Origin of the sequence: Streptomyces sp. NPDC051051 (genome assembly GCF_040682975.1) — a bacterium.
In the GTDB taxonomy this organism is placed as follows: Bacteria; Actinomycetota; Actinomycetes; order Streptomycetales; family Streptomycetaceae; genus Streptomyces.
Genome location: NZ_JBFBCB010000006.1, coordinates 1 through 55,903, shown reverse-complemented (window position 1 = coordinate 55,903; position 55,903 = coordinate 1). Strand labels below are relative to the sequence as shown.

The 55,903-nt window shown below is 72.2% G+C and carries 48 protein-coding genes, 2 tRNA genes and 5 pseudogenes (1 of these 55 cut by a window edge); 22 read left to right on the top strand and 33 right to left on the bottom strand.

From position 1 onward, the window contains the following. Positions 1-570, bottom strand: the start of a protein-coding gene (locus AB0N31_RS06760) for a sensor histidine kinase (protein ID WP_366057278.1). It extends 672 nt beyond the left edge of the window; only the first 570 of its 1,242 coding nucleotides appear in the window; the start codon lies at positions 568-570; its stop codon lies beyond the left edge, outside the window. 173 nt (positions 571-743) lie between these two features. On the opposite strand from AB0N31_RS06760, the gene AB0N31_RS06755 reads away from it, so the two are divergent. Then, a complete protein-coding gene (locus AB0N31_RS06755) occupies positions 744-2,750 on the top strand; it encodes a serine hydrolase domain-containing protein (protein WP_366057277.1) in 2,007 nt (668 codons plus the stop codon). 101 nt (positions 2,751-2,851) lie between these two features. Here the strand turns inward: AB0N31_RS06755 and AB0N31_RS06750 are convergent, their stop codons facing one another. The 9 genes and pseudogenes from AB0N31_RS06750 to AB0N31_RS06710 all read right to left on the bottom strand — a co-directional run. Then, positions 2,852-3,082 (bottom strand): acyl-CoA carboxylase subunit epsilon, encoded by a 231-nt coding sequence (locus tag AB0N31_RS06750; RefSeq protein ID WP_366057275.1) that lies wholly within the window; start codon positions 3,080-3,082, stop codon positions 2,852-2,854. Positions 3,083-3,098: 16 nt separating this feature from the next. Then, positions 3,099-4,295: a methionine adenosyltransferase gene (metK, locus tag AB0N31_RS06745; RefSeq protein WP_366057274.1), complete on the bottom strand. Its 1,197-nt coding sequence runs from the start codon at positions 4,293-4,295 to the stop codon at positions 3,099-3,101. A gap of 144 nt (positions 4,296-4,439) precedes the next feature. Beyond that, positions 4,440-5,555, bottom strand: coding sequence for a class I SAM-dependent methyltransferase (locus AB0N31_RS06740; protein WP_366057273.1), 1,116 nt, complete (start codon positions 5,553-5,555; stop codon positions 4,440-4,442). Positions 5,556-5,608: 53 nt separating this feature from the next. Then, entirely contained in the window at positions 5,609-6,328 is a 720-nt protein-coding gene (gene fabG / locus AB0N31_RS06735; RefSeq protein WP_366057438.1) for a 3-oxoacyl-ACP reductase FabG, read from the bottom strand. Between the two features lie 113 nt (positions 6,329-6,441). Further along, entirely contained in the window at positions 6,442-7,560 is a 1,119-nt protein-coding gene (locus AB0N31_RS06730) for a beta-ketoacyl synthase N-terminal-like domain-containing protein (protein ID WP_366057272.1), read from the bottom strand. Between the two features lie 2 nt (positions 7,561-7,562). Further along, entirely contained in the window at positions 7,563-8,783 is a 1,221-nt protein-coding gene (locus AB0N31_RS06725) for a beta-ketoacyl-[acyl-carrier-protein] synthase family protein (RefSeq protein WP_366057271.1), read from the bottom strand. Next, positions 8,780-9,034, bottom strand: coding sequence for an acyl carrier protein (locus AB0N31_RS06720; protein WP_366057270.1), 255 nt, complete (start codon positions 9,032-9,034; stop codon positions 8,780-8,782). The genes AB0N31_RS06725 and AB0N31_RS06720 overlap by 4 nt, the downstream gene beginning before the upstream one ends. 69 nt (positions 9,035-9,103) lie before the next feature. Further along, positions 9,104-9,307 carry an MbtH family protein gene (locus AB0N31_RS06715; protein WP_366057269.1) on the bottom strand — a complete coding sequence of 68 codons (204 nt, stop codon included), beginning with the start codon at positions 9,305-9,307 and terminating at the stop codon, positions 9,104-9,106. Positions 9,308-9,645: 338 nt separating this feature from the next. Further along, positions 9,646-10,053 (bottom strand): annotated as a pseudogene (locus AB0N31_RS06710) (ATP-binding cassette domain-containing protein); the annotation flags it as partial. Positions 10,054-10,284: 231 nt separating this feature from the next. Here AB0N31_RS06710 and AB0N31_RS06705 point away from each other — a divergent pair. Together AB0N31_RS06705 and sbnB are read left to right on the top strand one after the other, a co-directional pair. Beyond that, entirely contained in the window at positions 10,285-12,498 is a 2,214-nt protein-coding gene (locus AB0N31_RS06705; RefSeq protein WP_366057268.1) for an MMPL family transporter, read from the top strand. 29 nt (positions 12,499-12,527) lie between these two features. Next, positions 12,528-13,559 carry a 2,3-diaminopropionate biosynthesis protein SbnB gene (gene sbnB, locus AB0N31_RS06700; RefSeq protein ID WP_366057267.1) on the top strand — a complete coding sequence of 344 codons (1,032 nt, stop codon included), beginning with the start codon at positions 12,528-12,530 and terminating at the stop codon, positions 13,557-13,559. Between the two features lie 122 nt (positions 13,560-13,681). Here the strand turns inward: sbnB and AB0N31_RS06695 are convergent. The 7 genes from AB0N31_RS06695 to galU all read right to left on the bottom strand — a co-directional run bounded on the left by AB0N31_RS06695 (position 13,682) and on the right by galU (position 19,351). Next, positions 13,682-13,755, bottom strand: a tRNA-Ala gene (locus AB0N31_RS06695). Positions 13,756-13,858: 103 nt separating this feature from the next. Then, positions 13,859-15,151: a gephyrin-like molybdotransferase receptor GlpR gene (gene glpR, locus AB0N31_RS06690; protein WP_366057266.1), complete on the bottom strand. Its 1,293-nt coding sequence runs from the start codon at positions 15,149-15,151 to the stop codon at positions 13,859-13,861. A 171-nt stretch (positions 15,152-15,322) separates the two neighbouring features. Beyond that, positions 15,323-15,991, bottom strand: coding sequence for a GNAT family protein (locus AB0N31_RS06685; RefSeq protein ID WP_366057437.1), 669 nt, complete (start codon positions 15,989-15,991; stop codon positions 15,323-15,325). After that, positions 15,988-16,503: a MogA/MoaB family molybdenum cofactor biosynthesis protein gene (locus AB0N31_RS06680; protein ID WP_366057265.1), complete on the bottom strand. Its 516-nt coding sequence runs from the start codon at positions 16,501-16,503 to the stop codon at positions 15,988-15,990. Before AB0N31_RS06680 ends, AB0N31_RS06685 begins: the two co-directional genes overlap by 4 nt. Beyond that, entirely contained in the window at positions 16,500-17,012 is a 513-nt protein-coding gene (moaC, locus tag AB0N31_RS06675) for a cyclic pyranopterin monophosphate synthase MoaC (RefSeq protein ID WP_363086626.1), read from the bottom strand. Before moaC ends, AB0N31_RS06680 begins: the two co-directional genes overlap by 4 nt. Before the next feature lie 108 nt (positions 17,013-17,120). Then, entirely contained in the window at positions 17,121-18,443 is a 1,323-nt protein-coding gene (gene glp, locus AB0N31_RS06670; RefSeq protein WP_366057264.1) for a gephyrin-like molybdotransferase Glp, read from the bottom strand. Next, positions 18,440-19,351, bottom strand: coding sequence for a UTP--glucose-1-phosphate uridylyltransferase GalU (galU, locus tag AB0N31_RS06665; RefSeq protein ID WP_366057263.1), 912 nt, complete (start codon positions 19,349-19,351; stop codon positions 18,440-18,442). The genes glp and galU overlap by 4 nt, the downstream gene beginning before the upstream one ends. 93 nt (positions 19,352-19,444) lie before the next feature. Here galU and AB0N31_RS06660 point away from each other — a divergent pair, with 93 nt between their 5' ends. After that, positions 19,445-20,062, top strand: coding sequence for a 5-formyltetrahydrofolate cyclo-ligase (locus AB0N31_RS06660; RefSeq protein WP_366057262.1), 618 nt, complete (start codon positions 19,445-19,447; stop codon positions 20,060-20,062). A gap of 61 nt (positions 20,063-20,123) precedes the next feature. Here AB0N31_RS06660 and AB0N31_RS06655 read toward each other — a convergent pair whose 3' ends face one another. Beyond that, positions 20,124-22,961 carry a penicillin acylase family protein gene (locus tag AB0N31_RS06655; RefSeq protein WP_366057261.1) on the bottom strand — a complete coding sequence of 946 codons (2,838 nt, stop codon included), beginning with the start codon at positions 22,959-22,961 and terminating at the stop codon, positions 20,124-20,126. A gap of 217 nt (positions 22,962-23,178) precedes the next feature. Between AB0N31_RS06655 and AB0N31_RS06650 the strand changes: the two genes are divergently transcribed. The 6 genes from AB0N31_RS06650 (at position 23,179) to mscL (ending at position 29,197) form a co-directional block, all read left to right on the top strand. After that, positions 23,179-24,735, top strand: coding sequence for a potassium/proton antiporter (locus AB0N31_RS06650; protein ID WP_366057260.1), 1,557 nt, complete (start codon positions 23,179-23,181; stop codon positions 24,733-24,735). A 299-nt stretch (positions 24,736-25,034) separates the two neighbouring features. Then, positions 25,035-26,327 carry an MFS transporter gene (locus tag AB0N31_RS06645; RefSeq protein ID WP_366057259.1) on the top strand — a complete coding sequence of 431 codons (1,293 nt, stop codon included), beginning with the start codon at positions 25,035-25,037 and terminating at the stop codon, positions 26,325-26,327. Positions 26,328-26,394: 67 nt separating this feature from the next. Next, complete coding sequence (locus tag AB0N31_RS06640; RefSeq protein ID WP_366057258.1) at positions 26,395-26,706, top strand: FmdB family zinc ribbon protein; 312 nt, start codon at positions 26,395-26,397, stop codon at positions 26,704-26,706. Between the two features lie 114 nt (positions 26,707-26,820). After that, positions 26,821-27,654: an S-methyl-5'-thioadenosine phosphorylase gene (locus AB0N31_RS06635; RefSeq protein WP_366057257.1), complete on the top strand. Its 834-nt coding sequence runs from the start codon at positions 26,821-26,823 to the stop codon at positions 27,652-27,654. 319 nt (positions 27,655-27,973) lie between these two features. Beyond that, a complete protein-coding gene (locus AB0N31_RS06630; RefSeq protein ID WP_366057256.1) occupies positions 27,974-28,576 on the top strand; it encodes an RcpC/CpaB family pilus assembly protein in 603 nt (200 codons plus the stop codon). A 138-nt stretch (positions 28,577-28,714) separates the two neighbouring features. Next, positions 28,715-29,197, top strand: coding sequence for a large conductance mechanosensitive channel protein MscL (mscL, locus tag AB0N31_RS06625; protein ID WP_366057255.1), 483 nt, complete (start codon positions 28,715-28,717; stop codon positions 29,195-29,197). A 46-nt stretch (positions 29,198-29,243) separates the two neighbouring features. Here the strand turns inward: mscL and AB0N31_RS06620 are convergent, their stop codons facing one another. Further along, complete coding sequence (locus AB0N31_RS06620) at positions 29,244-29,426, bottom strand: hypothetical protein (RefSeq protein ID WP_366057254.1); 183 nt, start codon at positions 29,424-29,426, stop codon at positions 29,244-29,246. A 214-nt stretch (positions 29,427-29,640) separates the two neighbouring features. On the opposite strand from AB0N31_RS06620, the gene AB0N31_RS06615 reads away from it, so the two are divergent. From AB0N31_RS06615 to AB0N31_RS06595, 5 genes are all read left to right on the top strand, one after another. Continuing rightward, entirely contained in the window at positions 29,641-30,930 is a 1,290-nt protein-coding gene (locus tag AB0N31_RS06615; RefSeq protein WP_366057253.1) for a low temperature requirement protein A, read from the top strand. Between the two features lie 93 nt (positions 30,931-31,023). Then, entirely contained in the window at positions 31,024-31,176 is a 153-nt protein-coding gene (locus AB0N31_RS06610) for a hypothetical protein (RefSeq protein ID WP_366057252.1), read from the top strand. Beyond that, complete coding sequence (locus AB0N31_RS06605) at positions 31,173-32,231, top strand: P1 family peptidase (RefSeq protein ID WP_366057251.1); 1,059 nt, start codon at positions 31,173-31,175, stop codon at positions 32,229-32,231. Before AB0N31_RS06610 ends, AB0N31_RS06605 begins: the two co-directional genes overlap by 4 nt. Positions 32,232-32,397: 166 nt before the next feature. Then, positions 32,398-33,627 (top strand): Ig-like domain-containing protein, encoded by a 1,230-nt coding sequence (locus AB0N31_RS06600; protein ID WP_366057250.1) that lies wholly within the window; start codon positions 32,398-32,400, stop codon positions 33,625-33,627. Positions 33,628-33,824: 197 nt separating this feature from the next. After that, positions 33,825-34,571, top strand: a complete 747-nt coding sequence (locus AB0N31_RS06595; protein WP_366057249.1) for a DUF6227 family protein — start codon at positions 33,825-33,827, stop codon at positions 34,569-34,571. A 68-nt stretch (positions 34,572-34,639) separates the two neighbouring features. On the opposite strand, the gene AB0N31_RS06590 is transcribed toward AB0N31_RS06595, so the two are convergent. The 5 genes from AB0N31_RS06590 to AB0N31_RS06570 all read right to left on the bottom strand — a co-directional run bounded on the left by AB0N31_RS06590 (position 34,640) and on the right by AB0N31_RS06570 (position 41,204). Continuing rightward, positions 34,640-35,023 (bottom strand): hypothetical protein, encoded by a 384-nt coding sequence (locus AB0N31_RS06590; RefSeq protein ID WP_366057248.1) that lies wholly within the window; start codon positions 35,021-35,023, stop codon positions 34,640-34,642. A gap of 108 nt (positions 35,024-35,131) precedes the next feature. After that, entirely contained in the window at positions 35,132-37,252 is a 2,121-nt protein-coding gene (locus tag AB0N31_RS06585) for a fructose-specific PTS transporter subunit EIIC (RefSeq protein WP_366057247.1), read from the bottom strand. 400 nt (positions 37,253-37,652) lie between these two features. Further along, entirely contained in the window at positions 37,653-38,600 is a 948-nt protein-coding gene (pfkB, locus tag AB0N31_RS06580) for a 1-phosphofructokinase (protein ID WP_366057246.1), read from the bottom strand. Continuing rightward, positions 38,597-39,358, bottom strand: a complete 762-nt coding sequence (locus AB0N31_RS06575; RefSeq protein ID WP_366057245.1) for a DeoR/GlpR family DNA-binding transcription regulator — start codon at positions 39,356-39,358, stop codon at positions 38,597-38,599. The genes pfkB and AB0N31_RS06575 overlap by 4 nt, the downstream gene beginning before the upstream one ends. Before the next feature lie 283 nt (positions 39,359-39,641). Then, complete coding sequence (locus AB0N31_RS06570) at positions 39,642-41,204, bottom strand: MFS transporter (RefSeq protein ID WP_366057244.1); 1,563 nt, start codon at positions 41,202-41,204, stop codon at positions 39,642-39,644. 61 nt (positions 41,205-41,265) lie between these two features. On the opposite strand from AB0N31_RS06570, the gene AB0N31_RS06565 reads away from it, so the two are divergent. Further along, the gene (locus tag AB0N31_RS06565; protein WP_366057243.1) at positions 41,266-42,366 is read left to right on the top strand and encodes a YafY family protein; all 1,101 of its coding nucleotides are present in this window, start codon (positions 41,266-41,268) and stop codon (positions 42,364-42,366) included. Here AB0N31_RS06565 and AB0N31_RS06560 read toward each other — a convergent pair. Beyond that, a complete protein-coding gene (locus tag AB0N31_RS06560; RefSeq protein WP_366057436.1) occupies positions 42,363-43,040 on the bottom strand; it encodes a TetR family transcriptional regulator in 678 nt (225 codons plus the stop codon). The two genes, AB0N31_RS06565 and AB0N31_RS06560, sit on opposite strands and share 4 nt — an antisense overlap. 740 nt (positions 43,041-43,780) lie before the next feature. After that, a complete protein-coding gene (locus AB0N31_RS06555; protein WP_366057242.1) occupies positions 43,781-44,776 on the bottom strand; it encodes a sigma-70 family RNA polymerase sigma factor in 996 nt (331 codons plus the stop codon). 204 nt (positions 44,777-44,980) lie between these two features. Between AB0N31_RS06555 and AB0N31_RS06550 the strand changes: the two genes are divergently transcribed. Further along, positions 44,981-45,499 (top strand): N-acetyltransferase family protein, encoded by a 519-nt coding sequence (locus AB0N31_RS06550; protein ID WP_366057241.1) that lies wholly within the window; start codon positions 44,981-44,983, stop codon positions 45,497-45,499. 47 nt (positions 45,500-45,546) lie between these two features. Here the strand turns inward: AB0N31_RS06550 and AB0N31_RS06545 are convergent, their stop codons facing one another. Next, a complete protein-coding gene (locus AB0N31_RS06545) occupies positions 45,547-46,356 on the bottom strand; it encodes a class III extradiol ring-cleavage dioxygenase (RefSeq protein ID WP_366057240.1) in 810 nt (269 codons plus the stop codon). 133 nt (positions 46,357-46,489) lie between these two features. On the opposite strand from AB0N31_RS06545, the gene AB0N31_RS06540 reads away from it, so the two are divergent. After that, positions 46,490-46,999 (top strand): MarR family transcriptional regulator, encoded by a 510-nt coding sequence (locus tag AB0N31_RS06540; protein WP_366057239.1) that lies wholly within the window; start codon positions 46,490-46,492, stop codon positions 46,997-46,999. A gap of 35 nt (positions 47,000-47,034) precedes the next feature. Here the strand turns inward: AB0N31_RS06540 and AB0N31_RS06535 are convergent, their stop codons facing one another. Further along, positions 47,035-48,570 (bottom strand): MFS transporter, encoded by a 1,536-nt coding sequence (locus AB0N31_RS06535; RefSeq protein WP_366057238.1) that lies wholly within the window; start codon positions 48,568-48,570, stop codon positions 47,035-47,037. 227 nt (positions 48,571-48,797) lie between these two features. Continuing rightward, positions 48,798-49,445 (bottom strand): helix-turn-helix domain-containing protein, encoded by a 648-nt coding sequence (locus AB0N31_RS06530; protein WP_366057237.1) that lies wholly within the window; start codon positions 49,443-49,445, stop codon positions 48,798-48,800. A gap of 334 nt (positions 49,446-49,779) precedes the next feature. Between AB0N31_RS06530 and AB0N31_RS06525 the strand changes: the two genes are divergently transcribed. The 3 genes from AB0N31_RS06525 (at position 49,780) to AB0N31_RS06515 (ending at position 53,068) form a co-directional block, all read left to right on the top strand. Continuing rightward, positions 49,780-51,108: a M6 family metalloprotease domain-containing protein gene (locus tag AB0N31_RS06525; RefSeq protein ID WP_366057236.1), complete on the top strand. Its 1,329-nt coding sequence runs from the start codon at positions 49,780-49,782 to the stop codon at positions 51,106-51,108. 225 nt (positions 51,109-51,333) lie between these two features. Further along, the gene (locus AB0N31_RS06520; protein ID WP_366057235.1) at positions 51,334-52,935 is read left to right on the top strand and encodes a helix-turn-helix domain-containing protein; all 1,602 of its coding nucleotides are present in this window, start codon (positions 51,334-51,336) and stop codon (positions 52,933-52,935) included. 60 nt (positions 52,936-52,995) lie between these two features. Next, positions 52,996-53,068: transfer RNA gene (locus tag AB0N31_RS06515), tRNA-Arg, on the top strand. A 406-nt stretch (positions 53,069-53,474) separates the two neighbouring features. On the opposite strand, the pseudogene AB0N31_RS06510 reads toward AB0N31_RS06515, so the two are convergent. Together AB0N31_RS06510 and AB0N31_RS06505 are read right to left on the bottom strand one after the other, a co-directional pair. Beyond that, positions 53,475-53,648, bottom strand: a pseudogene (locus AB0N31_RS06510) (site-specific integrase); the annotation flags it as partial. Between the two features lie 7 nt (positions 53,649-53,655). Beyond that, positions 53,656-53,916: pseudogene (locus AB0N31_RS06505) on the bottom strand (hypothetical protein); the annotation flags it as partial. A 392-nt stretch (positions 53,917-54,308) separates the two neighbouring features. Here AB0N31_RS06505 and AB0N31_RS06500 point away from each other — a divergent pair. Beyond that, positions 54,309-54,794 (top strand): VOC family protein, encoded by a 486-nt coding sequence (locus AB0N31_RS06500; protein WP_366057234.1) that lies wholly within the window; start codon positions 54,309-54,311, stop codon positions 54,792-54,794. A 142-nt stretch (positions 54,795-54,936) separates the two neighbouring features. Here AB0N31_RS06500 and AB0N31_RS06495 read toward each other — a convergent pair. Further along, a pseudogene (locus tag AB0N31_RS06495) lies at positions 54,937-55,692 on the bottom strand (integrase); the annotation flags it as partial. Then, positions 55,667-55,771 (bottom strand): annotated as a pseudogene (locus AB0N31_RS06490) (IS5/IS1182 family transposase); the annotation flags it as partial. The pseudogenes AB0N31_RS06490 and AB0N31_RS06495, both read right to left, overlap by 26 nt. Positions 55,772-55,903: the final 132 nt, after the last annotated feature.

The following is a 55,903-nucleotide window of genomic DNA, read 5'->3' as shown; positions in this document are numbered from 1 at the left end:
CTGGGCGTGGGCGCGCATCAGGGCGGGGGCGGAGACCAGGCCGATCAGCAGGGTCGGGATACCCAACCCCAGTGCGTACAGGGCGCTCTGACTGTCGGTCACCTTGACGAACCAGTACCAGTTGTTGCCGCCGTTGCCGCTGATGTCCTCCCACAGCATGGGCATCAGGAGGCCGAAGACGCCGAACGCGATCAGGGTGAGCGGCAGCAGGACCAGGACGATCCCGACCACCGGGTTGACCAGCATCCAGGCCAGGTCCCGCCAGGTCGCCGGGTCGGTGAGGATCCACTGGGTGCGGGTCCACCAGCTCTTGAGCCCGCCCTCGCGGGACGGCTCCGGCAGGTACGGCTCGGGGATGCCGCCCTCCAGGCGGGCGCCGGCCAGCCGGCGGGTGACGCCCACCGTGCCGCGGGCGGCGAGGGCGGCCGCCGGGATGAGGAAGAGGCCGATGCCCGCCCCGAGCAGGGAGATCGCGGTCACCAGCAGGGAGAAGAAGAAGACCTCGGCGAGGGCCAGTCCGGCCAGCGGAAGCCCGGCGACCGCGGTACGCGCGTCCTTGGCGATATTCATGCCGCAACTCCTGAGATCCGGCGGCCCGTTGCCGCCCTACGTGTTACATCCTGGTGCGCCACGTGCCGCCGATCACGGGACCATTGTCCCCTCTCGGGGGGTGTACCTGGGTACCCCTCGGACACCACACAGGGCCCTGGGGCGCGACGGCCGCAGCGGGTGGAATCGAAGGCATGACGAGCCGAGAGCGAATCCTCATCGTGGTGGCGGCCGTGGTGGCCGCCGTCCTGTGCGTGGTGACCCCGGCCGCCGCGGACGGCCGTTCGGGCCCCGGCGCCGGCACCGCCGCCGGTACCGGTGCCGGTACGGCGTCCGCACGGCAGGGCGGGAGCCTGTCCGCGCTGCTGGACGACCTGGTGCCGAAGCAGCTGGCCGAGCACCGGATCCCGGGCGCCTCCGTCGTCGTGGTGGACCGCGGCGGCCGGACGCTGACCAAGGGCTACGGACTGGCCGACGTCGAGCGGGGCGTACGCAGCGACCCGCGGCGCACCGGCTACTTCATGGCCTCCGACGCCAAGCTGTTCACGGCGGTCGCCGTGCTCCAGCAGGTGGAGAAGGGCCGGCTGAGCCTGGACGCCGACGTCAACCGGTACCTGACCGCCTTCAAGATCAAGGACAGCTACCCCGGCCACCCGGTGACCGTCCGTCATCTCCTCACGCACACCGCCGGGTTCGACACCAGCATCCTGGGCCGCGGCGGCACCGCGCCCGAACCGGCGGGCGCCCTCGGCGAGAGCCTCGGCGAGCACCAGCCCCGGCGGGTACGGCCGCCCGGCGAGGTGGCCAGCTACGACAACTACGGCGTGGCGCTCGCCGGTCACCTGGTCGAGCAGGTCACCGGGACCCCGTTCGCCACCTACGTCCACGACGCCGTCCTCGAGCCCCTCGGCATGACCGGCACCACCTTCGCCCGGCCCGACGCCCGCACCGCCGGCGCCCTCGCCCTCGGCTACCGGCCCGACGGCGGTCGGCAGCGCGCCGAGGACGGACAGTACGGCGCCTGGACGCCGACCGGAGCGGGCGCCGTCACCACCGCCGACGACATGGGCCGCCTGATGAGCGCCCTGCTCGACGACGGCGGCCCCGTCCTGACCCGCGCCTCCACCCGCGCCATGCTGCACCGCCAGTTCGCCAACGACCCCCGGCTGCCCGGCATCGGCTACCTGCTGGAGGAGCGCCTGCGGGCCGGACAGCGGCTGTGGGTGAAGGACGGCGACCTGCCCGGCTTCCACGGCAACCTGGCCCTGCTCCCCGCGTCCGGAGTCGGCGTGTACGTCGTCTACAACGGCGACGGCGTCGACGGCAGCGCCTCCTACGCCGGCCAGGAACTGGTCAACCGGGTGGCGGACCGGCTCGGTGACGGCGGCGAGGGCGCCGCGGCCACCCCCTCCGCCGTCGGCCGCGGCAACGCCGACGGCAGGCCCTCGGCAGACGCCTCGGCGCGGCTCACCCGGCAGGACGAGGCCGCGGCCTCCCCCTACTCCGGCTACTACCGCACCACCCGCACCAGCACCTCGGACCTGACCCGGGTCGCGGCGCTCACCACCTCCGTGCACGTCACCGCGGACGCCGACGGCACCCTGGCCACCACCGGCCTGGCCCGGGACCCGCGGGTCGGCGAGCAGCACTGGGTGCCGGTCGCGCCGGGCGTCTTCCAGGAGCGCGCCGGGCAGGACCGGATCGCCTTCCGGGACGGCCGACTGGCCCTGGCCTCCGACCCGACCCAGGTCTTCGACAAGCTCGCCTGGTACCAGTCGCCGGCCCTGCACCAACAGGCCCTGCTGGCCGGCCTCGCGGTCCTCGGCGCGGCCCTCCTGCTCCTGCCGGTGGTGGCGTTCGTACGGCGTCACCGGGCCAAGGCGCCCGGTGGCCGGCTCGCCTGGATCCTGGCCTGGCTCACCGGCGCCACCCTGGCCACGGCCACCGTGTGCTTCGTCAGGCTCACCGGCGACGGCAACGCCCTCAACCGGACCGTCCTGGTGGGCGACTCGCCCCTGCTGACCCTGATCCCCCACCTGGTCGCGGCCGCGGCGGCGGCCACCGCCCTGCTCCTGGTCTGCACGGTGCTGGCCTGGCGCCGGGGCTGGTGGCCGGTGGCCGGCCGGATCACCTACACCTGCCACGCCCTGGCGGCGACGGTCGTGGTCGGTCTGGGCGCCGCGTACGGGCTCCTGCCGTAACGGGGCCGGGCCCCGCACAAGGAGCCCGCCGCCGCCCGGGAGGTCCCCGGACGGCGGCGGGCTCACCGCGTGACGGCACGTCACGCGGCGGAGGGAAGCGGTCATCCCCGGCCCCGCCAGGAACCGGCGGCCCGGTAGGCGCCGGGACGCCGGCGCCACCACTCGGCGACCGAGCGGGTGGCCTCCGTCGACTCGGGGCGGGACTGGGTGAAGGCGTACAGGACGAGGGTCAGGGCGGCGAGTTCGGTCATGTCGGGTTCACCGTGGGTGACCTCGAAACGGGGCGCGGGAAGCCCGGCGGGCAACGGCAGCGCGGGCTGGTCGGTGTGCATGGCCGGCCCCTCCCCCTCAGCCCAGGCCCGCCGCGGCGCGGAGCTTGTCGGCGCGGTCGGTGCGCTCCCAGGTGAAGTCGGGCAGCTCACGCCCGAAGTGGCCGTAGGCGGCGGTCTGCGCGTAGACGGGGCGCAGCAGGTCGAGGTCGCGGATGATGGCCGCCGGGCGCAGGTCGAAGACCTCGGCGACGGCGTCCTTGATGCGGTCGACGGCGACCCGGGCGGTGCCGAACGTCTCGACGAACAGGCCGACCGGCTCGGCCTTGCCGATCGCGTAGGCGACCTGGAGTTCGCAGCGGTCGGCGAGCCCGGAGGCGACGACGTTCTTGGCGACCCAGCGCATCGCGTACGCCGCCGACCGGTCCACCTTGGAGGGGTCCTTGCCGGAGAAGGCGCCGCCGCCGTGCCGGGCCATGCCCCCGTAGGTGTCGACGATGATCTTCCGCCCGGTCAGGCCGGCGTCCCCGGTCGGGCCGCCGATCTCGAACCGGCCGGTGGGGTTGACCAGGACGCGGAAGTCGCCGGTGTCCAGGTCGATGCCGCGCTCGCGCAGGGCGGCCAGTTCGGGCTCGATGACGTGCGTGCGGACGTCCGGGGCGAGGAAGGTGTCCAGGTCGACGTCGGCGGCGTGCTGCGCCGACACCACCACCGTGTCCAGCCGGACCGGCCGGCTCCCCCGGTACTCGACGGTGACCTGCGTCTTGCCGTCGGGCCGCAGGTAGGGGACGGTGCCGTCCTTGCGCACGGCCGTCAGCCGCTGCGCGAGCCGGTGCGCCAGCGACACCGGCAACGGCATCAGCTCCGGGGTGTCCCGGCAGGCGTACCCGAACATCAGCCCCTGGTCCCCGGCCCCCTGCGCGTCCAGCGGGTCACCGGCGACGTCGGCGGCGTCCACCCCCCGCGCGATGTCCGGCGACTGCTGCCCCAGGGACACGGAGACACCGCAGGTGGCCCCGTCGAACCCCTTGACGGAGTGGTCGTACCCGATGTCCAGGATCTCCCGCCGCACCAGCGAGGCCACGTCGAAGCAGGCGGCGGAGGAGACCTTCCCCGCGAGATGCACCTGCCCGGTGGTGATGAGGGTCTCCACGGCGACCCGCGCCGACGGATCCTGCGCGAGATGGGCGTCGAGAACGGCGTCACTGATCCGGTCGGCGATCTTGTCGGGATGCCCCTCGGTGACGGATTCGGAGGTGAAGAGATGACGCGTCATGGACGGGTTGCTCCTGGGTGAGTGGGGTGGGTGGGTGGAGCAGGGGCGGAGCCTGTGGAAGGGGGAGGGGGCGGGGGACGCGGTCCCCGCCGGGGTCCGGGGCGGAGCCCCGCGACGGTCACCCTCCCCCGCCCCCGGGACGGACTACCGTCCCGCCAGCAGCACCCTGTGCATCGGCGTGTCCAGCAGGGCGACCCGCCGCAGCCCGGCGTCCGCCAGCCACTGGTCGTAGTCGTGCACGGTGTACGCGTCCCCGCCCCCCGTGGCCAGCATCGACGCCGCGAACAACCGGAAGAACCGGTTCTGGACGTTCGCCGAGCCGGCCTCCTCGTCGACGATGTGGTCGACGATCGCGATGACCCCGCCCTCGGTGAGCCCCTTGGCGGTCTTGAGCAACAGCTCGTGGGCCGACTCCGGCGTCTGGAGGTGGAAGATGTTGACGAACAGGGCGAGGTCCGTCCCGTTGCCCCAGTCGTCGTTCCAGAAGTCCGCCGTCAGCGGCGAGAACCGCTCGCTGACGCCGAGCCGCCCCGCCTGCTCGGCGGCGATCGCGGTGATCCGCGGCGCGTCCAGTCCGCGCGCGGTCAGCTGCGGGAACGCCTGGAGCAGCAGGTGGCTGTAGATGCCGGTGCCGCAGCCGACGTCGAGCAGGACGGCCTCGGTGTCGTCCCCCCAGCCCCGCTCGCGCAGCGCGTCGGCGAGGACGGAGACGACGGGCGGGGCCCAGAAGTTGATGCCTCGGGCGAGGGAGGTGTAGTCCTCCTCGGATATCTGGTTGACCTGCTGCCCGCCGTGCTCGCCGCGCGCCCCGTTGCGGACGTTCTCGGCGAGGTTGCGCCAGGCGTGCCAGGCGACGTTGCGGTCGTGGGTGATCTTCCCGGAGAGGCTGTAGAGCCCGTCGGGCGCGAACACCCCGTGCAGGGTGGCGGGCAGGGTGTAGACGGCCTGGCCGTCGCCGCCGCGCTCGCGCCCGACGATGTCGTAGGCGTGCAGCCCGTCCAGCAGGACGCGGGTGGCGCGCAGGTCGGTGCCGAGGGTCTCGGCGAGGCCGGCCGCGGTGGCGGGGCCGGCGGTGAGGGTGGCGAAGACGCCGAGGTCCTGGGCGGCCTCGATGACGCCGGGCGCCCACATGCCGATGAGGTGCTCGTAGACGCGGTGGGTGGCGCGGGCGCCGTCGTCGTCGGCGGTCAGCAGGCGGGTGTCGACGAGCGGGGTGTGGTTGGCGGTGGCCTTGGGCGTGAGGTCGACGGGCGCGGTCATGGCAGGTCTACTCCCGATGCGGTGTGGTGGGGTGAGGTCGGTGGAGCTGCCGGTCACACGACGATCCCGCCGTCGATCCGGAGCACGGCGCCGGTGATGTACGAGGCCTTGTCGGAGGCGAGGAAGGCGATGGACTCGGCGACTTCCCCGGCGGTGCCGAAGCGGCCGAGCGGTACGGCGGCGAGGGTGCGGGCGCGCTGTTCCTCGGTGAAGGCCCCGGCGGTCATGTCGGTTTCGATCATGCCGGGGGCGACGGCGTTGACGCGGATGCCGAAGCGGGCGGCTTCCTTGGCGAGGGCGCAGGTCAGGCCGATGATTCCGGCCTTGGACGCCGAGTAGTTGCCCTGGCCGGGGTTGCCGGCGCCGGAGACGCTGGACAGGGTGATGATGACGCCGGACTTCCGCTTGACCATGGGGAAGAGGGCGGCCCGGCAGAGGTGGGCGGTGCCGTCGAGGTTGGTGTCGACGACGTCCTGCCAGTCCTGGTCGGACATCAGCAGCAGGGGGCGGTCGCGGGTGATGCCGGCGGAGGCGACGGCGACGGTGACGGGTCCCAGGTCGCTCTCGGTGCGGGCCACCCACTCCCGTACGGCCGGCGCGTCGACGACGTCGAGTCGCTGCGCGAGGTGGCGCACGCCCAGTTCGTCGAGTTCCTTGCGGAGGCTGCTCGCGGCCTCCTCGTCGGAGCGGTAGGCGAAGCTGATGTCGTATCCGTCCCGGGCGAGCCGCAGGGCGGTGGCCCGCCCGATGCCGCGGGACCCTCCGCTGATCAGGGCGGTCCCGACGGCGTTCCCGGCGCCACTCCCCGCGGCGGTCCCGGCAGCGCTGCGGGCGTCCGCCCCGGCGCGGCTCCCCCCACGACTTCCCGTGGGAGCGTTCCGCGTGCTCACGACGCCTCCCCGAGGAGCCGTACCACCGCGCAGGCGACCGAGCCGTCGCGGTCGACGGAGGTGATCACGGCCGGTCTGCCGTGGGCCCCGGGCGTACGGCGGGCGGTGGCGAGGAGCGCGGCGAACTGGAAGGCGGTGGAGGCGCCCGCGGTGTCGCCGATGCGGTCGTGGACGTCGATGCGGGTCGCGGCGTCGGCGCCGAACAGCCGCCGCAACAGGGCGGTTTCGACGTGCCCGACCCGTCCGGTGAGTCCGCCGCCGACGGCCGCCCACACCTCGGACGGTTCGACGCCGGCGGCGGCGAGGGCGTCCCGGACGGACGCCTCGGCCGTGCCGGCGAGTTCGTCGTCGACGTCCACGCGGGCGTCCACGGCGAGGAGTTCGGCCAGCGCGGTACGACCGGCCTGCATGCCGTTGCCGGGCTCGACCAGGAGGAGGGCGCAGCCCTCCCCGAGCGGGCCGGGCGTCTCGTCGGCGCCCCGGGTGTGGTGCTCGATCCAGGAACGGGACGGCGAGTACTCCTCGACGGCGCCGACGAGGACCCGTTCGGCACGGCCGGCCGCGAGGAGGCGGCGGGCGTAGCCGAGGGCGATGAGCCCGGTGGGGCGGCCGCCGGCGAGCGTGGTGTTGGGTCCCTTGAGGCCGAACCGGATGGCGCTGGCGGCGGCGGGGCAGTTCATCAGCACGTTCGGCATGAACTGGGCCGGCACGTCGTACGGCTTGTCCCCGGTGAAGGAGGCCATGGCGAAGTCGTGCTGGCTCTGCGCGCTGCCGAGGGTGGTGCCGAGGACGAGGGCGGTGCCGGTGCCCACCGGGACCGGCCGCTGTTCGCGGGAGGCCTCGTCGAAGAGTTCCCGTACGGCGGTGACGGCGAGGCCGGTGGCCCGGTCCATGGTGCGGGTGCCGGCCCGGCCGAGCACCTCGCGCACCTCGAACCCGGGGACCAGGCAGGCCTCCTGGGCGGCGTGTCCGGCGGGGACGGGCACGGCCCGGCTGCCGCCGGGGTCCTCCGTCACGATGCCCCGCGCGTAGTCGGCGCTCGCCACACCGTAGGGCGAGACGGCCGACCAGGCGGTGATGTAGTGGCGGTCCGTGGGGACCGCGACGGTCGTCATGATCAGGTCTCCTCGTGTCTGCCGAGGGCGACGGCGGCGTTGTTGCCGCCGAACGCCAGGCCGTTGTTGACGACGACCCTGAGGTCGGCGTCGACGGCGCGGTTGGGCACGCAGTCGACGGCGCATTCGGGGTCGGTGGAGCGGTGGTTGACGGTCGGCGGGATGAAGCCGTGGGTCAGCGCGAGCGCCGAGGCGGCGGCGCCGAGGGCACTGGCGGCGCCCATGGAGTGGCCGAGCATCGACTTCAGGGCGACGGTGCGCGGCGGGCGGTCCCCGAACACCTGGCGGACGGCCCGGATCTCGGTGACGTCGTTGGTGGGGGTGCCGGTGCCGTGCGCCGAGACGAGGTCGACCTCCTCGGGTTTGACGCCCGCGTCGGCCAGCGCGAGCCGCATGACCTGGGCGACGCTGTCCATGTTGGGGGCGGTGGGGTGGTGGGCGTCGCAGTTGAGTCCGTAGCCGAGGAGTTCGGCGTAGACGCGGGCGCCGCGGGCGCGGGCGGAGTCGAGGCTCTCCAGGAGGAGGATGCCCGCGCCCTCGGCGGTGAGCAGTCCCTCCCGGTCGGCGTCGAAGGGCCGGCAGCGGTCGGAGGCGACCAGGCCGAGCCGGTGGAATCCGGCGAAGGTCCGCCGGGTCAGGGCGTCCGCGCCGCCGACGAGCGCCCACTCGGCCTCGCCGGAGCGCACGGCGTCGTACCCGTCGCCGACGGCGTAGTTGCCGGCGGCGCAGGCGGTGCCGAGCACGGAGGGCACCGCGCGGGGCAGCCGCAGCTCCTTGACGACGGCGAGGGCGAGCCGGTGGGCGGCGAGCCGGCCGACGCCGACCGGGTCGAGCCCGGCCGGGTCGGTGCCGTTCGCCTGGGCCTCGACGAGCCGGTCGAGGGCGTCGGCCTCGCCGTCGGTGGTGCCGACGGTGACCAGGCCCGGCCCGCCCCGCAGGTCCGCCGGGTCGAGCCCGGCGTCGCTCACCGCCATGCGGGCGGCGGCGACGGAGAACTGCGTGGCGCGGCCGAGCTGTTCGGCCGGCGTGTGGCGGACCCATGCGGACGGGGTGAAGCCGTGCACCTCGTGGGCGAGTTGCCGGCGGAACCCGGTGCTGTCGAAGCGGGTGATGGGGCCCGCCCCGCACCGGCCCTCGCGCAGGCCACGGGTGAACTCGGTGACGCCGTTGCCGATGCTGGACAGGACCCCGATCCCGGTCAGCACCACACGCCGGGCGGTCATCGCGCCGCGGCCCGGGACAGCACCTCGAGGACGGCCTCGAGGTTGACCATCTTCGGCAGTTCGTCCTGCTCGATCGTCACGCCGAAGGTCTTCTCCAGCGTGGACAGCAGCTCGATCGCGGCGAGGGAGTCGGCGCCGTAGTCGTCGACGAACAGGCCGGTGAAGGTCAGCTCCTCCTCCAGCTCGAGGGCGTCGGCGATGATCTCTCTCACCTGGGCCTCGACGGCCGCGTCGATGGTGATGGCACTCATGGTGTCGGTTCCTTTCCTGGGTGGTGAGGTGGTGCGTGGCGAGGGGTGGGCGGTGGTGTCGCGGTCAGGTCAGCTCGCCCGGGCCAGGCTCCTGGGCCGCAGGTCGGTCCAGTTCCGCTCGATGTGGTCGAGGGCCTCGGCCCGGCCGGCGTCGGAGAGAACGGCCTGCCAGCCGTCGGGTATCTGCGCGAACGCCGGCCACAGGCAGTGCTGGCCTTCCTCGTTGACCAGCACATGAAATGTCCCGGTCTCGTCGTCAAACGGATTTCCCATTACCGTGACGTGCCCCTTCTCTTTGCACGGACGCGGGCGCACTCATCCCGCGCGGGCATTTTCATGGAATTGATCGGACTTCCTCAGGATTCCCCAGAATTCCCATCCGGATCGTTCGGATGTCATTCCATGAGGTCGGTCAGCACGCGGGCCACGGCCGCCGCGGGGGCGGCGTCCAGCATTCCGTCGTGGTCGGCGTCCACCTCGTGGCGGACGATCCGGCCGGCGGTGTGGGGGGCCCAGACGGACTCGCCGGTGGCGTGCGTGCCTCCTCGCGTCGCCGCGAAGAAGTGCAGGTCGCCCTGGTGGAGGTGGGGGCGGTGGCGGACGGCGAGTGCGTCGAGCGTCCGGATGACCCGCAGCAGGCGGGTGTACTGGCCGTCGGTCAGCTCCGCCAGCGCGTCGCCCGCGGCGCCGAGCCTGGCGCGCAGTTCGTCGCTCAGCAGGGGGACCAGGTTCTCGCGCCCGGTGAGCAGTTCGTCCACGGCCGCGTACTGCCCGGCCAGGCCGATCCTGCGGCGCACTTCGCGCGGCCGGCGCACCACGTCGCAGCCGGCCACCGTCGCGCGGCCGGCATCCGGCGCGAGAAGGGTGGCCAGGGTGCGCACCGTGGTCGTCTTGCCCGCGCCGTTCGGGCCGAGCAGCCCGAGCACGGTGCCCGGTGGCACGCTCAGGTCGACACCGGCCAGCACCTCGTGATCGCCGAATTTCCTTCTCAGCCCTTCGGCCTGAATGGCGAATTCCATGCCCCTCCCCGCCCTCTTCCGGATCTCTCCGAGTGTGTTGGGATTCCCTTTCCGAGGCGTGAAGGTAGCAGGATAAATACCGGCCAGGTGACCGTTATGTCCGATATGACATGGCAGCACTCTGCAGTCGCAGCTTGCTGCCTCCGTGAGACCTACGCATGCCCGTGAGCGCACGCCAAGCTTTTTCCCGGAACCCCGCACCCCCCATGCCGCAGGAGAGAAGAAGCGAAAATGGCAGCCAAACGGAACCTCGCAGCCGCACTCGGCAGGTGGAGTGCCGAACACCGGAAGACCGCGGTGTTCGGCTGGCTCGTCCTGGTCGTTCTGGTGATGACGCTGGGCAGCTCGGCGGGCCAGGTCAACCTCACCGAGGCCGACTACGGAACCGGCGACTCGGGCCGCGCCGAGCGCATCCTCCAGGACGCCGGTCTGACCGAACCCGCCGGCGAGCTGGTCTACGTCCGCAGCGACGAACTCAGCGCCGACAGCCCCCGGTTCACCAAGGCGGTCGCCGACACCGCCGACGCCCTGGAGGCCACCGGCCTCGTCACCCGCGTCCGCACCCCCGACACCACGAAGCTGGTCTCCGCCGACAAGCACGCCGTGCTCATCACGTACGACGTCAAGGGCGACCCGGACACCGCCGCCGACCGCGTCCAGCCGGTCATCGACGCGGTGGAGAAGACGGACGCCGCGCACGCCGACGTGACGCTCGGTCAGTACGGCGCAGCCACCGGCCTGAAGGCCATCAACGACAGCCTCGGCGAGGACTTCGTGCGCGCCGAGTACACCGCGCTGCCGGTCTCGCTGGGCATCCTGCTCGCCGTGTTCGGCGCGCTGGTCGCCGCCCTGCTGCCGATCGCGCTCGCCGTGACGGCCTGCGTCGGCGCGATCGGCCTGCTCGCCCTGACCAGCCACGTGGTGCCGGTCGACGGCATGACCAACTCCATGATGTTCCTGATGGGTCTGGCCGTCGGCGTCGACTACTGCCTCTTCTACCTGCGCCGCCAGCGCGAGGCGGGCCGCGACAACGCCACCGCGCTGCAGATCGCCGCGGCCACCTTCGGCCACTCCGTGCTGATCTCCGGCGTCACCGTCTGCGTCGCCATGGCCGGCATGTTCCTGTCCGGGCTGACCGTCTTCGAGGGCTTCGCCGTCGCCACCATCGAGGTCGTCGTCATCGCCGTCCTCGGCTCCATGACCGTCCTGCCCGCCCTGATGGCCATGCTCGGCGACCGGATCGGCGCCGGCCGCATCCCGTTCCTGGGCCGCCGCCGGGCCCGCCGCGCCGCCACCGGCACCCCGCGGCGCGACAGCGTCCTGCTGCGCGGCGTCCTGGCCCGCCCGGCCGTCTTCGCCCTGCTCGCCACCGCGTTCCTGCTCGCCCTGGCCGCGCCCGCGCTCGGCATGAAGACGGAGAAGCTCGGCACCGACAAGCTGCTGCCCGAGGACAACCCGACCGTGGTCGTCTCCCAGCAGATCGAGAAGGACTTCTCCGGTTCACCGGCACCCGCGAGCGTCATCGTCAAGTCCGCCGACATCGACTCCGCGGAGATGAAGCGGGCCATCGCCGACTTCCGGGCCGAGGCCGTGGCCTCCGGCCGGACCGGCAAGTCCATCGACGTCACCGTCCACGCGAAGGAGAACATCGCCGAACTGAGCGTCCCGCTGGCCGGGAACGGCTCCGACGCCACGTCCAAGGAGGCCCTCACCACCCTGCGCGAGACCCTCGTCCCGGACACCGTCGGCAAGGTCGCCGGCACCACCGCCCTGGTCCGCGGTGACCTCGCCTTCTCCGTCGACTACAACGACCAGCTGAAGAAGAGCATCGTCCCGGTCTTCGCCTTCGTCCTCGGCGTGACCTTCCTGCTGATGCTGTTCTCCTTCCGCTCCCCCGTCATCGCCCTCACCTCGATCCTCCTCAACCTGCTCTCGGTGGGCGCCGCCTACGGCGTGATGACGGCCGTCTTCCAGCACGGCTGGGGCGCGTCCGTGGTCGGCACGGAGGGCATCGGCGCGGTCGAGTCCTGGATGCCGCTGTTCGTCTTCGTGGTGCTGTTCGGCCTCTCGATGGACTACCACGTGTTCGTGGTCTCCCGGATCCGCGAGGCCTACGACCGCGGCGCCACCACCCGTGACGCCATCGCGCACGGCATCCGCACCACCGCGGGCGTCGTCACCAGCGCCGGTCTGATCATGGTCGCCGTCTTCGCGGTCTTCGGGACGCTGGAGATGCAGGACTTCAAGCAGCTCGGCGTCGGCCTCGCGGTCGCGGTCCTGCTGGACGCCACCCTGGTCCGGGCGGTCCTGCTGCCCTCGGTGATGCTCCTGCTCGGCAACGCCAACTGGGCGGCCCCGAAGTTCCTGCGCACGTCCCGCCCGGCCACGTCCGGCGGCCCCGCCGCGACCCCCACGGCCCCGGAACGCGCGGCGGCAGGCCGATGACCCCCACCCATCCGACGGAAGGCACCCCCGTGTTCGAGTTCAGCGTGGTCGGCGGCACCACGGCCCGCGAGGTCATCGCCCGCTCCCGTCCCGAGATCGTGCGCGAGGTGCGCTCCACCTACCTGGCGCACGACGACGGCGACTCGGTCAACCCCGACAGCTACTTCCTGCGCTTCCCCGACAAGCCGGACGCCCGCATCATCGCGCTCCCCGCCTACCTGGGCGGCGAGCACGACGTGGCCGGCATCAAGTGGATCGGCTCGTTCCCGCAGAACATCGCCGACGGCATCCCCCGCGCCAGCGCCGCCCTGCTGCTGAACGACTACGCCACCGGCTACCCCTTCGCCCTCCTGGAGGCCTCCCAGATCAGCGCCGCCCGTACGGCCGCCTCCGCGGTCCTGGCCGCCGAGCAGCTCTCCGGCTCCCGCACCGCCGGGCACCTGTCGGTGATCGGCGGCGGCATCATCGCCCGCAACATCCTGGAGTTCTTCGCCGCGCAGGGCTGGCAGTTCGGCGGCGTCACGGTCCACGACAAGGTCCCCGAGTACGCCGAGGCCCTCGCCGCCCACGCCGACGACCACCTCGGCTACCGCACGTCGACCACCGCGAGCCTCGAAGTCGCCCTGCTCAAGTCCGACATCGTGGTGTTCGCGACGACGGCGGCGGAGCCGTACGTGCTGGACGCGGGCGCGTTCGCGCCCGGCCAGGTCGTGTTGAACATCTCCCTCAGGGACATCGGCCCCGAGCTGATCCACGACGCCTACAACGTCGTCGACGACGTCGACCACTGTCTGAAGGCCAACACCTCGCCGCACCTCGCGGAACAGAAGTACGGCAACCGCGACTTCGTCACCGGCACCCTCGCCCAGCACATCCGCGGCCAGGTGAGCACCGGCACCGACAAGCCGGTGATCTTCTCCCCGTTCGGCCTCGGCGTCCTCGACCTCGCGGTGGGCCTGCACGTCTACCGGGAGGCCCGGGCCGCCGGCGAGGCCGTCGCCATCGACGGTTTCTTCGGCGAGACGACCCGCTGGCCGACCCGCCCGCCCCAGCACGGCTGACCCCCGCACCCGACGGAGCCCCCGCCGACCTCACCGGCAGGGGCTCCGTGTCGGCTTCCGTGTCACACCAGCACATGGCAGAAGGCCCGTTCCTGATATCAGGAACGGGCCTTCATGCTGCGTGGACCTGTGGGGATTTGAACCCCAGACCCCCTCGATGCGAACGAGGTGCGCTACCGGACTGCGCCACAGGCCCTTGCAACGAGTGAAACTCTAGCATCCCCGTCGGGGTGCTTGGAAATCCGTTCCCCGGGCCCCCGACCACCGCGGATACCGCGTCGCCGGATCCGCGTCGCCGCTCACTCGTTGGCGGCCCGCGGCCGCTCGCCGTCCTCGTACTGGTCGAACAGCGGCGTGCGGCCCCGCTCGCGCGAGCGCCGGGCCGACGCGGCGCGGCGCGCGTCGCTGCGCTCGCCGTCCTCGGCCCGTCCCGCGTCCCCGTCCGGCCCGTCCTCCGCGCCGTCCGCGGCGTCCCGGTCGGGCGTCTCGTCGGCCGCCTCGTGCTCGGGCGCGACGGCGCTGGACCGGGCCGAGCTCCAGGTGTCCGGCGCCCCGAGGTCCACATCGGAGGTGGCCCGCGGCGCGACCGGCGCGGTCACGTACGTCGGCAGCGGCACCGGCACCGGGTCCCAGCTGTCGCCGTGGCCCGGCCGCCGCCGGCGTTCGCGCTGCTGGTCGACCCACTCGGCGTGGTCGGTCTGCTCGACGAGCGCCCTGCGGTCCGCGGCGAGCGCCACCAGGCCCGGGTCGGTCTCGGCCTCGGGGCCCTCGTGCGGCTCCTCTGCGCCGGCGTCGAGGCCGGCGTCGACGGAGGCGGAGCCGTGCGCGGCCGGGGCGGACGCCCGCCGGCGCGGCTGCCGCTCACGCAGCCGCTGGGCGGCGGCCTCGGCCTGCCTGCGGTCCATCTGGTACGCGAACCGGCGGCGCTCCTGGGAGCGCAGGTAGGCGATGTATCCGCTGAGCAGGACGGCGGGCACGCCGGGCGCCCACAGGAACGCGAGTCCGCCGACGGCGGCGACGATCGCGCCGAGGGTGAAGGCGAGGAAGAGGACGACGGTGGTGCGCCTGCGGCGCGCGAGGACCTTCGAGCGCCGGGCGCGCGCGGCGGCCGCCTGCGCCTGCGCGGATTCGGCGGCCGAGGCCGCCGGCGCGGAGGGCGCGCGCCGCGTCTCGGGCACGCGCGGGTGCGCCGGCGCGGTGCCGGACTCCTGCGCGGGCCCGGCCGGCTGCTCACGGGCCGCCCTGGCGGAGTGCTCGCGGGCCGGCTCCGGGCGGGCCTGCTCGCGTTCCTGGGCCGGCGCCGTGACCTGGGGTCGGGCGGGGGGCATGGCGAAGGCCCGGACGTCCACCGAGTCGGTGGGGATGTCCGGCGCGTCGGCGTCGGGCTCCTCCTCCTCGGCGGAGCGCGCCCGCAGGTCCTTGGCGTACCGGCGCTCCATGCCCGCCCGTCCGGACAGAAGCCGGATGGCGGTGCTGAAGCGTTCGGTCGGACGGGCCTCGTTCAGCTCGTCCTGCCTACGGAGCCACATCGGCACCAAGTAGGCGGCCCAGGCCCCGACGATGACTGCGTAGATCAGGCCGCTGCTGCTCACCCCTCACACGGTAGAGGGGTTTACGTGAGGCCATCCGCCAATTGAGCCGGTGTGTCGCACGATCCGGCTGATATTTCGAGCTTTTTTTGCGACCGATCCGATCAACAGGCCACCGGAGCGGTGAATTCAGTGCCTCAGACGGTCACCGGACGGTCATTTTCGAACACTTATTCAATTTCCGGGGTTCGCGGGATTCCCCCGGGTGTTCTGCGGGTCACGGGGCGCGCTGCGCGGACGATTGCGCCGCCAGCGGCTCAGCAGGCCCTCGGGCACCTCCTCGGCCGTGAGCGCGAACACGAGGTGGTCGCGCCAGGCTCCGTCGATGTGGAGATAACGCGGCCGCAGCCCCTCCTCACGGAATCCGAGTTTCTCCACCACCCGGCGGCTGGGCCCGTTCTCGGGCCGAATGCAGACCTCGATGCGGTGCAGCCCGACCCTGCGGAAACAGTGGTCCACGGCCATCGCCACGGCCGTCGGCATCACCCCGCGGCCGGCCACCGACTCGTCCACCCAGTAGCCGACGTGCCCCGAGCACATGGACCCCCAGGTGATCCCGGCGACCGTCAACTGCCCGACCAGCCGCCCCCGGTATTCGATGACGAACGGCAGCATCCGGCCCGCGTTCGCCTCGGACCGCAGATGGCGGACCATCTGCCGGTAGGTCGGCCGGTGCGTGACCGGACCGCTCGGCGCGGGCGGCGGGATGGTCGCCTCCCAGGGGCGCAGCCAGTCCCGGTTGCGCCGGTTGACCTCGCGCCAGGCCCGCTGATCGCGCAGCTTTATCGGCCGCAGGACGATGTCGCCCTCCGCCAGTTCGACGGGCCAGGACGGGCTGTTCAGCTCGCACCCCCAGGGCCGGCGCCGGGTCCGGGGTGGTCACCGCCGCGGAGCTGGTCCACGGCGTGCACCAGCAGGGACTCCAGGACGGCCAGCCCGTCCCTGACCCCGCCGGTGGAACCCGGCAGATTGATGATCAGCGTGCGCTGCGCCACGCCGGCCAGGCCCCGCGACAGCGCCGCGGTGGGCACCTTCTGGCGGCCGTACGCCCTGATGGCCTCCGCGATGCCCGGCACCTCGTGGTCGATCACCGCGCGGGTCGCCTCGGGGGTGCGGTCGGTGGGCGAGATGCCGGTGCCCCCGGTGGTGACGACCACGTCGTAGCCGGCCGCCACGGCGGCGCGCAGGGCGGCTTCCACCGGGTCCCCGTCGGGCACGACCCGCGGCCCGTCGACGGCGAACCCGAAGCCCGTGAGGCCGTCGGCGATCAGCGGGCCGCCCCGGTCCTCGTAGACACCGGCCGAGGCGCGGTTGGAGGCCGTCACGACCAGCGCGCGGTACGGCGCGGCGCTCACGGCCGGCTCCAGTCGCCCGACTTGCCGCCCGTCTTCTCCTCGACCCGCACGTCCGTGATGACCGCTCCCTTGTCGACCGCCTTCACCATGTCGATCACGGTGAGCGCGGCGACGGAGACCGCGGTGAGGGCCTCCATCTCGACACCCGTGCGGTCCGTGGTCCGCACCGTGGCGGTGATCTCGACGGCGTCGTCCGCGACCGACAGGTCCAGTTTCACACCGGAGACGGCCAGGGGGTGACACAGGGGGATGAGGTCGGGCGTGCGCTTGGCGCCCATGATGCCCGCGATCCGGGCGGTGGCCAGCGCGTCCCCCTTGGGCACCCCTTCGCCGCGCAGCAGCTCGACCACGCGGGGCGAGACGACGACGCGCCCGCTGGCCCGCGCCGTCCGCGCCGTCACGTCCTTGCCGGACACGTCGACCATGCGGGCGGCGCCCGCCTCGTCGATGTGCGTCAGTCGGTCCTGCACAGGGGGTCCGGGGGTCTTCCCCCGGGAAGGCACAGTCATGGTGGTGTGGCGCTCCCGGTCCGGGCGTGTTGTGCGCGACACGGTACCCCCATGCGGGGGCCCGCGGCGGACCAGGACCGGCCTGCGGACCCGCGCCCGCGGGTGCGCTCAGCCGAGCAGGACGACCTCGACCTCGGTCCCCGGCTCGACGGACTCCACGTCCTCGGGGACGACGATGAGCGAGTCGGCGTGCGCGAGGGCCGCGACCAGGTGCGAGCCGGCGCCGCCCACCGGGCGCACGGTGCCCTCGGCGCAGGTCGCGCGCAGGAACTGCCTGCGCCCCTTCGGCGAGGACAGCGCCCGGTCCGCGACGAGCTTCGCGCGGGTGGTGGGCCGGTGCACGTCCGCGAGTCCCATGAGGGTGCGGATCGCGGGCCGCACGAACAGCTCGAAGGAGACGTACGACGACACCGGGTTGCCGGGCAGGGCCAGCAGCGGGGTGTGGTCGGGGCCGATGGAGCCGAAGCCCTGGGGCTTGCCGGGCTGCATGGCGAGCTTGCGGAAGTCGATGCCGCTGCCCGCCTCGTCCTCGTCCCCGACGTGCGACAGGGCCTCCTTGACGACGTCGTACGCCCCGACGCTCACGCCACCGGTGGTGACCACCAGGTCGGCGCGGACCAGCTGGTCCTCGATGGTGGACCGGAGGGTCTCGGCGTCGTCGGCGACCGCGCCCACCCGGTAGGCGATGGCGCCGGCGTCGCGGGCGGCGGCGGTGAGGGCGAAGCTGTTGGAGTCGTAGATCTGGCCGCCGCGCAGTTCCTCGCCGGGCTGCACGAGTTCGCTGCCCGTGGACAGCACGACCACGCGCGGACGCGGGTGGACCCGGGCCGTGCCGCGTCCGACGGCGGCGAGCAGGGCGATCTGCGGCGGGCCCAGGACGGTGCCGGCCTCCAGTGCGCGGTCACCGGCCTTCACGTCGCTGCCCCGGGCGCGCACGTGCGCACGGGCCTCGGCGGAGTGGTACACGCGGACCTGCCCCGAGGCCTGTTCGGGGGCGAGGCTGCGGGCGCGCATCCCGTCGACCGGTCCCTCGCCGAGGCCCCCGTCGGTCCACTCCACCGGGACGACGGCCTCGGCGCCGGGCGGCAGCGGGGCCCCGGTCATGATCCGGGCGGCCTGCCCCGGCCCGACGTGCAGGAGGTCGGCCTGGCCGGCGGCGACGTCCCCGACGACCTCCAGGACGGCCGGGTACTCCTCGCTCGCGCCGGCGACGTCCGCGACCCGTACCGCGTACCCGTCCATCGAGCTGTTGTCGAAGGGCGGCAGCGAGAGGGGCACCATGACGTCCTCGACCAGGACGCAGCCCTGGGCATCGGGCAGTTGCAGCTCGATGGGTTCCAGGGGGCGGACGGCGGCGAGGATGTCCTCCAGGTGCTCGTCCACCGACCACAGACGGTCCTGTCCGGCGGTGCGGGGCGCGGCGGTGCTCAAGGCTGTTGCATCTCCTCGGTGACGTAACTGCGAAGCCAGGACCGGAAGTCCGGTCCCAGATCCTCACGTTCGCACGCGAGTCTGACAATGGCACGCAGATAGTCGCCGCGGTCGCCCGTGTCATAGCGGCGGCCCTTGAAGACGACGCCGTGCACCGGGCCGCCGACCTTCTCGTCCTGCGCGAGCTGCTGGAGGGCGTCGGTGAGCTGGATCTCGCCGCCGCGCCCGGGCTCGGTGCGGCGCAGTATGTCGAAGACGGCCGGGTCGAGGACGTAGCGCCCGATGATCGCGTAGTTCGACGGGGCGTCCGCCGGCTCCGGCTTCTCCACCAGGCCGGTCACCTTGACGACGGCGCCGTCCGTGGTGTCCTCCACGGCCGCGCAGCCGTAGAGGTGGATCTGCTCGGGGGCGACCTCCATGAGGGCGACGACGCTGCCGCCGTGCCGCTCCCGCACCTCGATCATCTGCTGGAGCAGCGGGTCGCGGGGGTCGATCAGGTCGTCGCCCAGGAGGACGGCGAAGGGCTCCTGCCCGACGTGCGGGGCCGCGCAGAGCACCGCGTGCCCGAGTCCCCTGGGGTCGCCCTGCCGCACGTAGTGCATGGTCGCCAGGTCGCTGGACTGCTGGACCTTGGCCAGGCGGGCGGCGTCGCCCTTCTTCTGAAGTGCCGACTCCAGTTCGTAGTTGCGGTCGAAGTGGTCCTCGAGCGGGCGCTTGTTGCGCCCGGTGATCATGAGGACGTCGTCGAGACCGGCGGAGACGGCCTCCTCGACCACGTACTGGATCGCGGGCTTGTCCACGACCGGCAGCATCTCCTTGGGAGTGGCCTTGGTCGCCGGCAGGAACCGGGTGCCGAGGCCGGCTGCGGGGATGACAGCCTTGCTGATCCTGGGGTGCGACTGAGTCATGTCGGGAACCTTATCCGGTGGCTATGCGAGGTATCTGTAGCTCCGGTTAATTCATGATCATATGAGCGTATGGGAATCGCGCGGGAGCCACACATGAGCCACACCGAAGGCGGAGCAGAGTCTCACAAACGTATGTTGCGGCGAGAGTTCATCACGGTGAGGAACAGGTTGACGACGGACGACCTGCGGGAAACCGCCACCCTGCTCGCCGCGCGCGCCCTGGAGCTCCCGGAGTTGGCCGCCGCGCGGACCGTCGCGGCGTACGTCTCCGTGGGCAGCGAGCCGGGCACGCTCGCGCTGCTGGACGCGCTGCTCGCGCGGGGCGTGCGGGTCCTGCTCCCCGCGCTGCTGCCCGACAACGACCTCGACTGGGGCGCCTACACCGGCGAGGGGTCTCTCGCGCGGGTCCGGCATGGCGGAAAAATGACCCTCTTCGAGCCCGCGGGCGAGCGGTTGGGACCCGACGCCGTGACGGACGCCGACGTGGTGCTGCTGCCGGGTCTCGCCGTCGACGCGCGCGGCGTGCGCCTGGGACGCGGCGGTGGATCGTACGACCGGGTGCTGGCGCGGCTGGAACGCGCGGGCGCGGATCCCTCCCTGGTGGTGCTGCTGTACGACAGCGAGGTCGTGGAGCACCTCGAGGAGGAGCCGCACGACCGGCCGGTCGACGCCGCGGTGACGCCGTCGGGCGTGCGGCGCTTCACCGGCTGACGGGCGAACGGGAAGGGGCTCTCCACGCGCGCGTGGAGAGCCCCTTCGGTTGTTCACCGGTTCACGGCTTCAGCACGAGGGTGTCGACCGTGCTGTCGTCGACCGCCTTGGCCTTGAACGACCAGTCGAGCAGCTCGCCCTTGGCCCACTTGTCCGTCTGGTCGGTGTAGTGGGCGCTGAAGACGTGCCCGGAGGCGCCGGTGAGATTGATCCACTTCGACTTGTCGAGGTCGTCGAGGTTGACCACCATCCGCATCGACGGCACCCACACGACGTCGTAGCCGCCCGCGGCGTTCCAGCCGGTCGCGTCGACCGCCGCCTCGCCGCCGCCGAGCTTCCACGGGCCGCGGTTGAGGAGGTACTGGAGGAAGCCGGGGCCACTGGTGCCCAGGGTCTGGTTCTTCAGGAACAGGCGGTGCAGCCGGCCCCAGCTCCAGGAGTCGATGTCCTTGCCGAGCTTGGCGGTCAGCTCCCAGCGGGCGTCGATCATGGCGCGCTCGAACAGCGCGTCACGGTCCTTCTCGGCACCGGGGCGGGTGCCCGCCTCGGGCGTCGTCCACCAGTCGCTGTCGGGCTTCTCCATGAGGTTGCGCACGACCTCGAACCAGCGGTCGCCGCCGTCCGGCTGCGCCTGGTCGCCGTCGCGCTGTCCGCACTCGCGGACCTTGTCCTTGTCGTCGACCGGACCGGTGGTGTCGACCGGGTCGACCCACAGGCACTGGCCCTCGACACGCAGTTCCTTGGGCAGCTTGTGGCCGAAGGCCAGCTTGAGGACGTTGCGCCACACCGCGTTGAAGTAGGCGGCCGCGGCGGAGTCGGCGTCCTGCGTGCGGTCCCAGCCCTGGAGCAGGTCCTGCGCCTCACGGACGTCCGGGTCGTCCAGGTTGATCTTCAGCAGCGTCGGCACCAGCTTGTTCGCGATCTCGCTGGTGTTGTCCGTCTGCATCTGGCGCATGTCGTCGGTGGAAACCTTGCCGCCGCCCTTGATCTTCTGCTTGATCAGGTCGGTGATCCGCTGGCTGCGGGTGCCGTAGCCCCAGTCCTTGGTGAGCGTGTAGGGGTACTCGTCCGGATCGACCACGGCCTGGTTGGCGGTGACGATGTAGCCGCGCTCCGGGTCGTACTCGTAGGGCAGCTGGTCGAACTTCAGGTAGTCGCCCCACTTGTTCTTCGACTCCCAGCCCAGGGTCGGGACCGCGCCGTCGAGCCCCTTGGCGCGCGTGGGGATCTTTCCGGGCAGCTGGTAGCCGATGTGGTTCTTCGTGTCGGCGTAGACGAGGTTCTGCGAGGGCACGTCGAACTTCTCGGCCGCCTTGCGGAAGCCGTCCCAGTCGGCCGCCCTGTTCATGGCGAACACGGCGTCCATGGTGTTGCCCGGCTCCAGCGCCGTCCACTTCAGGGCGACCGCGTAGCCGTTCCCGCGGTCGGGGGCGTCGTCGTCGACGGAGGCCTTCCTGCCGACCTTGACCAGTTCGTCGCTGCGGTCGGACAGCAGGGGCATGTGGTCGGCGGTCTGCCGGACGACGATCTTCTTCGCGGTGCCGCCGGCGACCTCGATGGTCTCCTCGCGCGTGAGGAAGGGCTTGACCTTGCCGTCGTAGAGGTAGCCGTCGCCGGACAGCTTCTCCAGGTAGAGGTCGGTGACGTCGACGCCGGAGTTGGTCATGCCCCAGGCGATGTCCGCGTTGTGGCCGATTATCACGCCGGGCATGCCCGCGAAGGTGTAGCCGGAGACGTCGTACTGGCACTTGTCGGAGACTTTGCGGCAGTGCAGGCCCATCTGGTACCAGACGGACGGCAGCGAGGCCGACAGGTGCGGGTCGTTGGCCAGCAGCGGCTTGCCGGTGATGGTGTGCTCGCCGGCGACGACCCAGGAGTTGGAGCCGATGCCGTTGCCGTTCACGCCGACCGCCGTGGGCAGGTCGTCCAGGACGTCGTAGAGGCCCGCGAGCTGGCTCTCCAGGGCCGAGCCGGACGTGTCGGAGGAGGTGCCGGAGCCGGTGCCGGTGCCGGTGCCGGTGCCGGTGCCGCCGGTCGTGCCGTCCGAGGAGGAGCCGTCCGAGGAGGAGCCGTCCGCGGAGGACCCGGAACCCTCCGAGTCACCGGGGCCGCCCTGCTCGAACGTCTCGGACAGCTCGTCGTACTGGCCCTCCTGGACGATCGGCTTGTTGCGGTCGTACGGGTACTGCGGGTACAGGTCGGCGATCTGCTGCGGGCCGAGGCGGCTGGTCAGCAGGGCGCGGTCGATCTCGTCCTGCATGTTGCCGCGCAGGTCCCAGGCCATCGCCTTCAGCCAGGAGACCGAGTCGACGGGCGTCCACTCGGCGGGCTTGTAGTTGTTGGTGAACCCGAGCGCCGCGTACTCCAGCGAGATGTCCTCGCCGTCCTTGCCCCGGAGGTAGGCATTGACGCCCTTGGCGTACGCCTGGAGGTACTTCTTGGTGTCGGCCGAGAGTTCCTTGTCGTACTCCTGCTCGGCGATCCGGTCCCAGCCGAGGGTGCGCAGGAACTCGTCGTTGTCGACCTGGCTCTTGCCGAACATCTCCGACAGCCGGCCGGACGTCATGTGCCGGCGCACGTCCATCTCGTAGAACCGGTCCTGCGCCTGGACGAATCCCTGCGCCATGAACAGGTCCTCGTCGGAGGACGCGTAGATCTGCGGGATGCCGTAGCCGTCCCGCTTCACGTCCACCGGACCGGACAGGCCGTCGAGCGTGATCGAACCCTTGGTCTGCGGGAAGGAGGCGCGGACGGTACTGATGGACCAGTAACCGCCGTACGCGATGCCTCCGATGAGGGCCAGAACCAGGACGAGGACGATAAGTCGGGCTTTGCGCCCCTTCTTCCTGCCGGACTCGGCGGGCTTGTCACCCGTTGTGGCGGTGGTGTTGGGGGGCATCGCTGTCCTTGCTGTCCTAACGCGAGCGGCAGGTCGGGCCATGACTGTGAATGAGCGCTGGAGCAACCATAGGCGCAGGGGTCCGCGCCACTTGACGCGGAGTCGGTAACCGGCGCGCAAGGACGTTCGATCTCCCGACGGCGAGCGTCAAGAAATCGTCAAGAGTTAGGTAAGGTAACGAAGTAATCGGGTCCGTGACGCCACCGCTTCGTGTCCGATGTACCTGTGCGTCCCGCGCGCGAGACGCGCGGACCAGCGAAGGGAACCGCCGCTGACTGTCCACCACCTCAACCAGCTCCTGCTCGTCTGCTCGCTCGTCCTGCTCGTCGCCGTCGCAGCGGTCCGGATCTCCTCGCGCAGCGGGCTCCCCAGCCTGCTCGTGTACCTCGGCATCGGCGTCCTCATGGGCCAGGACGGCATCGGCGACATCCACTTCGACAACGCCGAGATGACCCAGGTCATCGGCTACGCGGCCCTGGTCGTGATCCTGGCCGAGGGCGGCCTCGGCACGAAGTGGAAGGAGATCGGGCCGGCCCTGCCCGCCTCCTCCGTACTGGCGCTGGCCGGGGTCGCGGTGAGCGTCGGCGTCACCGCCTCGGCCGCTCACTTCCTCGTCGGGCTGGAGTGGCGGCAGGCGCTCATCATCGGCGCGGTGGTGTCCTCCACGGACGCGGCGGCGGTCTTCTCCGTGCTGCGCAGGATTCCGCTCCCCTCGCGCGTGACGGGCACCCTGGAGGCCGAGTCCGGCTTCAACGACGCCCCGGTCGTCATCCTGGTCGTCGCCTTCTCGACCGTCGGCCCCGTCGAGCACTGGTACGTACTGCTGGGCGAGATAGCGCTGGAGCTGGTCATCGGCGCCGCCGTCGGCCTCACGGTCGGCTGGCTGGGCTCGTGGGGGCTGCGGCACGTGGCCCTGCCCGCCTCCGGCCTCTACCCGATCGCCGTCATGGCGATCGCGGTCACGGCGTACGCGGCGGGCGCCCTGGCGCACGGCAGCGGCTTCCTCGGCGTGTACCTGGCGTCCATGGTCATGGGCAACGCGAAGCTCCCCCACTGGCCGGCCACCCGCGGCTTCGCCGACGGACTCGGCTGGATCGCGCAGATCGGCATGTTCGTCCTGCTCGGCCTGCTGGTGACCCCGCACGAACTGGGCGACGACGTGGTGCCGGCGCTCGTCATCGGCCTGGTGCTGACCATGGTGGCGCGCCCGCTGAGCGTCGTGCTCTGCCTGACGCCGTTCCGCGTGCCCTGGCAGGAGCAGACGCTCATGTCCTGGGCCGGACTGCGCGGCGCGGTTCCCATCATCCTGGCGACGATCCCCATGGTGAGCGGCATCGAGGGCAGTCGCCGGATCTTCAACATCGTCTTCGTCCTGGTCGTCGTCTACACCCTGATCCAGGGGCCGACGCTGCCCTGGCTGGCCCGCAAGCTGCGACTGGGCGAGGACCCCGAGGCCGCCGACCTCGGCATCGAGTCGGCGCCGCTGGAGCGGCTGCGCGGGCACCTGCTGTCGGTGGGGATCCCCGAGGGCTCCCGGATGCACGGCGTCGAGGTCAACGAGCTGCGGCTGCCCGCCGGGGCGGCCGTCACCCTCGTCGTGCGCGAGGGCACCTCCTTCGTGCCGCTGCCGACGACGGTGCTGCGGCGCGGCGACGAGCTCCTGGTCGTGGCCACCGACCCGGTCCGGGACGCGGCCGAGCGACGGCTGCGCGCCGTGGGCCACGGCGGCAAACTGGCCGACTGGCTGGGCACGGACGGCGCGGACACCCGGTGAGGGCGCGTTCCGACGCACGTTAAGTGCAGGTTTCGCACCGTTCACACCCCCTTCATTCGGAGGCGTGCTCGCCCATGGTGCTCACTTTCACAGGTGCGGCGGACAGTGATCCCTGTACGATGAAGGCACACCTTGATCGAACCAACTCTGCCTGACGCAGAGCTGGCGCGACCGTATGGCGGCCGGAACACCTCCCGATCGGGCACCGGTATCTACCGCAGTGCGCGCAAGAGGACAGCTCTCGGCGCAGCCCGGACACACGAGGGGTCGCGCTACCAGGCGGCAGAAAGGCACGGGCCGTGGCATCCACGGTCACCTCCGAGCCGTCGAAGGACTCGTCGGCCGCGCCCCGCCCGGGGTACGGGCAGCTGCTGCGCACCCGCGGCGCCTGGACGTTCCTGCTGCCCGGTTTCGCCGCGCGGCAGCCGTTCGCGATGCTCACCATCTCCATCGTGCTGCTCGTGCAGCACACCACCGGCTCCTACGGCGCGGCGGGCGCCGCCGCGGCCGTCACCGGTGTCTCCATGGCGCTGTGCGCGCCCTTCACCGGCCGTCTCGCCGACCGTTACGGCCAGCGCGCCGTGCTGGTCCCCGGCGTCCTGGTGCACGCGGCCTCGGGGCTGGCCCTGACGGCGCTGGCGCTGGCCCACGCCCCGCTGTGGGTGCTGTTCGCGGCGGCCGTGCCCACCGGCGCCTCGGTCCCGCAGGTCGGCCCGATGGTGCGGGCCCGCTGGGGCGTGAAGCTGAAGGGCTCGCCCCTGATGACCACGGCGGCCGCCTTCGAGTCCGTCACGGACGAACTCACCTTCGTGGTCGGCCCGCTCCTCGCGACCGCCCTGTGCACCGCCGTGAACCCGGCCGCCGGACTGGTGGCGGAGGCCTCGCTGACCCTGCTCGGCGGTCTGCTGTTCGCCGCGCGGAAGGGCACCCAGCCGCCGGTCGCCGCCGCCGGGCACGCGCGCGTGGAACACGCCTCCGCCCTGCGGATCCCCGGGGTGCGCGTGCTGATCGCGGCCTTCCTCGGCATCGGTTCGGTCTTCGGCGGCATGCAGGTCTCGCTGGCCGCGTTCACCGAGTCGATCGGCGAGCCCGGCCTGAACGGCGTCCTGTACGGCACCTTCGCCGCCGGCAACATGATCTCCGGCCTGGTCTGCGGCGCCGTCGCCTGGAAGGCGGCCCCGCAGCGCCGTCTGGTCGTCGGGTACGCGGCGCTGGCCCTGACGGCCTCCGGCCTGTGGGCGGCGCACTCCGTGCCGCTGCTGGCCGGCCTCGGCCTCCTGGTCGGCATGTGCATCGCACCCGCGCTGATCACCGGCTACACGCTGGTCGAGGGCCTGGTCCCGGCGGGCGCGCGCACCGAGGCGTTCACCTGGCTCACCGGCGCGGTGGCGCTCGGCCAGGCGGCGGCCGTCACCGCCGCCGGTCAGCTGGAGGACCGCTTCTGGGGCGGCGCGGGTTTCCTGGTGCCGCTGGCCGGTACGGTCCTGGCCCTGGGGACCCTGCTGGCACTGCGTTCGCGGCTGGTGGCGCGCCCGCGGGGACGTACCGTCGCACGTGGCGTCGGTCACCGCTCGCCGGTCACAGTGGACTGATCCCGGGGAATGCGTCAGTATGGACCGTCGTTAGCACTCATTGAGTGAGAGTGCCAGGAGGAAGACAGTGCCGACCTACCAGTACCAGTGCACCGAGTGTGGCGAGGGCCTCGAGGCGGTGCAGAAGTTCACCGACGACGCCCTGACCGAGTGCCCCAACTGCGGTGGCCGCCTCAAGAAGGTGTTCTCCGCCGTCGGCATCGTCTTCAAGGGCTCCGGCTTCTACCGGAACGACAGCCGCGGCTCCTCGTCGAGCAGCTCGCCGGCGTCCTCGACCTCCAAGTCGTCGACGTCCTCGGCGTCCTCGACCGCTTCGTCGTCCTCCTCGGACTCGAAGCCGGCCGGCTCCGGCACCTCGGCGGGCACCTCCGCCGCGTAAGACCCCCTTCCGGGACCCCGCCGTCGTACGACGGCGGGGTCCTCGGTGTTTCCGCGCCACCGGGATTTCGGAGTCGGATCCGGGGCGTCAGCGGCGCCCGCTACTGTGCTGGTCATGGCGAACGCAGAGATCGGTGTAATCGGCGGCTCGGGCTTCTACTCGTTCCTGGACGACGTGACCGAGATCCAGGTGGACACCCCCTACGGGCCGCCCAGCGACTCCCTCTTCCTCGGTGACATCGCCGGCCGGCGGGTCGCCTTCCTGCCCCGGCACGGCCGCGGTCACCATCTGCCGCCCCACCGGATCAACTACCGGGCCAACCTGTGGGCACTGCGCTCGGTCGGCGTGCGCCAGGTCCTCGGCCCGTGCGCGGTGGGCGGTCTGCGCGCCGAGTACGGGCCCGGGACGCTGCTGGTGCCGGACCAGCTGGTCGACCGGACGAAGTCGAGGCCGGGCACCTACTTCGACGGACTGCCGCTGCCCGACGGCTCGGTGCCCAACGTGGTGCACGTGTCCCTGGCCGACCCCTACTGCCCCACCGGCCGCTCGGCCGCGCTGAAGGCGGCGCGCGGGCGGGAGTGGGAGCCGGTGGACGGCGGAACGCTCGTCGTGATCGAGGGGCCCCGCTTCTCCACCCGCGCAGAATCGTTGTGGCACCAGGCGCAGGGCTGGTCGGTGGTGGGCATGACGGGCCATCCCGAGGCGGCTCTCGCCCGTGAACTGGAACTCTGCTACACGTCGTTGACGCTGGTCACGGACCTGGACGCGGGTGCCGAGACGGGTGAGGGCGTCTCCCACGAGGAGGTGCTGCAGGTGTTCGCGGCCAACGTGGACCGGCTGCGGGGCGTCCTGTTCGACGCGGTGGCCGCGCTGCCCGCCGCCGAGGAGCGGAACTGTCTGTGCGTGAACGCGCTGGGCGGGCTGAATCCGGGGTTCGAGCTGCCGTAGCGGGCGGGATCCCTGGGCGCTCGGAGGGTTCCCGGGCGCGGGGAGGATGCCTGGTCACCGGGGGACCAGGGTGCCGGGGGACCAGGGTGCCGGGGGCGGAACTCATCGTTCGGGTGAGGGAGTTGTTCACAGTCGGGCGGTGATCCACCGGCTCGGGCGGGCGGCGGCGGCAGGGCCCATCGTGGACGGGCAGGCTCGTCCGTCGTCGCTGGTGGTGATTCCGTTGTCCTTTCCTGCGCCTTCCCCTGTCTCTGCGCCTTCCCCTGTCCCTGTTCCTTCTTCTGTCTCCGCTTCTCTTCCTGGCCCTCCTTCTCTGCCCGTGCCTCCTTCGTGCGAGGTACCGCAGTTCGCTCCGGTGCGGGTGCGGGGCGGGCTGCACCGGCTGCGCCTGCTGGTGCGGACCCGGAGGCGGGCTCTCGCGGTCGGCCTCGCCGTCACGGCCGCCGCGCTCGTGGCGGCGGGCCCGCGCGACGGCGACACGGCTCGCGGACACCCGGACGGAGGCTCCCACGCGGACGGGGCCTCTCACGTCCGCGCGCAGTCGTCGGCGCGCGCCCCGGCCGAGGGCCGTCGCACCGCCGGAAGGGTGCGGGCGCCGGTGCGGATCGCCGACGCGGCGACCGTCCGGCTGCTGCGCCCCGGTGACCGGGTGGACGTCATCGCCGTCGACCCCGCCGAGCGGCCCGCCGTGCGGGACGGCGCGACCCGGGTGGTCGCGCGCGGTGCGCTCGTGACGAGGGTGCCGGAGCCGTCGGCCGGCTCGGGCGCCGGCGCCGACCGGGGCGTTGACCTGGGCGCCGACCCTGGAGTCGAAGGGAGCGGTGACGACGGTGCGCTGGTCGTGCTGTCCGTGCCCCGGTCCACTGCGGCCCGCCTCGCGGGTGCGAGTGCCACGGCCCGGCTGGCGGTGACCCTGTGGTGAGTCTCACCGTCCGCCCCGGAAGGGCTTTACCGTCGAGCCCCTCATGGGAGTCACCGAATTGGACACGCCCGCATCTGGGTGACGTAGGTTGCGGAGCTGTTTGTTCCACAACCTGTACATGTGAGGAGCGCCACCCAGGTGAGCGAAAAGACGAGCGTCCTGCAAGGCTTCAAGGCCTTCCTGATGCGCGGGAACGTCGTCGATCTGGCAGTAGCCGTGGTGATCGGCGCGGCCTTCACCAACATCGTCAACTCGCTGGTGAAGGGGGTCATCAACCCGCTGGTCGGGGCCGTCGGGACCAAGAACCTGGACAGTTACCACTCCTGTCTCAAGGGCCCCTGCACCGGCACCGGCGACACCGCGACGGGTGTCCGGATCCTCTGGGGCTCCGTGCTCGGCGCGACGCTGACCTTCGTGATCACGGCGGCCGTCGTCTACTTCCTGATGGTCCTGCCGATGTCGAAGTACCTGGCGAGGATGGAGGCCCGCCGGAAGGCCAAGGAGAACACGCGCGAGGTCATCGAGGTCACCGAGCTGGAAGTGCTCAAGGAGATCCGCGACGCCCTGGTCGCCCAGCGCGGCTCCGGGCCCGGCGAGGAGCAGCGGCAGCGGCAGCTGTAGCGGTCCTGTGCGGGGAGCTGCGGGCGGCGGTCCGGGCCTGCCGGGTTCAGATGTGATGGGGCGGCTTCTCGTCGAGGAAGCGCTTGAGGTCGGCCGCGCTGTCCGAGCCGGATCCGGGCCGCTCGCCCCACCCGTGGTCCGTGTCGTCCGAGGACTGCCGGTCCAGCGGGTCGTCGAAGATCAGCGCGGCCTTGGGCTCACGCGGCTCGGGGGCGGCGGGGGTGCTCATGCCTCCAGGGTACGGCCCCGGGCGCGGGCCGGAACGAGAACCGGGACGGGTGCCGGGAGGCGGGCCGGGGTGGGTCTCGGGCCGCCCCCGGGTCCTCACCCGCCGGACCCTGCGAAACCCCTCTGAGCTGCGTCTTCACGCGCGACTGCCCCGGTCTCCCGGCCGTGCGCTCCTCGGCAAGATTTTCCCTGGTTCATCTGCTGTGCTGGGGTCCATGACGTCCAGTCCCCCTCCTTCGTCGTCCTCGTCGTCCTCGTCGTCTCCCTCGTCCCCTTCCTCCCCGGCGCCCTCTTCCTCCCCCGGCGTGCCGGCCCATGCCAAGCCGGTGCGCAGGCTCACCGCTCGCGGACGGGGCGAGGCCCACCGCGTCGCCTCCCCGCTCGAGCTGTTCTTCGACCTCTGTTTCGTCGTGGCCATCGCCCAGGCGGGCGTCCAGCTGGTGCACGCCGTCGCGGAGTCCCACGCGGGCGAGGGCGTCCTCGACTACGCGATGGTCTTCTTCGCCATCTGGTGGGCCTGGATGAACTTCACCTGGTTCGCCTCGGCGTACGACAACGACGACGTCCTGTACCGGGTCGTCACCCTCATACAGATCGCCGGTGTCCTGGTCCTGGCCGCCGGGGTGTCGCGGGCGTTCGAGGACCACGACTGGCTGGCCGTCGTGGTGGGCTACCTGGTCATGCGGCTCGCCCTGACCACGCAGTGGCTGCGCGTCGCCCTGTCGAGCGAGGGCCCGGAGAGGGCGATGGCCCTGCGGTACGCCGTCGGCGTGACGCTCTGCCAGATCGGCTGGCTGGGGCTGCTGTTCCTGCCCGAGGGCGGCAGACCCTGGCTGTTCCTGGTGATGGCGCTGCTGGAGATGAGCGTTCCGGTCTACGCGGAGAAGGACCACCCGACCTCCTGGCACCCGCACCACATCGCCGAGCGCTACGGGCTGTTCACGATCATCGTGCTCGGCGAGACGATCGCCGCGGCCACGGTCGCCGTGAAGGTCGGCATCGACGAGAGCGACGCGCTCGACGAACTGCTCCCGATCGCCGCGGGCGGCCTGCTCGTCATCTTCTCCGCCTGGTGGATCTACTTCGTGGTGCCCATCCACGGCCGGCTGCGCTCCAGCAAGGAGGCGTTCCGGTGGGGCTACGGCCACTACGTCGTCTTCGCCTCGGCCGCCGCGATCGGCGCCGGCCTGGAGGTGGCGGTCGAGCAGGCGGTCGGCGAGGCGCACCTGTCGACGCTCGCCGCTTCGGCGGCGGTGACCCTGCCGACGGCGCTGTACCTGCTGACCGTCTGGGCGCTGCACTCCCGCCACTTCAAGGTGGGTCTCGCCCAGCAGATGGTGCTGCCGGTCGCCGCGCTGCTGGTGATCTGCTGCACCTTCCTCGGTGACTGGGCGGTCCTCGCGGCGGGCCTGGTGTGCGCCCTGTCGGTGGTCATCGGGACGACGCTGACGGCCCGCATGACCGTGCGCGAGGGCGCACCGCGGGGCGCCGGGGAGGTGGTGTGAGGGGAACCGTGTGACGGTGGCGGTGACGACGTCCCCCTCACGGCCGCCGTGCGGGACGGGACGCCGCGGCGTGGGACGGCCGGGCGGCGCGACGTGGCGGAGCAGGAGCCGGAGCCCGAGCCGGAGCCGGAGCCCGAGTCGGAGCCGGAGCCCGAGTCGGAGCCGGAGCCCGAGTCGGAGCCGGAGCCCGAGTCGGAGCGGGACGCGGCGGCGTGGGACGGCGGCGCGCGAGACTGGGCCGTATGACAGTTGACGCTCTGACAGTCGGTGGTCTGACCGATGTCGCGGGGATCCACGTGGGGCATGCCGGTCGTACCGGTGACGGTTGGCTGACCGGCACCACGGTCGTCCTCGCGCCGGAGGGCGGGGCCGTGGCCGCCGTGGATGTACGTGGCGGTGGTCCCGGCACCAAGGAGACCGACGCCCTGGATCCGCGCAATGTGGTGCAGCGTGTGGACGCGATCGTGCTGACCGGCGGCAGCGCCTACGGACTCGACGCGGCGTCCGGGGTGATGGCCTGGCTGGAAGAGCGGGGCCGCGGGGTGCCGGTCGGCACGGACCCCGCGCACGTCGTACCGGTGGTGCCCGCCGCGTGCGTCTTCGACCTGGGGCGCGGCGGCGACTTCCGGGCCCGGCCGGACGCCGCGCTGGGCCGGGCCGCGGTGGAGGCCGCCGCGGCGAGCGGGCCCGGCGCCCGGGTGCCGGAGGGCTGTGTGGGCGCCGGGACGGGCGCCGCGGTCGGGCCGATGAAGGGCGGCGTCGGCACCGCCGCCCTCGTGCTCGACTCGGGCATCACGGTGGCCGCGCTGGTGGTCGCCAACGCGGCGGGCTCGGTCACGGACCCGGAAACGGGCGTGCTGTACGGGGAGTTGTTCCGGGGGCGGGTGCGGTATCCGGAGACACGGGTGCACGAGTCCGCGCGCCGGCGCCTGGCGGAGAGCGCCGCGACGAGCGCGCCCCCGCCGCTGAACACGACCCTCGCGGTGGTCGCGACCGACGCGGACCTCACGAAGGCGCAGGCGCAGAAGCTGGCGGGCACGGCGCACGACGGCATCGCCCGCGCCGTCCGGCCGGTGCATCTGCTGCACGACGGGGACACGGTCTTCGCGCTGGCGACCGGCACGCGCCCGCTGGGTACCGGCCCTGCCGGCACCGCGCATCCGCTCGCCCTGAACGGCGTCCTCGCGGCGGGCGCGGACGTGGTGACGCGGGCGATCGTGCGTGCCGTACGCGCCGCGGAGTCGGTGACGGCGGCCGGCGGGACGTGGCCGTCGTACGGCGAGCTGTACGGAAAACGGTAGGACCGACGGAAGGGACCCGCGGACCGTCACGACGCGTGGGTCATTGTCCCGGTTCTGTCACGCGACGGGCTCAGGGGCGGACGACGGGAACCCCGGCGGCCGTGGTGGTCCTCTTCACCGGCGTACCGGAGCGGACCACGCACCTCACACGAAGCTGGAGCAGACCGTGACAACGCCGAACAGAACAGCGCGGCGCACACTGGGGGCCTGTGCCGCCCTGGTGGTCGGCGCCCTCGCCCTGACCGCCTGCGGCGGCAGCGCCAACGCCGAGGACGACAACGGCAGGGGAGGCGAGAACTCTTCCGGGACGGCCACCGCGAAGATCACCATCTCGGCCCAGGACGGTTCGACGGGGGCGTCGATCAACAGCACCGGCGTGAAGGTGAGCGACGGCCGGCTGACCACCGTGAGGATGACGTTGGCCGGGACGCAGCAGGTCGTGGCGGGCTCACTGGCGGCGGACGGCAGCAGCTGGAAGCCGAAGGAGCAGCTGGAGCGCGGCACGAAGTACGAGATAGCGGCGACCGCGAAGGGCGCGAACGGCCGGACGGTGGCGGCCGACTCGGTCTTCACCACGGTGTCCCCGGCCAACAGCTTCGTCGGGACGTACACGCCGGACAACGGCACGACGGTGGGGGTCGGGATGCCGGTGTCCTTCACCTTCGACAAGGCCATCGACGACAAGAAGGCCGTGCAGTCGCACATCACCGTCTCGTCGAGCAGCGGCCAGAAGGTGGTCGGGCACTGGTTCGGGTCGCAGCGGCTCGACTTCCGGCCGGAGGAGTACTGGAAGGCCGGCTCCAAGGTCACGATGAAGATCGACCTGGACGGCGTGCAGGGCGCCGACGGCGTCCACGGCGTGCAGAAGAAGACGGTCACCTTCACCATCGGGCGCTCGCAGGTCTCCACGGTCGACGTCGGCACCCAGACCATGTCGGTGGTGCGGGACGGGACGACGCTGAAGACGGTCCCGATCTCCTCGGGCAGCGCCGAGCACACGACGTACAACGGCCAGATGGTCATCACGGAGAAGTTCACGCAGACGCGGATGAACAGCCGGACGGTCGGCCTGGGCGGGGAGTACGACATCCCGGACGTGCCGCACGCGATGCGTCTGACGCAGTCCGGGACCTTCATCCACGGCAACTACTGGTACGACAAGGGCAATCCGCCCTTCGGCCGGGAAGGCACCAGCCACGGCTGCGTCGGGCTCGCGGACGTACGGGGCGCGCAGGGCGACACCCCCGCCAAGTGGCTCTACGACAACTCCCTCGTCGGCGACGTGGTGATCGTCAAGAACTCCCCCGACAAGACCGTCGCCCCGGACAACGGCCTCAACGGGTGGAACCTGGCGTGGAGCGAGTGGATCGCGGGAAGCACGGGGAGCACGGCCTGACGGTCCGGGAGTCCCCCGTTACGGCGGAAGGGGCCCCCGACCGGCGGTTCCTGACGGAAAATCGGGCCGCGCGGGAACTTCTCGCGCGGCTTCCGCGTTTTCCCGGCGTACGTTTTCTCGGTTCCCGGACATGATGTCCGACCGAGGGGCTACGGTATGCACCCACAAGGTGACATGCAGCAACGCCGGGAGAAACCTTGAGCGTTCCGTACGAGACGGCAGCGCACGAAGCAGCCGAGTCGCCCGAGACTCCGGAGGAGCACCTCGCGCGGCTCCTCGGTCGCGCCCTGAACTCGTTCGAACTGCCCGACGAGTGCGTCAGACGCCTGGACTGCGCCCTGGCGCACGACAGCTCGCTGCACTCCGCGCACCACAGCGCGGGTCTGCACCGGGAGACCTACCGGCACACCTGGCTGTTGTCGGACGGCTCCGCGCTCACCCTGTGGGAGCTGGTCCACAACCCCACCCCCGGCAGCGAACCGCAGCACGAGGTGTACGTCGACGAGGAGGAGCTGCGGGCCGCCACGATCCGGCTGCCGCTCCCTGCGGACGCGCCGGACTTCGAACTGCCGGTGCTGGTCCAGCTGGCACCGGTCCCCGCCCCCCGGCACGTGTACGTGCCGGACGACTCGGCCGATCACGCGCGTCGGCTGCTGCGCCGCGCGGAGAACGCGGACCGGCCGGGCGCCGACACGGCCGCGCTGCTGCGGTCGGCCTTCGCGCACCAGATCACCCAGGCGTTCGGCCGGCCCTGCCGCGCGGGGCGCATCGGCCTCGGTTTCGCGCTCTACGAGCACGCGTTCCTGCTCCGCGACGGCCGGGAGGTCTCCCTCTGGGAGGTCGAGCACACGGCCACACCCGACGGGCGGCACATGTGCGAGGTGTATCCCACCGAGGACGCGGCCCGCGAGGCGATGGAGCGGCGGGCGGCACAGGTCTCCTGAGCCGGGCCGGCCCCACCGGCCCGCGGCACCCCGTCCGCGGCACCCCGACCGGGGCGCCGGGCTTCCGCTCAGCGGTCGCCGCTGATTCGGCGGACCAGACCCTCGAAGGCGGCCCGCTCCGCCGGGGTCAGATCGACGGCCTCCCGGTGCGGTCCGGCCTGCCCCTGGGGCGGGACGGCGGGGAGGGCCCGCCGGTCCGACGAGCGCGGCGGACGGGCGGGGCCCGGACGGCGTGGGCCCGTGTCCGGGCGTATCGCGTCGGAACCGGGGCGCGTCGCACCCAGGGCCGGGCGCCGCGTGCGCCGTGCGCCGGTGCGGAAGCCCCAGGCGCCCTCGCCCGGACGACCGCGGCGCAGCAGGACGGTCACCGCGACCAGCCAGGCGACTCCCGCCATGGCGAGGGCGACGGCCGCCGCGCCCGTCGGGTGGGGGATCGAGAGGAACTCAGGCATACCGACCAGTAGACACCGCGCACAGCACGGTCCGGGACTTTCGTCCCGGACCGTGACGTATCTCGCAGGTGGGTGCAGGTCGCCCGAAAGCCCCATGCGGGGCGGGGGTTACGCCGCCACCGGCTGCTTCCGCCCCGCCGCCGTGGCGGCCGCGCCGTTCTCCGCGCCGGAGGCGGCGGCCCCGGTGACCGGCTTGCGCAGGCCCTTGAGGACGACGACCAGGGCCGCCGTGACGCACACACCGGCCGCGATGGCGACCAGGTAGAGGAACGGGTTGCCGATCAGCGGGACCACGAAGACGCCGCCGTGCGGGGCGCGCAGGGTCGCGCCGAACGCCATCGACAGGGCACCGGTGATCGCGCCGCCCACCATCGCGGAGGGGATCACGCGCAGCGGGTCGGCCGCGGCGAACGGGATCGCGCCCTCGGAGATGAAGGAGGCGCCCAGGACCCAGGCGGCCTTGCCGTTCTCTCGTTCCGTCCGGGTGAACAGCTTGCCCCGGACGGTCGTGGCCAGGGCCATCGCCAGCGGCGGGACCATGCCGGCCGCCATGACCGCGGCCATGACCTTCATCGCGGAGTCGCTCGGGTCGGCGACGGCGATACCGGCGGTGGCGAAGGCGTAGGCGACCTTGTTGACCGGACCGCCGAGGTCGAAGCACATCATCAGGCCGAGCAGGGCGCCGAGGAGGACGGCGTTGGTGCCGGTGAGGCCGTTCAGCCAGTCGGTCATGCCCTTCTGCGCCTCGGCGATGGGCTTGCCGATGACCACGAACATCAGGAATCCGACGACCGCCGAGGAGATCAGCGGGATCACCACCACGGGCATGATGCCGCGCAGCGCCGCCGGGATCCGGACCTTCTGGATCGCCATCACCACGCCACCGGCGATCAGGCCGGCCGCCAGACCGCCGAGGAAGCCCGCGTTGACGGTCAGCGAGATCGCGCCGCCGACGAAGCCCGGTACCAGACCGGGCCGGTCCGCCATGCCGTAGGCGATGTAGCCGGCCAGGACCGGAACGAGGAAGCCGAAGGCGACACCGCCGATCTGGAAGAGCAGGGCGCCCCAGCTGTCCGCCTGGGTCCAGACGAAGTGGTCCATGACCGACGGCGCCTTGTTGATCTCGTAGCCGCCGATCGCGAAGCCGAGGGCGATCAGGAGACCGCCAGCGGCGACGAACGGGACCATGTAGCTCACGCCGGACATCAGCCACTTGCGGAGCTTGGTGCCGTAGCCCTCGGTGGAGTCACCGGCGCGTTCGACCGGCGTGCCGGGGGCGGACCCGGAGGTGACCTCGCCGCGCTCCGCCTTGCCGCGCACCTCGGTGATCAGCTCGGCGGGCCGGTTGATGCCCGCCTTCACACCGACGTCCACGGTGGGCTTGCCCGCGAAGCGGTCCTTGTCGCGCACGGGGACGTCGTGGGCGAAGATCACGCCGTCCGCGGCGGCGATGACGGCCGGGTCGAGGCGGGTGAAACCGGCCGAGCCCTGCGTCTCGACGACCAGCTCGACGCCCGCCGCACGTCCGGCGTTCTCCAGGGACTCGGCCGCCATGTAGGTGTGGGCGATACCGGTCGGGCAGGAGGTGACCGCGACGATGCGGAAGGGAACGGCGTCCGGGGTGGACGCGGCGGGCACGGACGCGGCGGGGACCGGTGCGGACGGGGCGGGGGCGGCCGGGGCGCCGGTGGGTGCCGTGTCAGCCGCTGTGGCGTCGGCGGAGGCCGCCGCCGACGCCACAGCGGTGTCCTCGGGGGCGCTCGCGCCCTCCGCGGCTGCCCGGGCCGGCTCCTCCCCGCGGATGAGTGCCGCCGCGGCCGCCGTGTCCCCCACCGACCGCAGCGCGGAGGTGAAGTCGGCGTTCATCAGCTGACGGGCCAGCGACGACAGGATCGTCAGGTGGGCGTCGTCGGCTCCCGCGGGAGCGGCGATCAGGAAGATCAGGTCGGCCGGGCCGTCCGGGGCGCCGAAGTCGATGCCGGCGGCGCTGCGTCCGAAGGCGAGCGTCGGCTCGGTGACGTGGGCGCTGCGGCAGTGCGGGATGCCGATGCCGCCGTCGAGGCCGGTGGGCATCTGGGCCTCACGGGCGGCCACGTCGGTGAGGAAGCCCTCCAGGTCGGTCACCCGGCCCTGGGCCACCATGCGCTCGGCGAGGGACCGCGCCGCTGCTTCCTTGGTGTCGGCGGACAGGTCGAGGTCGACCAGTTCCGCGGTGATCATCTCGCTCATCGCGGGCTCCTTCGCTCGCGTATCGCCCGGGGGGTGTGCTGGGCGCAAAGGGGGACGGGGGTGCGGTGGGGGGAGGTGAGGCGTAGGGGGACGGGGCCGGGGAAGCCCCGCCTCCGCAGGACGGCAGGCCGGTCGGGGCCCTGCGCGCCCGGGTCGGCGGAGCGGCTCAGGACGCCCCGCCGCCCGTGCCGGGCGGCGGGTAAGGGGGAACCCCGCCTCGCCGCGACCGCTGTCCGGGCCGGTGTGGGCGCCGGTGCGGACGGGACCGGTGGTGTGACCGCCTGGCACGGCCCCGGGTGGAGGGCCGTGGCGGGCGCGGAGCGGACGGCCGTGGCAGGCCTCGCTCGAAGAGCCACGACGGGTACCGGGCAGAGGCCCGTGCCGGATGCCGGGTCGGGGGTCATGACACGGGCTCCTTCAGTTCGCGGTCCACCGGTACGTCCGAGGTGACCGTCACCGCCGCCGGGTCCAGGTCGGCCGGGGTCGGCATCACGCTGCCGGGCAGCTGGACGGCGGCCGCGCCGTGCGCGACGGCGGAGGCGAGCGCCTGCGGGCCGCTGCCGCCGGCGATGAGGAATCCGGCGAGGGAGGAGTCACCCGCTCCCACATTGCTGCGGACGGCGTCGACGCGCGCGGTGGCGAACCAGGTGCCCGTGTCCTCCACGAGCAGTTGCCCGTCGGCGCCCAGGCTCGCGAGCACGGCGCGTGCGCCCATCTCGCGCAGTTCCTCCGCCGCCTTCACCGCGTCGCCCACGGTCGCCAGGGGGCGTCCGACGGCCTCGGCGAGCTCCTCGGCGTTCGGCTTCACCACGTCGGGCCGCTCGCGCAGCGCCTCCAGCAGCGCGCGCCCCGAGGTGTCCAGCGCGATCCGCGCACCCCCGGCGTGCGCTCGCGCGACCACCTCGGCGTACCAGGAGGGCGCGAGCCCGCGGGGCAGGCTGCCGCAGCAGGCGATCCAGTCGGCGTCGCGGGACTGTCCGCGCACGGTCTCCAGGAGGAGTTCCTGCTCCGCCGGGGAGAGTTCCGGCCCCGGAGCGTTGATCTTCGTCAGCACGCCGTCGGACTCCGCGAGCGCGATGTTCGAGCGGGTGGCCCCGGCGACCGGGACCGGCGCGACCTCGATGCCCTGCGCGTCGAGCAGGTCGGCGACGAGCGCGCCCGGCGCACCGCCCAGGGGCAGGACGGCGACCGTGCGCCGTCCGGCGGCGGCGACGGCACGGGAGACGTTCACGCCCTTGCCGCCGGGATCCATCCGCTCACCGGTGGCGCGGATCACCTCGCCGCGGTCGAGGGAGGGGACCTCGTAGGTGCGGTCGAGGGACGGGTTCGGGGTGACGGTGAGGATCATGCGCGTACTACTTCCGTGCCGCCGCGCTCGATGGCGGCCGCGTCGTCGGGGCTGAGCCCGCTGTCGGTGATCAGCAGGTCCACGTCGCCCAGGCCGCCGAAGCGGGCGAAGTGCTCCTGCCCGTGCTTGGAGGAGTCGGCGAGCAGCACGACCCGGCGGGCCGCGGCCATCGCCGCCCGCTTCACCGCCGCCTCGGCGAGGTCGGGGGTGGTGAGCCCGTGCTCGGCGGAGAACCCGTTCGCGGCGACGAACAGGACGTCGGCGCGGATCTCGCCGTACGCGCGCAGTGCCCAGGCGTCCACGGCGGCGCGCGTACGGTGCCGTACGCGCCCCCCGATCAGATGGAGCTGCATGCCGGGGTGGTCGGCGAGGCGGGCCGCGATCGGCAGGGAGTGCGTGACCACCGTGAGGGAGGCCTCCAGAGGGAGGGCGGCGGCCAGGCGGGCGACCGTCGTACCGGCGTCGAGGACCATCGTGCCCTCGGCCGGGAGTTCGGTCAGGGCGGCCTTGGCGATGCGGTCCTTCTCGTCGGCGGAGGTGGACTCGCGTTCGGCGAGGTCCGGCTCGAAGTCGAGGCGTCCGACCGGTATGGCACCGCCGTGCACGCGGCGGACGAGCCCGGCGCGGTCGAGGGCCTTCAGATCGCGGCGGATGGTCTCCGCCGTGACCTGGAACTCCTCGGCCAGCGACAGGACGTCCACCCGGCCGCCGTCACGGGCGAGCCGCAGGATCTCCTGCTGCCGCTCCGGTGCGTACATGTCCGTTCGCCTCCGACCGCTCCCGGGTCCATGCCCGAATTTGTGGTTTCGCCTGGAGGCTACGCCCGGATTTCGGGAAAGTAAACAGGTTCGGATGTCATTCGGGCATGAACGGACTTCCGGTCGCCGCCCGATCACGCCCGCGGGGGGCACCCGCGTGCGCCCGCCCGCACCCGGACACGAGTGAAGGGCCCGGCACCCTCGCGGGTGACAGGCCCTTCGCGGCCGGTCGATCTCCTCCCGGCCGGTCTCAGCGCCGTCCCGGCCGGTTCGGCGCCGTCCCTCAGTACACGAGTTCCGGCTCCTTCCCCGTCACCGGCAGCTCCGTCTCCCCCGCGCCCTCCACGTGCTGGGCGGGCCGCCTCGGCAGGGCGAACATCAGCAGGAAGATCACGCCCATCACGGCGGCCACCCAGCCCAGCGCGTACCGGAAGGCGGCCACGAACTCCGGGCCGATGTCGGCGGGGGTCAGCCGGTCGCCGATCCGGCCGAAGAAGACCACGGACACCAGGCCGAGGCCGAGTGCGTTGCCCATCTGCTGCACGGTGTTGATCAGCCCGGACGCCGACCCGGCGTGCTCGCGCGGCACTTCGGACAGCACCGCGTCGGTCAGCGGGGCGACGATCAGCCCCATGCCGGCGCCCATCACCGTGAGCGGGAGGATCATCTGCCACGGGGCGATGCCGAGGCCGTAGCGCCCGGACTCCCACAGGTAGAGCAGCACGCCCGCGCCCATGGTCAGCGCGCCCGCCTGGAGCACCTTGCGGCCGAAGCGGGGGACCAGCTTCTGCACGGAGAGACCGGCGGCCGTCGAGACCGCGAGGGAGAACGGGACGCCCGTCAGACCGGCGCGCAGTTCGCTCCAGCCGAGGCCGATCTGGAGGTACAGCGTCCAGACCAGGAAGAAGATGCCGAGGCTGATGCCGAAGACGGTCTGCACGGCGATGCCGGCGGCGAAGCTCTTGACCCGGAAGAGGGACAGCTCGATCAGCGGCGAGCCGTCCCGCGCGCCCTTGCGCCGCTCGTACGCCACCAGCGCGCCGAAGACGACGAACGCGCCGGCCATCGACAGGTACCCCCACAGCGGCCAGCCCAGCTCACGGCCGCGGGTCAGCGGGTAGAGCAGCATCAGCAGACCGAGCGTCACCAGCGCGACGCCGACCAGGTCGAGCTTGAGCGCCTTCGGCGCCCGCGACTCGGTGATGAAGCGGCCGCCCAGGACCAGGGCCGCGATGCCGACCGGCAGGTTGATGAGGAAGATCGGCCGCCACTCCAGCCCGAACAGGTTCCACTCCGTCAGCAGCGCGCCCAGCAGCGGTCCGGAGACCGCGCCCAGGCCGACGATCGCACCGAAGAGCCCGAAGACCTTGCCGCGCTCGTGCGCCGGGAAGGTGGCGTGCACGATCGACAGCACCTGCGGGACCATCAGCGCCGCCATGCCGCCCTGGAGGAGCCGGGAGGCGACGAGCATCTCGGGGTTCGCGGCGAAGCCGCACAGGGCGGAGGCGAGGGTGAAGCCGCCGATGCCGAGGAGGAACACCCGCTTGCGGCCGTGGATGTCGCCCAGGCGGCCGCCGGTGATGAGGCCGGCGGCGAAGGCGAGCGCGTAACCGGCGGTGATCCACTGGATCTGGCTGTCGGAGGCGCCCGCGTCGCGCCGCATCGACGGGATGGCGATGTTGACGATCGTGACGTCGACGAGGTCCATGAAGGCCGCGGTCATCACGATCGCCAGAGCGAACCACCGGCGGCGGTCGGCCACGTCCCCGGCCGCCCGGATGTCGGCCCCTGCGGGGTGCTCGGCCGGGCCGGAACCGGCGGAGAGCTTGGTCTCGTTGGAGGTCATGCGGGGACACTAGGAGGCCAGTAGGTCAGGACATGTCCTACTGGTGCGGCATCCTCGACGCATGACGACGGACACCCCGGCTCGGCTGCTGCAACTCCTCTCCCTGCTCCAGACGCCCCGCGAGTGGCCCGGCGGCGAACTCGCCGACCGGCTCCGGGTGTCCCGCCGCACGGTCCGACGGGACATCGACCGGCTGCGGGAACTGGGCTACCCCGTCCAGGCGACCAAGGGCTCCGACGGCGGATACCGGCTGGTCGCGGGCAAGGCGATGCCCCCGCTCGTCCTCGACGACGAGGAGGCGGTGGCGATCGCGGTCGGCCTGCGGGCGGGTGCCGGGCACGCGCTGGAGGGCGTGGACGAGGCGTCCGTACGGGCCCTGGCGAAACTGGAACAGGTGCTGCCGGCCCGGCTGCGCCACCGGGTCTCCACCCTCCAGGCCGCGACCACCCCACTGACCAGCGGGGACGGTGCCAGCATCGCGCCCGAGACGCTGACCGTCATCGCCTCTGCGGTGGCCGGACACGAGCGGCTGCGGTTCGCCTACCGCGCGAAGGACGGCACCGGGTCGCGCCGCCTGACCGAGCCGCACCGCCTGGTCTCGACGGGCCGCCGCTGGTACCTCGTCGCCTACGACCTCGAACGCGACGACTGGCGCACCTTCCGCGTCGACCGGGTGGGCGAGCCCTTCGCCACCGGCACCCGGTTCGCCCCGCGCGAGGTACCGCAGGGGGACGCGGCGGAGTACCTGCGCCGGTCGATCCAACGCCACCAGGAGACGTACGCGTTCGAGGTCACCTTCCAGGCCCCGGCGGAGGCCGTCGCCGCACAGCTCCCGGCCTGGTTCGAACGCCCGGAGCCGACCCCCGGAGGTTGCCGCCTGCGGTCCGTCACCGGCGACCCCGTGGAATGGCTGGCGGTCCGCCTGGCCGTGCTGGGCCACGAGTTCACGGTCCATTCCCCGAGTGAACTGGTGCAGTGCGTGCACGAGTTGGGGGGACGGCTGGCGCGAGCGGGGGCGGGTGCCGGAGCACAGGCGGCAACGGGGACAGGAACGGAAGCGGAAGCGGCGGCGGGGCGAGGAGCGGAGGCGGCCGTGGCGGCAGGGGGCGCCCGTGGGGCCGCGGAACCCGGCGCGGCTGCGGAACCCGGTGGGAACGGTTAGCCGGAGGCGCCGGCGCCGCTCCCCCACTCCATCCCCCGCACCGCTTCCAGGTTCCGCAGGGCCAGTTCCGCCGGGCCCTGCGGACCGCTCGGGGGGCTGTCGGTCGCAGACCAGCTCTCCACGGCGACACGGACCGCGGCACACGCGACCGCCGCGACGAAGCGCCGGCGAGGGGTGGGTTCGGCCCGTCCACTGGGCTCGGCCGACCCGGCGGACGTGACGGGCGCGGCGGTCTCCGCACGCTCGGCAACGTTGTCGGGCCCGGCCCCGCCCCCGGCTCCCCGCCCTCGGAGCACCTCCTCCAGAGCACCTTCCGAGGCATGGCAGACCTCGGCCCAGACCTTGCCCAGGGCGGGGCTGGTCGAGGCGAGGCGGATGAGGGTGCGGACCCACTCCCAGGACTCCGCCGACACGCCGACGCCGGGCGTGAGGGTCTGCCGTACCGCGTGTTCCAGGGCCTCGGGCGGGGACAGCCGGGGCGGGGCCTCGCGCACCGCTTCCACCCAGCGCTGGGCTCCGGCCGCGTACAGCGGGGCGACCGCCTCTTCCTTAGTGGCGAAGTACCGGTAGAACGTGCGCGGCGCGACACCGGCCGCCTGGGCGATGTCCTCGGCGCGGGTGGCCCTGAGGCCGCGCCCGGCGAAGAGGCGGGCGGCCGCTCGGGCGATCTCCATCCTGGTCGCCGCTTTGCGCCGCTCGGTGAGCGAAGCCGGGGCCGACGGGGTGGCGGAGGAGGGAGGCGGTACGGGGGTGGAGCTTGTCACATCGGCAGGCTATGCCCATGTGGCACAATCTGCCATCCAGGCGGGTCACCCCGGAGTTCAGGTACGGGGTGCCCCGCCCTTCAGCATGCCGGTACGCCGCACGGCCGCGCCCCGAGTGGCCGCGTCGCTCCCGCGGCGGCTCCCCCTTCCCCTGTGCGGCCGCAATCCGACGCCCGGCCCGGACGCCTGGGCTTCCGCCCGCCCCCGGCCCCGGGACCCTGCCAAAAGGAGTCGGGCTCCGGCGCCGGGGGGGAGGCGCCGAAGCCCGACTCGGGAGAGTCCCGGCGCCGGGGGGGTGTGCGTCGGGACGTGGCTGGACGTGGCTCGGTGGGTGTCTCTCATGTCACCCATGTCGTTCATGAGAGGTCACCGGACACGGAGAACGAGGGGTTGCGCAAACGCCGTAGGGCTGCGGGGTCCGGTGGGTCGGTTCGCACTTCTGCGCCCGAACTCCCGCGCCCAGAAGTCTTTTTCCCCCGGGGTCACCGGTTGAAAGCGACCTTCTGCGCCATGTTTGCGCGTACTTCCGCCACCCGCGTACGCCCGTGGCGAGTCGTGCACCCGTCGGTGGCGCGTTCCGCACCCGCCGGGGACTCCGGCCCGGGACGAACCCCGCCCCGGACGCGAACCCCCGCAGGCGCGGCGCCCGTCTACGCCGCCGCCTCGAACCCGGTGTCCCGGGCCAGCTTCTTCAGTTCCAGCAGCGCGTGCTTCTCGATCTGACGGATCCGCTCGCGCGTCAGACCGTGCTCCTTGCCGACCTCGGTCAGCGTGCGCTCGCGGCCGTCCTCGATGCCGTACCGCATCTTGATGATGGAGGCCGTGCGCGGGTCGAGGCGGCCGATGAGGCCGTCCAGTTCCTCGCTGCGCAGCAGCGTGAGGACGGACTGCTCCGGCGAGACCGCCGAGGTGTCCTCGAGCAGGTCGCCGAACTGGGTCTCGCCCTGGTCGTCGACCGCCATGTTCAACGAGACGGGGTCGCGCGCCCAGTCGAGCACGTCGGTGACGCGCTCCGGCGTGGAACCCAGCTCGGTGGCGATCTCCAGGGGCTCCGGGTCGCGGCCGTGCTCGCGGTTGAACTCCCGCTGCACGCGGCGGATACGGCCCAGCTCCTCCACCAGGTGGACGGGCAGCCGGATCGTGCGCGACTGGTCCGCTATGGACCGCGTGATGGCCTGGCGGATCCACCACGTGGCGTATGTGGAGAACTTGAAGCCCTTGCGGTAGTCGAACTTCTCGACCGCGCGGACCAGGCCGGCGTTGCCTTCCTGGACCAGGTCCAGCAGGGGCAGGCCGCTGCGCGGGTAACGGCGGGCGACCGCGACGACCAGTCGGAGGTTGGAACGGATGAAGACGTCCTTGGCGCGCTCTCCCTCGGCGACGAGCGCCTCGAGCTCCTCACGGGAGGCGTCCGCCTGGGACTCCTCGTATCCGTCGAGGACCTGCCGCGCGAACACACCCGCCTCGATGATCTGCGACAGCTCGACTTCCTTGGCGGCGTCGAGCAGAGGCGTGCGCGCGATCTCGTCGAGGTACATGCCGACCAGATCGCGGTCGGCGATCTCTCCGCCGTGGACGCGAGCGCTGCTTGCCGCGCCGGTCTCGCCGGAGGCGGACTGACGACGGGCGACGGCACGGGTTGCCATGCGTGCTCCCTTGCGATGGTGGGGTCAGCGGGTGGTCCGTGGACACCGGGGCACCGACTCGGGTCCTCCCGGGACTTTCTCGGGACTCTCCTCGGGTGCCCTGCATCCGGTGGATACAACGACTGGAATCAGGACAGAATTCCCCACCCGTCCCCCGATTTTTCTGATCATGCAGTACCCTGTCCGGCCCCAGAAGGAGGACACATGCGGCCGGAACGTACAGAGGTGCAGGTCAGGCCGGGGGTGGAGAGGGATCTCGAAGCCCTCACCGACCTCTACAACCACTATGTACGTGAGACGCCGATCACATTCGATACCGCGATTTTCACTCCGGAGGAGCGCCGCCCTTGGCTGCTCTCCCACCCTGAAGACGGCCCGTACCGGCTGATGGTTGCCACGGACCCGCACTCACAGGAAATTCTGGGGTACGCCACCTCCAGCCCCTTCCGCGCGAAGCCCGCCTACGCGACCTCCGTCGAGGTGACGGTCTACCTGCGCCCGGACGCGGGCGGCCGCGGCGTCGGCACGCTGCTGTACGAGGCGCTCTTCGAGGCCCTGTCCGGCGAGGACCTGCACCGGGCGTACGCGGGCGTCGCCCAGCCCAACGAAGCGTCCGTGCGGCTGCACGAACGCTTCGGTTTCCGGCACGTGGGCACCTACCGCGAGGTGGGCCGCAAGTTCGGCCGCTACTGGGACGTCGCCTGGTACGAGAAGCACCTGTAGCCGACCGGCGGGCGGGTCGGCCGGCGGGCGGGCGGGCGGCGGGCGGGTCAGCCGAACTGCATCGACCGCTTCGCCAGCCCCAGCCAGAACCCGTCGATCACCGACTTCTGCGCGTCCAGTTCGCCGAAGACCTCCGCGGCGCCCATGGTGACGAACAGCGGGGCGAAGTGCTCGGTGCGCGGGTGGGCGTACCGGCCCGCCGGGGCCTTGTGCAGGAAGTCCAGCAGGGCGTCCCAGTCACGGGTCTCCAGGGCGCGCCGCCCCCAGTCGTCGAACTCGGAGGACCAGGTGGGCACACCCCCGCCGGTGTGCCGCAGCGCGGCCAGGTTGTGGGTGAAGAACCCGGAGCCGACGATGAGGACCCCCTCGTCGCGCAGGGGCGCGAGCCTGCGGCCGATCTCCATGAGCTTCACGGGGTCGAGGGTCGGCATGGAGATCTGGAGGACCGGGATGTCGGCGGCCGGGAACATCTCGACGAGCGGGACGTATGCGCCGTGGTCGAGGCCCCGGTCGGGGATGTCCTGCACGGGGATGCCGGGGGCGCGCAGCAGCTTGCGCACGCTCTCGGCGAGCGCCGGCGCGCCCGGGGCGTCGTAGCGCACCCGGTAGTAGTGCTCGGGGAAGCCCCAGAAGTCGTAGACCAGGGGGACCGGATCGACGGCGCCGAGAGCGAGGGGGGCCTCCTCCCAGTGGGCGGAGACCATGAGGATCGCCTTGGGGCGGGGCAGGTCGGCGGACCAGGCGGCGAGCTGACCGGGCCAGACGGGGTCGTCCGCGAGGGGCGGGGCGCCGTGGCTGAGGTACAGGGCTGGCATGCGCTCCTGCGGAACGGCACGTTCCTGGATGGCGGCGGACATGGCTGCGACTCCCTCGGCGGCTCGACGTGTTCGGACGGGCCCACATTTACTTGAACTCTAAATTTCCCGTTCATACGTAACTGTAGACCCCACTTGTTTAATTTTCAAGGATGAGGCCCGTACAGTGGAGCGCATGACGAAGGCAGCCGCACCCGCTCCCGAGCCGCAGTGGCTCACCGCGGAGGAGCAGCGCATCTGGCGCTCGTACCTCCACGCCACCACCCTCCTCGAGGACCACATGGACCGGCAGCTGCAACGCGACGCCGGAATGCCGCACGTCTACTACGGCCTCCTCGTCAAGCTCGCCGAGTCCCCCCACCGGCGGCTGCGGATGACCGAACTCGCGAGGGACGCCAAGATCACCCGCTCCCGCCTCTCGCACGCCGTCGCGCGCCTGGAGAAGAACGGCTGGGTACGGCGCGAGGACTGCCCCTCCGACAAGCGCGGCCAGTTCGCGGTGCTGACCGACGAGGGCCTGGACGTCCTCAGGAGCGCGGCGCCGGGCCACGTGGCCGCCGTACGCAACGCGCTCTTCGACCGGCTGACCCCGGAACAGCAGAAGTCCCTCGGCGAGATCATGCAGATCGTCGCCGAGGGACTCCAGCCGAACGAAGCGGGTGCCGACCTGCCCTGGCTGCGCTGACCGCCACAGCCGGGGCGGTACGTCAGTACGTCAGATCAGTGGGCGACCACCGGGACCGGGACGGCCTCCTCGGCGCCCTCGCCGGCGCCCGTGACCGCGCTCATGTCCGGCTTGCCGGCGTTGACGAAGGTCAGGGCGATCGTGGCGGCGACGACCAGGATGCCGACTGCGAACCAGATCGCGCTGGTGTAGCCGTTCACCAGGCCCTCCAGCTGCACCAGCTCCTGCTGGGAGCGGGTGCCCGCGTTGCCGATGTGGTCGGCGATGTACGAGGTCGTGGCCGAGGCGGCGATCGTGTTCAGCAGCGCCGTACCGATCGCGCCGCCCACCTGCTGCGAGGTGTTGACCATCGCGGAGGCGACACCGGCGTCCCGCGGCTCGACACCCTGGGTGGCCAGGGACATGGCCGGCATGAACGCCGTACCCATGCCGAGGCCGAGCAGCAGCATCGCCGGCAGCAGCAGGGCCGCGTACGAGGAGCCGATCTCCAGCTGGGTCAGCAGCAGCATGCCGAGCGCGGCGACCAGGAAGCCGGGGCCCATCAGCAGCCGGGGCGCGACCCGGGTCATCAGCCGGGTGCCGATCTGGGTCGAGCCCGTGATCATGCCCACGATCATCGGGAGGAAGGCGAAACCGGTCTTGACCGGCGTGTAGCCCTTCACGATCTGGAGGTAGTAGGTCAGGAAGAGGAACAGGCCGAACATCGCGATGATCGCGAGACCCAGCGAGAGGTAGATGCCGCCGCGGTTGCGGTCGGTGATCACGCGCAGCGGCAGCAGCGGGGACGCGACCCGCGCCTCGACGGCCACGAAGGTCGCCAGCAGCACCGCGGACGCGACGAACATGCCTATCGTCAGGGCGTCGCTCCAGCCCTCGGACTCGGCGCGGGTGAAGCCGTAGACCAGGGCCACCAGGCCGAGGGTCGACAGGATGACGCCCGGGATGTCGAGCGGGGAGCGGTTGCGGCCGCCCTCGGGCTCACGGATGACGAAGTAGGCACCGGCCGCGGCGACGACCGCGAACGGGATGTTCACGAAGAACGTCCAGCGCCAGTCCAGGTACTCGGTGAGGAAACCGCCGAGGATGAGGCCGACCGCGCCGCCACCGCCCGCGATGGCGCCGTAGATGCCGAACGCCTTGGCGCGCTCCCTGGCGTCCGTGAACATCACGGCGAGCAGGGAGAGCGCGGCGGGCGCGAGCAGCGCGCCGAAGGCGCCCTGGAGCGCGCGGGAGCCGAACAGCATCGCCTCGTTGGTGGCCGCGCCACCGAGTGCCGAGGCCGCGGCGAAGCCCACCAGGCCGAGGACGAAGGTGCGCTTGCGGCCCCAGAGGTCGGCGATACGGCCACCGAAGAGGAGGAGCCCGCCGAAGGCGAGGGCGTAGGCCGTGACGACCCACTGGCGGTTGCCGTCGGAGATGCCGAGGTCCTGCTGGGCGGAGGGCAGGGCGATGTTCACGATGGTCGCGTCGAGGACGACCATCAGCTGGGCGAGCGCGATGAACACGAGCGCTCTCCAGCGGGCCGGGTCCGCGTGGCGGAGGCCCGGAGCCGTGGTGGCTGTGTCAGACATGGAGGTACCCACTTCGGAACTTCGTGACGGAAAAGTCATGACTTGGTCAAAGAAAACGGGCGGAGCAGAAGAGCGGCTCGTCGACGGCGACGGCTGCGGGAAGGATCGGTCGACCGACGGCGCCGATCAGTCGGTCGGCGACCGGGCCGGTGGTCGTTCTCGGTGGCTCTGGTTGGTTTCCGGTGGCTTGCAGTGGCTTGCGGTAACTCGCGGTGGCTTGCGGTGACTCAGGCCTGGCGCAGGTCCTCCATGGTCACGGCCGTACCCGGCAGGACCGACCGGGCCGGGGCCCGCAGTCCGTCCAGGAACACCTGGAGATGGCGGTGGAGAAAGCGGTCGGCGTTGAGGCAGGCGGTGCCCGCCGGAGGCCGACTGAGCTGGGCCACGGCGACCATCAGGTCACCGAAGCCGACGTCGTCGCGGAGCTGACCGGCCTGCCGGGCACGCTCCATGACCTCCTCGACGAGCTGCTCGACCCTCATGCGGGCGGCCAGGAGGTCCGGGTGGTTCTCGTCGAACGTGCTGGCGATCATCGGGCACAGCGCGCTGACGCGTTCGTCGGCGGCCACGTGCACGAAGCGCTCCAGCGCACCGAAGGCGTCGCCCGTCTCGGCGAGCGCCTGGGCGGCCGCCTGGGCGGTGCGGTCCATGACGGAGCAGACGACCTCGCGGACGAGCGCCTGCCGGTCGGGGAAGTTGCGGTACACCGTGGCGTTGCCGACACCGGCCCGGCGGGCGATGTCGTCGAGCGGCACCTCGGGGCCGAGTTCGACGAACAGCTCGCGGGCGGCGGTGACGATCCGCTCCCGATTGCGCAGGGCGTCGGCGCGCGGCCGGGTCACCTTGCGCTGCGCGGGGGCGGTGGCGGTCTGCACGGCGTACTCCTCAGGTCGATGACGTGACGGGCGATGCTTGCTGGTGCTGCCGCCGGCGCTGGTGCCGCGCCGGCGCTGGTGCCGCTGTCGCACGATCCGGGGAAGTGCTCCCCGTTTCGGTCGGACACATGGCTAAACGGGGAGACGGTCCCCGGTTATTTCCCGGACGCCGATTCTTTTCACGTGACCTGGGTCACAGGCTCTCCCACCTCGCGTCTACCCCTCGGTAACCCACGATCGGCCGCTCCAGCGCGCGCCGCCGACCACTCCCGACGAGGGTGATCGAAAGGATGCAGCCGGTGATCGGCGGCTGCCTGGCGTGAAGGGTTCCCGCATGCAGCCGCAGCCTGAGCGACCCGGGGCGGGCCGTCGCGCCACGCCTCGGAAGCCGCTCCGCCGACGCATACGCCGGCGGCGCACGGCCGGCCTCGCCTGTGTGACCGCGCTGACCTTCGCGGTCAGCACCTCGGCAGGCACCGGTCACCTCGCGCCGCGCCCCAGCCCGGCCGGCGCCGGTCCGATCGCGCCGGTCCGCACCCCCGCCCTCGCCCCCTGTCTGATCACCGCCGGGTCCGCCGTCCAGATGTCCGAGGGCGTCCCCACGACCGGTGGCTACGCCCGCACCACGGGCACCGTCCGCGCCCTGACCCTCATGATCGACTTCTCGGACGCGCCCGGCCGCGGCAAGGCGAAGGACCGGTTCCACGAATTCTTCCCCCAGACCCAGGAGTGGTTCCGCACCGCGTCCTACGGCCGCCTCGACTACCGTGCCGAGACCCCCGTACCCGACTGGCTGCGCATGCCCAAACCGTTCCGGTCGTACGGCATAGAGCGCGGCGCGCCCTTCGATCCCGGCTACCGCGAGCTGGTCCAGGACATCGTGGCCGCCGCCGACCCGACCGTCGACTTCCGGGCGTACGACCTCCTCAACGTGCTGGTCACCCCGAACGCGGGCCCCTCCGCGCTGGACACCGTCCTGTCGGTGACGTTCGCCGGCAACCACGAGGCCCCGGTCGCCGACGGCGTCCCCGTCGCGAACGCGTCCTTCGTCTACTCGCGCCAGGACGACGGCTCCGGCTCCTACGACCGCACCGGCTACCGCGTCCTGCCGCACGAGAACGGCCACGTCTTCGGCCTGCCCGACCTCTACACCCAGGAGGGCGGCGGCGCGGTCGGCCACTGGGACATCATGAGCGAGGACTGGGGCGCCAACAACGACTTCCTGGGCTGGCACAAATGGAAGCTGGGCTGGCTGGACGCCGACCAGGTCGGCTGCGCGTCCGCCCCCGGCACCGGCGAGTACGCGCTCACCCCCCTCTCCGAACGGGGCGGTCCCAAACTGGTCTTCGTCCCGCTCAACAGCCGCGCCGGGTACGCCGTCGAACTGCGCACCCGCGGCGGCAACGACGAGGCGGTGTGCCGCCCCGGCGTCCTCGTCTACAGGGTCGACGCGAACGTCGACACCGGCATGGGCCCGGTCACGGTCCACGACTCCCAGCGCGACAGCGGCGGCTGCACCCGCAGCCCGAACGTCCACGCCGAACTGTCCGACGCGCCGCTCGTGCCGGGCGAGACGTTCAAGGACACGGAGAGAGGGGTGCGCATCTCCGTGGTGGCGGCGGACCTGGAGGGGACGTACCGGGTGCGGATCACCCGCAAGTAGCCGGCCGGCCGCGGGGCGCGCGACGGGCCCTCGCCTGCTGCAGGGCATGTGACCGGCCTTCGCCGACCGCCGGGCGTGCCGGTGGAGGCCGGTGTCCCGGACACCGGGGTGGCGGGGGCGCGGCTACCGTAGGCGACCTGCCCCAACCCGCTGCGCCCTGCCGCGATCTGCTGCGACCGCCGTACCCGCCACCGCCGTACCCGTGACCGCCGTACCGGAGAGACGATGCCCGCCAGGACGACAGCCCCGACCGCCACCGCCCCGGACAGCAGCCGGGTACCGGAGGAGGCGGTCACCCCGTTGATCCGCGGGGTCGCCGTCCTGGAGGCGCTGACCGCGGCGGGCGGCACGATGAGCCCGAGCGCCCTGGAACGCGCCACCGGCCTGGCCCGTTCCACGGTCGACCGGATCGTGGCGACGCTGGCCCGTATGGAGTACGTCCGCCTGGACGGCCGGGACGCGGTCCTGACCCCGCGGGTGATGGAACTCGGCAACGCCTACTTGGCCGCACTGCGCCTGCCCGCCCTCCTCGGATCGCGAGCCGACGCCCTCGCCGACGAACTCGACGAGTCCGTGTCGCTCGCGGTCGCCGACCGCGACGGCATCCGCTTCATCCACCAGGCGACCCGTCGCCGCGCGATGTCCCTCAGTTTCCGCATCGGCGACCTGCTCCCGGCCGAACGCACCGCCCCCGGCCCGCTGTTCGCGACCGAATGGACCGAAGCGGACTGGACCCGCTGGCGCACCCGCCGGTCGACGGACCCCCGGGACCACACCTTCCCCGCCGTCCCTCCGGCCCCGGCCCCGCCCACGCGTCCGGAGGAGGACGACAAGGACTTCGTACGCCGGACCGAGCGGGCGGCCGCGGACGGCTGGTGCCTGGACGACCAGTTGATCGAACCCGGCCTGGTGGCGGTCTCCGCGCCCGTACGGGACCCCCGTACGGGACGCCTCGCCTGCGTCGCCAACGTCGTCAGCCACACCAGCCGGCACACGGCGGCCGGCCTGCGCGACACCCTCCTCCCCCGGCTCCGCAGGGCCGTTACGGCGATGGAGGAGGACCTGCGCGGGGCCCCGTCCACCGAACCGGGGCCGCCGCCCGCGGGCCTGGCCACCTGGACGAGCGCGTCGAAGCAGGAACTGGGCCGCGAGTTCATCGAATCCCTGGCCCGCGGCCTGACCGTGCTCACGGCGTTCGGGGAGGGCCGGGCGGCCCTGACCCTGACAGAGGTGGCCAAGGCCACGGGCCTGGCCAGGGCGACGGCCCGCAGAGCCCTGATCACCTACGAACACCTGAACCTGGTGACCCACGACGCCGCCGACCGCACCTTCGCCCTCTCCCCCCGAGTCCTCTCCCTCGGCTTCCCCCCGCTCGCGGGGACCCCCCTCCCCCGCCTCGCGGAACCCCACCTGCGGACCCTGACCGACCGCATCCAGGAAACGACCTGCCTCGCGGCCCTCACCGAAACGGGCGACGAGATCCAGTACACGGCCCGGGTGACCGCCCGCCACGTCATGCGCGTCGACATCCGCGTCGGTACGCGGATCCCGGCCACGACCGACACGGCGGTGGGCCGCGTCCTCCTGGCGAATCAGGACCACGCCCTGGCCGACGAGGAGTTGGAGGAAGGCGTCCGCACCCTCGCCGTCCCCCTCCACGACCGCACCGGCCACACGGTCGCCGCCCTCACCACCTCCACCCACACCGCCCGCCGCACGCCCCAGGACTGCCTCGACACCCTCCTCCCCGCCCTGACCACCACAGCCGCCCACCTCGAGACCGACCTCCACACGGCCTCCCGCTTCACCCCCGTCCCCCTGACCTGACCCCCACACCCCCAACCGATTCCGGTACGCTGACGCCTGGACTCACACGCACGGGTCCACGCCTTCGTAGCTCAGGGGATAGAGCACCGCTCTCCTAAAGCGGGTGTCGCAGGTTCGAATCCTGCCGGGGGCACAGGAAGAAGGGCCAGCTCAGGAGGGTTTTCCTCCCAGGCTGGCCCTTCGGCGTTTCAGGGACCGTGCCACACGCGTGCCACTACGTGGAGAAGTCCTGATCCGGATGGGTCAGGGCGTTCGGTACGAAGAGGCTCAGCCGAAAGGTGGCCGGTTGCGTCTGGCGCCCACAGAGCCTGTCGACTCGCACCGCCGTCCAGTCGATCTGCGTGTCCGACGCTCGGAGACGGCGGACATGAGCGTGCCATCCCGCCTCATCCTGGGTTTCGAAAAGCACCTCCCAGCGGCCCGCGTCAGGCGCGAAGCGAGCAGCAGCCCGCCGAACCTCGTTCTGCTGCTGACGCCTTCTTTTGCGCTGCCCTGGCATCGATTCAGCATCGCCAACTTCGGCCATGACAGCAAGGCCATTACCTGTCCCCGAGACCGGAGGCCCCTCCCCCACCCTCTCGGATCATGGCCCCAAGCCGGTCGGCGATGGCCCGGTCCCGGTCGCTTGTCATGTGCTGGTAGATCAGTGCGGCCCGGGAGCTGCTGTGCCCCATGCGCGTCATCAGCTCCCGCGTGCTGGCACCGGCCGTCGAACGCTCTCTCCCACGGCCGGGCGACGAGGCCGGACAGGATGACCGGAGCGCCCATCACCAGGCCCTCACCGATGCCCGCCTCCGGAACGGTCACCCTGATCATGTCCGAGCCGCCCTGCGCGATGAACACCAGCTCCAGCACCATGAGCCGCTGGTTGGTCACCGGGTCCACGGCGACCTCACCGGTCCGACGGTCCTTCACCTTCACCTCGGGCAGCTTCGTGACGAGCAGCGTCGCGGTCGAGACGTCCACGGGGATGACACGCATTTTCTGAACCTCACTGGTTGGCGGCGCCGGTTGGCCGGCACCGCTCCGACTGGATACCCCCCCTAGACGGCAGAGGAGTGACCCGCCCCAACCGTCTAGAGGAGTTGACGGCAGTGGTAGACCGACGACCCGTCAACCGTCCAGGGGGTATATGTGCGAGTCGCGGAGAGCGCGTCCGCGCCACCGAGCCGAACCACGACAGTTGCCGTAAAGGCAGGCTTGCTGCCACCAGGATCGCGGCGCGAACCCCGTTGCATGCTGCTGTGAGCGGGTGCCCGCAGACAGGTACCGGCAGAGGGCACATCGGCGTTTGACCTCAACCAAAGTTGAGCTTCTAGGTTGGTTCCAGAGCCACAGGAGCAGACCGGCGGTGCCTTTCAAGGAGGTTCGTCATGGCCGAGAGCACAGCTCACATCGAGATCCCCGACCGTTACCGCTATGCCGTGATCCCGCACATCATGGTTGATGACGCCGCCGCCGCGATCGATTTCTACCAGCGGGCGTTCGGCGCTCGTGAGGAGTTCAGGATCGATGCTCCGGGCGGCGGGATTCTGCACGCCGAGATCACCATCGGACGGTCGGTGCTGATGCTGGGCGACGCCAGCGTGGACGAGGCCGAGGCCGGCTCCTTCGCCGCGCCCGCCTCGCTCGGTGGAGGCACGTCCGTCACGCTGCATGTCTTCGTGCCGGACGTCGACAGCTTGGCGAAGCGCGCAGAGGCTGCCGGCGCCGAGATCCTCCAGCCGCCGACAGACATGTTCCACGGCGACCGCACCGTCATCCTCAAGGATCCTTCGGGCCACATGTGGGTGTTTCTGACCCACATGGAAGACGTCTCGGACGAGGAGCTTCGGCGTCGGCTGGCTGCCGCCGGGTGACCGCTCGCAGTCGTGCACCGTGACCAGATGGACCGAACCTGGTGACAGCAACCGTGCTTCCCGCGCTGTCGGCGACATGCCGTGAGCCGACCTGGTGGCAACAAGTGTGCTTGTCGACTCGAAGACGCAGATGAGCGTCTACTCATGCTGTCAACCACCGTGCTCGACTCAGCTGCGGCAGCACCCAGTGCAGGGCGGTGGCGTCATCGTGCGCTTTGCCCCGCGGCCAGCGCCGCCCGTCGGGGTCACCGGCCTCGACTTCCCGCACGCGACGGATCAACTCGGACGGCCCCGCCGAGTCCAGGACGGCCACGGTCTCTTGCCACGTGGTGAGTTCGAAGCGGTCGACGAGCCGCGTCGCCCCGTCGCTCAGCAGCGTCACGGAGGACAGGTAGTCCAGCTCTGCTGTCCCCGTGAGGGCGTGTTCGGCCGCGCGAGGATCAGGCCCGGCGATCCAGAAGCCGTCCGGCCGGTCACGCAGGCCGGTCAGCGCGTCGCGGTACTCGGCCAGGGCGGCGGCATGCTCGGGCGAGCCGGCGGGAAGTGCGTCGACCGGTCCGCGCAGCCGCCTGCCGACGTCGTCCAGGCGCCGGTCGGTAACGACAGTCGTCCCGTTGCCCCTCTCCGCGAGGAGGAGGGAGGAGTCACCGAGGACGAGGTATTCCAGGGCATCCGCGCCGGTCCGGACGGCGACGACCGTGCTGGTCGGGCTGGCCCGATGGACCAGGTCGCAGACGTCCTCGTGCAGCGACCTGACGGCACCGATCGCGTCGGCCAGACATGCGGCCAGCGGCCGGGCGGGATGCGCGGTGATGGTGCTCAGCAGCAGCCCGCCCAACGTCGCGGAGAACCAGGCGACACCATGCGTACACCCGGTTTCCGCGGCGACGCCGGCGCCGCGACGGCGCCTCCGGCACCACCCGCTGGAACAGCTCCCACAACTCGTCCGGCACCAGCCGCTCGACAATCCCCACCACGGCCAACAGCCCACCGACCCAAATGAGATGACGTCTAAGACCGTGTCCTATGTGGTGAGGCGTCGTTGGTTTCGGTATGGGTCGGGGTACGTGGAGTTGGATTGTGCCGGATGGGCTGTGGGAGATCGCGAA

Excerpts from the sequence above, each read along its gene's own strand:
- AB0N31_RS06500 (WP_366057234.1), top strand. The coding sequence starts at position 54,309 with ATGGCCGAGAGCACAGCTCACATCGAGATCCCCGACCGTTACCGCTAT.
- AB0N31_RS06540 (WP_366057239.1), top strand. The coding sequence starts at position 46,490 with ATGACGAAGGCAGCCGCACCCGCTCCCGAGCCGCAGTGGCTCACCGCG.
- AB0N31_RS06635 (WP_366057257.1), top strand. The coding sequence starts at position 26,821 with ATGGCGAACGCAGAGATCGGTGTAATCGGCGGCTCGGGCTTCTACTCG.
- AB0N31_RS06720 (WP_366057270.1), bottom strand. The coding sequence starts at position 9,034 with ATGAGTGCCATCACCATCGACGCGGCCGTCGAGGCCCAGGTGAGAGAG.
- AB0N31_RS06650 (WP_366057260.1), top strand. The coding sequence starts at position 23,179 with ATGTACCTGTGCGTCCCGCGCGCGAGACGCGCGGACCAGCGAAGGGAA.
- AB0N31_RS06535 (WP_366057238.1), bottom strand. The coding sequence starts at position 48,570 with ATGTCTGACACAGCCACCACGGCTCCGGGCCTCCGCCACGCGGACCCG.
- AB0N31_RS06620 (WP_366057254.1), bottom strand. The coding sequence starts at position 29,426 with ATGAGCACCCCCGCCGCCCCCGAGCCGCGTGAGCCCAAGGCCGCGCTG.
- AB0N31_RS06660 (WP_366057262.1), top strand. The coding sequence starts at position 19,445 with ATGAGCCACACCGAAGGCGGAGCAGAGTCTCACAAACGTATGTTGCGG.
- AB0N31_RS06755 (WP_366057277.1), top strand. The coding sequence starts at position 744 with ATGACGAGCCGAGAGCGAATCCTCATCGTGGTGGCGGCCGTGGTGGCC.
- AB0N31_RS06605 (WP_366057251.1), top strand. The coding sequence starts at position 31,173 with ATGACAGTTGACGCTCTGACAGTCGGTGGTCTGACCGATGTCGCGGGG.
- pfkB (WP_366057246.1), bottom strand. The coding sequence starts at position 38,600 with ATGATCCTCACCGTCACCCCGAACCCGTCCCTCGACCGCACCTACGAG.
- metK (WP_366057274.1), bottom strand. The coding sequence starts at position 4,295 with ATGACGCGTCATCTCTTCACCTCCGAATCCGTCACCGAGGGGCATCCC.
- AB0N31_RS06575 (WP_366057245.1), bottom strand. The coding sequence starts at position 39,358 with ATGTACGCACCGGAGCGGCAGCAGGAGATCCTGCGGCTCGCCCGTGAC.
- AB0N31_RS06715 (WP_366057269.1), bottom strand. The coding sequence starts at position 9,307 with ATGGGAAATCCGTTTGACGACGAGACCGGGACATTTCATGTGCTGGTC.
- AB0N31_RS06570 (WP_366057244.1), bottom strand. The coding sequence starts at position 41,204 with ATGACCTCCAACGAGACCAAGCTCTCCGCCGGTTCCGGCCCGGCCGAG.
- AB0N31_RS06565 (WP_366057243.1), top strand. The coding sequence starts at position 41,266 with ATGACGACGGACACCCCGGCTCGGCTGCTGCAACTCCTCTCCCTGCTC.
- AB0N31_RS06525 (WP_366057236.1), top strand. The coding sequence starts at position 49,780 with ATGCAGCCGCAGCCTGAGCGACCCGGGGCGGGCCGTCGCGCCACGCCT.
- AB0N31_RS06545 (WP_366057240.1), bottom strand. The coding sequence starts at position 46,356 with ATGTCCGCCGCCATCCAGGAACGTGCCGTTCCGCAGGAGCGCATGCCA.
- AB0N31_RS06590 (WP_366057248.1), bottom strand. The coding sequence starts at position 35,023 with ATGCCTGAGTTCCTCTCGATCCCCCACCCGACGGGCGCGGCGGCCGTC.
- AB0N31_RS06520 (WP_366057235.1), top strand. The coding sequence starts at position 51,334 with ATGCCCGCCAGGACGACAGCCCCGACCGCCACCGCCCCGGACAGCAGC.
- moaC (WP_363086626.1), bottom strand. The coding sequence starts at position 17,012 with ATGACTGTGCCTTCCCGGGGGAAGACCCCCGGACCCCCTGTGCAGGAC.
- galU (WP_366057263.1), bottom strand. The coding sequence starts at position 19,351 with ATGACTCAGTCGCACCCCAGGATCAGCAAGGCTGTCATCCCCGCAGCC.
- AB0N31_RS06555 (WP_366057242.1), bottom strand. The coding sequence starts at position 44,776 with ATGGCAACCCGTGCCGTCGCCCGTCGTCAGTCCGCCTCCGGCGAGACC.
- AB0N31_RS06550 (WP_366057241.1), top strand. The coding sequence starts at position 44,981 with ATGCGGCCGGAACGTACAGAGGTGCAGGTCAGGCCGGGGGTGGAGAGG.
- AB0N31_RS06740 (WP_366057273.1), bottom strand. The coding sequence starts at position 5,555 with ATGACCGCGCCCGTCGACCTCACGCCCAAGGCCACCGCCAACCACACC.
- AB0N31_RS06655 (WP_366057261.1), bottom strand. The coding sequence starts at position 22,961 with ATGCCCCCCAACACCACCGCCACAACGGGTGACAAGCCCGCCGAGTCC.
- AB0N31_RS06725 (WP_366057271.1), bottom strand. The coding sequence starts at position 8,783 with ATGACCGCCCGGCGTGTGGTGCTGACCGGGATCGGGGTCCTGTCCAGC.
- AB0N31_RS06585 (WP_366057247.1), bottom strand. The coding sequence starts at position 37,252 with ATGAGCGAGATGATCACCGCGGAACTGGTCGACCTCGACCTGTCCGCC.
- AB0N31_RS06705 (WP_366057268.1), top strand. The coding sequence starts at position 10,285 with ATGGCAGCCAAACGGAACCTCGCAGCCGCACTCGGCAGGTGGAGTGCC.
- AB0N31_RS06750 (WP_366057275.1), bottom strand. The coding sequence starts at position 3,082 with ATGCACACCGACCAGCCCGCGCTGCCGTTGCCCGCCGGGCTTCCCGCG.
- AB0N31_RS06730 (WP_366057272.1), bottom strand. The coding sequence starts at position 7,560 with ATGACGACCGTCGCGGTCCCCACGGACCGCCACTACATCACCGCCTGG.
- AB0N31_RS06560 (WP_366057436.1), bottom strand. The coding sequence starts at position 43,040 with ATGGAGATCGCCCGAGCGGCCGCCCGCCTCTTCGCCGGGCGCGGCCTC.
- AB0N31_RS06615 (WP_366057253.1), top strand. The coding sequence starts at position 29,641 with ATGACGTCCAGTCCCCCTCCTTCGTCGTCCTCGTCGTCCTCGTCGTCT.